The sequence below is a fragment of the Pseudomaricurvus alkylphenolicus genome (assembly GCF_011683955.1).
Taxonomy (GTDB): Bacteria; Pseudomonadota; Gammaproteobacteria; order Pseudomonadales; family Cellvibrionaceae; genus Pseudomaricurvus; species Pseudomaricurvus alkylphenolicus.
The window spans coordinates 230,685-288,355 of the sequence record NZ_JAAQPI010000010.1 but is presented as its reverse complement, the minus strand read 5'-3'; the positions used below and the strand labels follow the sequence as shown (position 1 = coordinate 288,355).

Below are 57,671 nucleotides of genomic sequence, written 5' to 3'. Positions count from 1 at the left end.
GCGTTGTTTCGCCAAGGCAGGAGCAGACTTCAGCAGTATTACCCGCCCATTGGTTTTCTCGACCGCGGCGCCACTGAGTCTCAGCTTTGCCAACATCAAACTGAAGGCCCAACAGAACGGCAAGCCCAATATCAGCTGTTCCGCATAATATTGACCAAAAGGGGTGGACCAGAGGTCCACCCCTTTTTTGTCTAAAAACCTTCCCCTTATTCCCATTTATCGCAGATCAAATCCCAGTTCACCGCATTCGTGTTGTTTGTGTAGCCAGGCTGATTAATCTATCACCTACCCCTGCCGATGGAGAATAACAATTCATGAACGCTCCAGAACACTACCAGACCCTGCCCGAGGATCGAGTCCCGTTTTCACAGCGCATCAGCTACGGCTTCGGCTCCCTTGCCAATAACCTCTTGGGCGCCGCCATCGGCATGATGTCCATCGTGCTGATCACCGGCCTCAACATGAACCCTGCAGTGGTTGGTTTGCTGATGGCGCTGCCCAGGCTTACCGACGCACTCACCGATCCCCTGATGGGCTTTATCTCCGACCACACCCGTTCTCGCTGGGGGCGCAGGCGCCCGTATATCTTTGTCGGTGCCATTGCCGCGGGTCTGCTGTTTGCCGTGCTCTGGCAATTACCACCGGGCTATAGCGAGAGCTTTTACTTTTGGTATTTCCTGATTGGTTCGATTCTTTTCTACCTGGCCTATACCGTGTTCGCCACTCCCTGGGTCGCACTGGGTTATGAACTGACACCCGACTACCACGAGCGTACCCGCTTGATGGGTACCTCCAACTTTATGGGTCAAATCGCCTGGATCGCAGTGCCCTGGTTCTATGCCATCATGGAAAACGAGACCCTGTTCGAAGACTCTGTGGCAGGCGCTCGTGGATTGGCAATAGCGATCGGGGTGTTTGTCATCGCAGTTGGCATTTTGCCGGCACTGTTCTGCCGGGAGCGCTTTGAACATATTGCGGAAGAAGGCCAGAAAGCGGCCGAGAATGCCGGCAGCTTCCTCGACGGGCTGAAGAAAAACGTAAAAGAGTTTGTCAGTGGCTTTCTGATCACCATCAAATTCAAACCGTTCTTGCAGCTGTGTGGTGCCACCTTCTTGGTGTTTAACGGCTACATGCTGATCTCTGCCTTCACCTCCTACGTGATCATCTACTACATCTTCGGTGGCGATCAGGACAAGGGCGCCGAATACATCGGCTGGAACGGCACCGCCGGCGCCATCGCCACGTTCTGCGTGATTTATCTGGTCACCTGGATGTCCACCCGCATTGGCAAGCGCAAAACCTTTTTCTTTTCCACTGGCGTGTCGATTATTGGATTCGGCTTGAAGTGGTTCTGTTACACCCCCGACCAACCACTGTTGATTCTGATTCCCGCCGTTTTGACCGCCTTCGGACTCGGCGGGCTGTTTACCCTGATGGGCTCCATGGTGGCCGATGTTTGTGATCTGGATGAACTCAATACCGGCGAGCGCCGTGAAGGCATGTTTGGTTCCGTGTATTGGTGGGTGGTCAAGTTGGGCATGGCAGTGGCGCTCGCGCTTTCGGGCGTTCTTTTGAACTTTACCGGTTTCGACGCCAGCCTCAATGGCAATCAATCCGAACAGACATTGACTCTGATGCGACTGTTCGACGCCGTGATTCCCATGATCACCTATGCCATCGCCATCTGGATTGTCGCTCACTATTCACTGACGGAAGAAAAAGCCCACCAGGTTCGAGAAGAGCTGGAGCGACGTCGCGGCAAGCCGGGCAGTCAATCCGCGTCGGTGAGTCAGCCTGAATTAGTGGCGGAATAAGTCATTGAGTTTGTGAGCTAAGCAATATCCGATTTTCGCTAAAGCGACATCCGGAAACTGGCAGGAACCGGTTTCTGGATGTGTACTAAATAGAAGGAGAGATTTGTGTCCAGCAACAACAACCCCACCCTTTCATTAACAGGCGTGCGTTCTCTGCCACGGGACCAACTCGTGTCTCGTCTGCGTCAAATTTTGGAACAAAAAATTCACGGCATTTGCTTCAGCCCCTATGTCGAAGGCCAGGAGCCGGGCGCTCCTCTCAGCGACGGTCAGATTCTGGAGCGACTCGATGTCATTCAACCCTATACTCGGTGGGTAAGAACGTTTTCCTGCTCCGAAGGTAATGAACAGATACCGGCCCTTGCCCATCAACAGGGCTTAAAAACCATGGTGGGTGTCTGGATCGATGACGACCTGGAACAAAATGAGCTGGAAATAGCGAACGCCATCGACATTGCCCAAGCCGGTCACGCCAACATACTGGCTGTGGGCAATGAAGTACTGCTTCGAGGAGAGCTGTCAGAACAGGCGCTGATCGACTACATCCAGCGGGTCAAAAGCGCGGTACCGGGCGTTGAGGTGGGTTACGTTGATGCCTACTACAAATTCGTGGATCACCCAAAAGTCACCGATGCCTGTGACGTGATTCTGGCCAACTGCTACCCCTTTTGGGAATCCTGCCACGCAGACTACTCCCTGCTCTACATGAAAGATATGTATCGGCGCGCGCAACAGGTCGCCGATGGCAAAAAAGTCATCATCAGTGAAACCGGTTGGCCCAATATCGGCACCGCCACCGGCGCCGCCGAGCCCTCGGAAGAAAACGCACTGCGCTACTTTATCAACACCTACCAATGGGCGCAGGAGGAAAACATCGAGGTATTTTACTTCTCCTCTTTCGACGAAGACTGGAAGGTGGCAGACGAAGGTGACGTAGGCGCCTATTGGGGACTGTGGGACAAACACGGACAACTCAAGTACCGATAAGAACAGGGAAGCACCATGACCGCAAGACCATTAGGCCTGCCCCCGGGCGATGCCATCTGTTACTCCGGCTATCGCCAGGGGCAGTCTCCCCAAGACGGGACCTATCCATCACATGAAGAAATACACCAGGACCTGCAACTACTGAGCCGCGGCTGGAAGTACTTGCGCCTCTACGACAGCGGTGTACATGCGCGAAGAGTGCTAGAAGTCATTTCGAAATATCGACTGGATTTTAAGGTCATGTTGGGCGCTGACATCGCCGCCGAAGTCAGCAACCCCAATTGCCCCTGGGGGGCCGATTACGCTGAGGGGCAACTCCTGTGTAACCGGGCGATGAACGACGTTGAAATCGCCCGTATGATTGAACTGGCCAACCAATACCCCTGCAACGTTTTTGCCCTGTCTATCGGCAATGAAGCTTCGGTTGACTGGACCGACCATAAAGTTCCGGTGGAACGGTTGATAGAATTCGCCCAACTAGTGCGCAAACACACTGGGCAGCCCGTCACCTTTTGCGAAAACTATGTCCCCTGGCAGGGCCAGCTCGACGCACTGGCTGCTGAACTCGACTTTATCTCCTTGCATACCTACCCGGTGTGGGAATACCGCGATATCACCCAAGCAATGGATTACACCCGCGAAAACTACAACAGCGTGGCGAACCGATTCCCCGACAAACCGGTTGTGATCACCGAGGCCGGCTGGACCACTCGATCCAATGGCCGGGGTATTGAGCCCTGGAACGCCAACCCGAAATCCCAGGCACTCTATTATCTCCAGCTTATGGACTGGTCTCGCGAAGCCAATGTTCTGACGTTCGTCTTCGAAGCCTTTGACGAACCCTGGAAAGGCTCGCCCGACCCCGACGAACCGGAAAAGCATTGGGGGCTTTTCACGGTCGATCGCGAACCCAAAGAGGCGCTTGCACACCTCTACGCCCCTGGTTGTGCGGAACTCTAGCAACTGTCTGATCCGCTTTAACAATAACTATCAAGGAACCTTTCATGACAAAATCAGCTCATCCGCTGCGATCGCTGCTGGCCTGTGGATTATTAATGGCCGGGCTCTCAACCTCTGCCCTGTCCCAGTCCAATGAGGAGGCAAACGAACATCTGATCAGTAGTATCGAGAACCGCCTCAACCAGTTGCAATGGATGCAACAACAACTGCAAGCCCAATTGCCGGGCACCAGCGGCGGGCGTCTGATGTCGTTGCAACGCCAGCTCAACAATATCAGTCGCCAACAGCAGCGCCTGGAAGAACAACTTGAGGAGCTGCAGGGTGAACCGGGCTGGACATTGGTGTGGCGCGACGAATTCGACGGCGACAGTCTCAACCTGAACAACTGGCATGTACAAACCGGCGACGGCACGGAATACGGCATTCCAGGTTGGGGCAACAACGAACTGCAATGGTACCAGGCAGAGAACCTGCTGGTTGCCGACGGCGAACTGATTATCTCGGCGCTGCCTGAAAACGTTTCTGGTTACCCCTATACCTCCGGTCGTATCAGAACCCTTAACAAAGTGGATACCACCTTTGGCCGCATTGAGGCCCGTATTCAGGTTCCGGAAGGGCGCGGTCTTTGGTCAGCATTTTGGATGTTACCCTCACAGTCCGAGTATGGCGGCTGGGCCTCCGGGGGTGAAATCGACATTATGGAAGCTGTAAACCCCGGTGCGGGCGGCGACGTTATTCACGGCACCCTACACTTTGGCATGGCGTGGCCTCTGAATGTGTCGGCGGGCGGTCATATTGACGCGACCCCAGGCGATGGCTACCACACCTACGCTGTAGAATGGGAAGGAGAAGAGATCCGCTGGTATATGGACGGCGTGCACTACGCCACGGTTGGAGCCGACGCCTGGTGGAGCTACTTCTACCAGGATCGTGAAAACGGTTACCAAAACCCTGACGGCGCGCCGTTTAACCAAGACTTTCACCTGCTGCTCAACCTGGCGGTTGGCGGTAACTGGCCGGGTAACCCCGATGCCTCAACCAGTTTTCCGGCACAAATGCGCGTCGACTATGTGCGTGTGTACGAGTGCTCAGGCGGCAATGAAGACGGCAGCGGTTGCGCCACCAGCGTAGACCCCGGAGTAACGCCGGCGGCGCCTGCTGACGTGTTCACCGCCAGCTACGACCTCTACACCGATCAGGCTGAAACGCTTACCTGGGCTGTGGGTAACGACACACTGGAAACCCCGTTGGGCGTCACCTCATTCTGGAACAATAACGGTGCGTTAAGCGTGCATGAGACCGCCATTGGTGGTGAACATGGCAACGTGATAGAGGTACTCACCAGCAACTCCGGTAACATCTCCATTTACCCCACCGATGGATCGACACTGGATCTGTTTGGCTTCGGAAACGCCACGCGGCCATGGGAACTTCATGGCGGTGAGCTGGTGTTCGATCTCTTCATTGACAGCGTCAATACCGATCTGTCGTCCAATCTGGTCATTAAGATTGACAGCGGCTGGCCAGCACTGGGATCCAAGTCCCTGGCCATTGCCGATCTGCCCCATGACCAATGGACCCGTGTTTCGGTGCCAGTCAATGATCTGCTGGGGAATCCGGGAGAACAACCCCTGGACGTAGCGTCCGTATTGAATGTCTTTGTTTTGGAGCCCACCTCCGCTGCGCACTTGATGATCGACAACGTCAAACTACAGTGCGGCCACCCCGCCAATAATGGTTGCGGCATTTCGCCACCGTCTATAGCCCTGGATGAGGACATCGTTGAGGTCTATACCGACACGGTCGGGGATATCTGGAGCAACGGCATCGGCGGCTGGGATACCACCGCGGGTACGGACTACTTTGACGGGGCTGCCGGCAACCACGTCGGCTGGTCACAGCAGGATTCAGGAGAAGAAGGCCACGGCCAGATTATCGATGTCGAGTTTCGAGCGGACGGCGCCAATGGCGTGTTCTATATTCAGTCCCCCGCCGGCGTCAATCTTGGCGAGTTTGCCCAGGGCAACCTGATTTTTGATGTCCGAGTGCTGGATTACGGCAGCAACACCAGTGGTCTGGTCATGAAGGTCGACTGCGGCTTCCCCTGTACCTCGGGTGATCAACCCATCGGGCGCCCCGTAGAAAGTGTCTGGCACACCATGACCATCCCAGTCAGCCAATTGGTCAATGGTGGCCTCGATCTCAGCAAGGTCAATACCGGTGTGGTGGTGTTCCCCACCTGGGGTGACCAGCAAGGGGTTCAGTTTCAGCTCGACAATATTCGTTGGGAGAAATAAGCGGTTTCCGTTTCGAAACACTGGCTGTTTCCGGTTTGTGGGAGCCTCTCCCACAGCCCTTGGCGGATTACGCTTCGCTAATCCGCCCTACGCAATTTCCTTTCACCTTGCCTAACACGTTGGATTAGCAAAGCATAATCCGCCCCACCCTATTTCCTTTCACCCTTGCCTAACACGTTGGATTAGCAAAGCATAATCCGCCCCACCCTATTTCCTTTCACCCTTGCCTAACACGTAGGTCGGATTAGCGAAGCGTAATCCGACAACACCACGAAGGAAGATCATCGCTTAATAATACCACTTCACCGCACCTTCGTTGTTTTCCGGCCGTCCTAAGATAGTCTATTAGGCTAAACCAAAAATTATGATTTCGGCCCCTCAGGGGCAGGCTTTTCGCGAGGTGAAGTACTCATGCCCAACCATTACGATGACACACGATCGATAACCGGGGAATTCGTCACACTGGCCGGTGATCGCTACTACCGCATCAGCAACGTGGACCAGATGACACCCTTCTTTATCAGTCTGGTGTCCGATTCTGACCACTGGTTGTTTGTCTCCTCCAATGGGGGCCTGACCGCTGGCCGGATTTCACCGGAAACGGCCCTGTTTCCCTACGTGACCGTGGACAAGATCCACGAGAGTACTCACCACACCGGCAGCAAAACACTGATCCGTGTCGATAGCCCTGACGGCAGCTCCCTGTGGGAGCCCTTTAACCAGGAACACGACCACCGCTACCAAGTCAGCCGTCATATATACAAGAACACCCTGGGCAATAAAGTCCTGTTCGAAGAGATTAACCACGACTTGCAGCTGGCCTTTCGCTATCAATGGTCAACCAGCGATGAATTTGGTTTTGTTCGAGAGGTAACGCTGCAAAACCTGGACAACAACGCCCGCACAGTTGACGTTATCGACGGCCTGCAAAACCTGCTGCCCGCAGGTACCCCGCGCTTTACCCAAACCAACTCCAGCTACCTGGTGGATGCCTACAAATGGAGTGAACTGGACGCCGATACCGGCCTCGCCACCTTCTCGCTGTTCTCCGCCATCACAGATCGTGCAGAACCCTGCGAATCCCTGCGTGCAACCACGGTGTTCAGCCTGGGTCTGGACAACCCCACGGTGCTGCTGAGTTCAGAACAATTGGCAGCGTTCAGAAAACAGACCCCGGTTGGTACCGAACGCTGCAAGCGCGGTGTACGTGGCGCCTACCTGGTGCAATCCACCATCGATCTGCCGGCAAACGGCAGCAGCGACTGGACGCTGGTGGCGAATATCGAACAAACCCAAAAACAAGCCGTCGGTTTACAACAAGACCTGCAGAGCGCAAACGAACTGCAACAGGCCGTAGAGGCATCCGTCGCCACCGGGTCCGACAATCTTGCCAGGATCATGGCTGCGGCAGACGGGTTCCAGCTCACGGCTGAGGAGAACGTCTCCGTACATCACTATGCCAACGTACAATTTAACCTGCTGCGTGGCGGTATCTTCGACAATCAATATCAAATCAGTTGCAAGGATTTTATTGAGACGGTTGAGCTGTTTAACGCCCCCGTGGCCGAGCGCCACCGCGAAGCCTTGCAGGCACTGCCGGAAAACATTGACTACAACGACCTGCTGGCAAGGGTTCAAACCTGGGACGATGCGCAGCTTGAACGCCTGAGCTACGAGTACCTGCCAATCACCTTTGGTCGTCGCCACGGCGACCCCAGCCGCCCCTGGAACCAATTCGCCATCAATCTCAAAAACGAACAGGGCGAGCCTTTGCTCTCGTACCAGGGCAACTGGCGGGACATCTTCCAGAACTGGGAAGCACTGCTGCTCAGCTACCCTGAATTCACCGAAAACGTGATCGCCAAATTCGTAAACGCCTCCACCGTCGATGGCTACAACCCCTACCGCATTACCAAGCAGGGAATCGATTGGGAAGTGGAAGACCCGGAAGACCCCTGGAGCTATATCGGCTACTGGGGCGATCACCAGATTATCTATTTACAAAAACTGCTGGAATTATCCCAACAGTTTCACCCACAGGCCCTGCAGTCGTTGCTGACCCGCCCCGTATTCAGCTATGCCAATGTGCCTTATCGCATCAAACCGTTTGCGGCTCTGCTGGAAAACGCCAAAGATACAGTGACTTTTGACGACGAACTGGCCGCTAAGATTGAGCAACGCGTGGAGCAGTTGGGCGCGGACGGCAAACTGCTTTTGTCCTCAGACGGCGACGTTGTTCAGGTCAACCTGCTGGAAAAACTGCTGGTGCCTCTGCTCAGCAAACTGGGTAATCTGGTGGTAGACGGCGGCATCTGGATGAACACCCAGCGCCCGGAATGGAACGACGCCAACAACGCCCTGGTGGGCCAGGGTCTGTCTATGGTGACTCTGTGTTACATGCGCCGCTACGTCACCTTCCTCAACGATTTGATCGGCGACGACACCGACAGCTTCAGCCTATCGAAAGAAGTGAACCAGTGGCTGTTGGAGACCTCCGCAGCCCTGCAGAATATGCGCCACCATCTGGGCAATGGGCCAGTTACCCAGCAGGTGCGCTTTGAATTGTTGCAACAATTGGGACTGGCAGCGGATCGCTATCGTCAAACGGTTTATCAGCAAGCAGGTTTCAGTGGCTGCGATGTGCAGGAAAAGACCGTGGTCAGCCAACTGCTGGACGACGCGCTGGCGGCAATTGACCATACCATTCAAACCAATTTGCGCACCGACGGGCTGTACCACGCCTACAACTTGCTCGACATCAACTCCGAAACCACGCTTGATGTTGACACCCTCTACCCGATGCTCGAAGGCCAGGTAGCGGCTCTGAGCTCCGGCGCTATTGCTCCCGGTGATGCGGCGGATATTCTGGAAACACTGTTTGGCAGTGACCTTTTCCGAACAGATCAGAAAACCTTCTTGCTCTACCCGGACAGAGAACTACCCGGCTTTTTGGACAAGAACCGGATTGCGGCAGAAACTATCGCCGACATGCCCTTACTTAAAGACATGGTTGCCCAGGGTGATGCCCGCTTACTTGAGCAAGACGCCAACGGCTGTTATCGATTTAATGCCGGCTTGACCAACGCTGATGCCCTCAACCAAACCATCGACGAGCTCTTGCCCCGCTATGGCGAATCCCTGGAGGCGTTAAGACAACCGCTGCAAGCACTTTACGAGCAAGTCTTTAACCACAAAGCCTTTACCGGCCGCTCCGGTGGCATGTTCGCCTTTGAAGGTCTCGGCAGTATCTATTGGCATATGGTGTCCAAGGTTCTGCTGGCTGCGCAGGAATGCTTTTACCAGGCGGCCACGCAGGGCTGCGACAGCGCGCAACGCCTGGGCGAGCTGTATTACAAGGTACGAGAGGGTATCGGCTTTAACAAAACACCGGAAGAATACGGTGCTTTCCCGACCGATCCCTACTCCCATACCCCCGCCCATATGGGGGCACAACAGCCGGGCATGACGGGTCAGGTTAAAGAAGAAGTCCTGACCCGCTTTGGTGAATTGGGTATTGCGGTAAAAGACGGCTGCGCACAGATTAATCCGGTGCTGCTGCGTGAGCGCGAGTTTATCAAAGAAGCGGCGGCTTTCCGTTATCTTAACGTGCGCAATCAATGGTCTGAAGTATCCGTTTCAGAAAACGGCTTAGCCTTTACCTGGTGTCAGGTGCCGCTGGTGTATCAACTGGTAGACGATGAGCCCGCGGGCATCACTGTTCACTGGCGTGACAGCAAACCGGCCACACAACTGGACAGCCTGGCACTGCCGCAGGAGATTACCGACAAAATATTCCGCCACAGCGGCGAAGTGGAATCGATTGAAGTACGGCTAACCCGAACGCAGTTGTTCAGCGCCTGACGGCGACCAACCAAGGGGAGCCCAGCTCCCCTTTTTTATGTACAGGATGTACGGTATACCGCGAGAGGCAGGACGCCGGTAGCGGATATGTACAGGATGTACGGTATACCGCGAGAGGCAGGACGCCGGTAGCGGATATGTACAGGACGTACGGTATACCGCGAGAGGCAGGACGCCGGTAGCGGATATGTACAGGACGTACGGTATACCGCGAGAGGCAGGACGCCGGTAGCGGTCATCACCATTTCTCAGCGATTCAAGAAGAAACTCTTATGGACTCACTACCCAACATTATCGACGTCGACACCTACGAAGAAGAAGGCTACGCCCCCGTCGTGGATTTTCAACACTGGCGCGTAGCCCTGCTCAATTACATCGACGAACTGGAAGCCGACAAGATCAACAACTTCCATATGCACGAAGAAACGGATGAAGTGTTTGTGCTGCTACAAGGGCGTTGCATCTTATTCGCCGGAGAAATTGGCAAGAGCGGCGGCATTGACAGGGTCAGCGCCCTGGATATGAAACCCAATCAGCTCTATACCGTCAAAAAAGGTGTATATCACACCCACACCTTAAGCGAAGATGCCAAGGTACTGATTGTAGAGAACCAGGACACCGGCGATCACAACACACCCATGGTGCGTACCGGCGACCAGGAACGTGTTCAATTGGAGCACTGGGTAAGCAAGCTTTGGGGCACTACCTGAGCTCTCGTGCAACCCCTATTGCGTAGGGTGGATTTACCCGCAAGGGGCACAAGAGCCGCATAGCGGCGTAATCCACCATTTTTTTGAGCGCAGTTTCATCAAAGCGTCTACCGCCTAGATCATCAACCGCGAACCAACATCCCTTCCAGCTCCTCAAGCGATTTACCCTTGGTTTCCGGAAGCAGACGGCTGATGGCAAACAGCCCCACAAGCGCAAAGCCCCCATAAATGGCAAAAGTGCCTGCGTTGCCGATATTCGCCAACTCCCAAGGGAACACCAACTGCACCAAAAAACTGACCGCCGAGTTCACCAACCCCACAAAAGAAATCGCCAGCGCACGAATGCGATTGGGAAACAGCTCCGAGAACAACACCCACATCACCGGCCCCAGGGAAATCGCGAAGCAGGCCACAAACCCCAGGATACCGACCAGAATCAATGTCGGATTCATGGTTACCGAAGCGGTCAGCAACTGCGCCTCGTAGGCCCCCGCCTGCTCACTGCCCAATGCCGTATTCAGAGCGGCTTTAAAGTCCAGATCGCTGGAGAAAGTCGTTCCCACCATGGCCTGCAGAGTGGGAACTTCCGCCAGTTCAGGCAGTTTAGCCAGGGTTGCGCCTTGAAGCGTGTAAGTGGCCGAACCAAAGCCATAGGCCAGCAGGAACATACAGGCTGCAATACCACCCACACCAAAACTCAGCAGCGGTTTGCGTCCCAGTTTATCAATCAAAGCCATGGCAGCCAGCGTAAACACAAGGTTGGTTAACCCTACCAACACCGCCTGCATAAACGCAGAATCGGTGCCGATACCAGACTGTTCAAAAATCATCGGTGCGTAAAAGAACACCGAATTAATACCGGTAATCTGCTGCAGCACCGCCACCACCAAACCAATGCTGATCACCCACCGCATGGGCGCACTGAACAACTCTTTCAGCGGCAGGCGTTTGCTATCAGTGTCGGAAGCTTCCAAGCTTTGCTGCACACTGGCCAGCTCCGCCTCCGGTGCATCGCTGACGCGCTCCAGCACTGCCAGAGCCTCCTTATGGCGCCCCTGCATGGCCAACCATCGGGGGCTCTCAGGCACAAAAAATAATCCGCAAAAATAAATCACCGCCGGCAGTGTCTCCAGCCCCAGCATCCAGCGCCAGGTCCATTCACTCAACCCCAGCGCCTGAACCCAACTGATGTCGGACTGAGCCAACTGCAAAACACAGTAATTACTGAAAAACGCCGCCGAAATACCCACCACAATATTCAACTGGTTGATGGACACCATGCGCCCGCGAATCGCAGCGGGGGCTACCTCGGCAATGTACATGGGCGCCACAATCAGTGCCGCACCAACCCCAAAGCCCCCCAGCATTCTCGCCACCACCAACCAGGTAAAGGTTGGCGCAAATGCGGATGCCACCGCAGAAATCGCAAAAATGACGGCTGCTGCACTCAATACGGGTTTACGGCCAAAGCGGTCGCTCAACGGACCGGCCAGCATCATCGCCAAGGTTGCCGTCAGCGTCAGCGATGCCACCGCCCAACCCAGCTCGATCTTGGTCAGGGAAAATTCCGGTTCAATAAAAGTGACAACCCCGGAGATCACCGAGGCATCAAACCCCATCAAAAAACCACCGAGCGCCACAATAATGGCAATTCTTAAGGTAAATCCTGTGTTCACACCGCTCTCCGCTTTTTCGATTTTTGGTTCTTTATTTCAGCTCAAATTCCGCCGTCAGCTCGGCGTCACTGTCACCGCCAACCCAGATTTGGAATCGCCCTGGTTCAACCAACCGCTGCTGCTTGCGATCGTAAAATGCCAGATCTTCCGGCGTGAGGGTAAATTGCAGCGTCTTAACATCCCCCGGTAACAACCGGTTTCGCTGAAACCCCTTAAGCTCTTTGACCGGGCGGGTCACGCTCCCCACCAGGTCCCGCACATAAAGCTGAGAAACTTCTTCGGCCGCCACATCGCCGCTATTCTCCAACTCCACTTCAATGGTGAGCGATTGATCCGCCGTGATTTCCGTGTGGGACAAACTCAGATGACGATAGTCAAAACGGGTATAGGACAACCCAAAACCAAAAGGAAACTGTGGTTGGTAACCCGCGTCCAAATGGAACGCGGACATCCCCAGCGACGTCTGTTTGGCTCGAACCGGAATCTCGTCGATATGCACCACCGTCTCTGGCGAGGGTGGCCGCCCGCCATGCTTGTGGTTGTAGAAAATAGGAATCTGCCCCACCACCTTGGGGAAAGTTACAGGCAGCTTGCCACTGGGGGATTGCAGCCCAAACAACAGGTCGCTAATCGCAGGCCCGGCCATAGAGCCGGGGTGCCAGGCATAGAGCACAGCATCCACCTGCTCCAACACCGGCGCCAGCGTCAGCGGTCGTCCAGCCATCACCACCAGAATCAGCGGCTTGCCGATGCGGCTCAAGCGTTCTACTAACGCGGCCTGACAACCGGGCAAATCAAGGTCCGCGCGGCAATGGGCTTCGCCCGACAAAATAGACTCTTCGCCCAAAAACAGCACCGCGGCCTGAGCCTGTTCAACGACGCTGACGGCATCATCAAATCCGGATTGATCCTGACTGCGGGATGTCTCCAGTGCCTTGGCGTAGCGAACCTCGGCAACTCCGTCCAGGTGAGCTCTGATTGATTGCAATGGCGTCTCGCTCAGGCGCTCGTCACCGTCAAAAATCCAGGTGCCCAATTGTTCGTAACCGTCATCCGCCAATTGACCGATAACCGCCAGGGACTTGAGCTGCTGCGGTCTTAAAGGCAGGCATTGGCCGTTGTTCTTAAGCAAAACACAGCTTTGAGCGGCCAATTGTCTGGCCTGCTCAAGTGCCAGCTCCTGCTTACCGCCCTCGGAAACAGACGCTGTAAACGTTTGATCAAACAGCCCCAAACGAGCCTTAGTCAGCAGGATGTTGGCCACCATGGCATCAATTTTGGCGATACTCAGGCGCCCTTCTTCCAGCAAGGATGCCAGATGATCGGCATAAGTTCGGCTGACCATCTCCATATCCACGCCCGCATTCAGAGCCTCAAACGCCGCCTCACGATCGTCCGCCGTAAAACCATGAGTGGTCAACTGAGAAATCGACTCCCAATCACTGACCACCATCCCCGGGTATTGCCATTCCTCGCGCAGCACCTGCTGCAACAAGAATTCGTTACCGGAGGCCGGCACGCCGTTCAGGTCGTTAAAACCGGTCATAAAACTGGCAACCCCGGCCTTGGCGACTGCCCGGAAAGGCTCCAGATACACATTGCGCAGCTCGTTTTCGGGGATTTCGGTGGTGAAATAATCACGACCACTCTGGGAAGCCCCATAACCGGCAAAATGCTTGGCGCAGGCACCGATACCATTGTCCTGATAACCCCGCACCATCGCAGTGCCCAGCTCAGAGGTAAGGTGGGGGTCTTCGCCAAAACTCTCCGCAATACGGCCCCAGCGCGGGTCGCGGGAGATATCGATCATCGGCGAAAAGGTCCAATTGATGCCGGCACAGGCCGCCTCAATCGCCGCAATGCCAGCCGCCTGCTCTACCAACTCCGGGTTCCAACTGGCCGCCTGCCCCAGGGGGATGGGAAAAATGGTCTTAAACCCGTGTATCACGTCCCGGCCGATCAACAGGGGAATCCCCAGGCGGCTTTCCTCTACTGCGATCTTCTGAAGGCTGGCGACGGTCTCGGCATCCACCTCGTTGATCACTGAACCCACCTGTCCGTTTCGGACTGCTTCTGCCAGATCCTCCGGCACCCAACCGCCGGCACCATTGACCTGGCACATCTGGCCGATCTTTTCCGGTAGCGTCATCTGTTCGAGCAGAGGATTGACCAATGACTGTTTAAGCGAATTAAGCGATGCGGGGTGCTCTGGCATGGAGGGATCAAGGCTGGATTGTGGGCTGATCCTCTAGCCTAATGCTTGACGGGTTGGGGTTACAGATAAGTGCGGTGAATGGGGCGATAGCCGCGACAGACTGGATAAGTCACCTGTTGGTTGCTACTCCATATTCACGGTATGCTGATCTTGGTACAGCTTAGTGAATTCCGACCAGCTGACCGGTGGCGAAAGAAGGTACCCTTGAACCAGCGTATTGCCGTTCAGTTCTTTCAAATGGTTCAGTTGCTCCTCGGTTTCCACTCCCTCGGCAACAACCTGCAATTGGTACAGATCTGCCAGTGCTAGAATAATCTCGATCATGGCATCTGACTTGGCCGACCCAGTACTGATCGCTTCTACAAAGGACCGGTCGATCTTCAGGCAATCAACCGGGTAATGAATAAGTTGATTAAACGCGGTATAACCCGTACCAAAGTCATCCAGCGCCAAGCTGATGCCCAGCTCCTTCAATCGCCCCAGTACAGACTCTCGTTCACCCCCGCCTTCGGCCAGCGCCGTTTCCGTAATCTCGAATTCCAGATCTCCGGGACTAATATCGTATCCATTGATCAACTCCTCTACCCGTAGAAGAAACTCTCTATTAGAAAGCTCCACGCCTGAGATATTTACAGCCAAATACCCTTTATAGCCATGTTCCTTCTTCAACATTGACAAGTACTGGAGCGACTTTTCGATTACCCAAAGATCAATTTCTTTGATTAACCCTGTTGACTCGGCGATGGGTATGAATTTGTCGGGGCCGATTCCCTGTTGCGTAAGCGGGGGGCACCTTAGCAAAACCTCTGCAGAAATCATCCTTAAAGAGGTATCGTAGACGGGCATAAAATTCAGCTCAAGGTTTTCAGATTCCAGAGCCTTCTTCAACTGGCGCTCAATGTGGTATTTTTGATGAATTTGGTCGGCAATATCCGACGTAAAGAACTCGTAGCAGTTTTTGCCTTGCGCTTTTGCGTGATACATTGCCGCATCTGCGTTCTGCAAAAGGGTATGTTCGTCCTCGCCATCCTCCGGGGATATCGCGATTCCTATGCTCGCATGCAGACCATGCTTAACACCTTCCACTTCATATCCTTGTACGAACAGAGACAGTATTCTTTGACATACCAGTACGGCAATCTCCGGTTTTTTGATGTCCTGCAGCATCACCACAAATTCGTCACCGGCCAAACGCGACAACCAACTGTCGCTGATGGTGCCACTCATATCCCCAGGCCGGATAATGCCCTCAAGATCGCGGCTGAACTGTTGAAGCACTTTATCGCCTACCGAGTGCCCGTAGTGGTCGTTCACGAGCTTAAAGTTATCCAAATCTATGTACAGCAGCGCAACTCTCTGGTTGTCCCGCAGGCAGCGCTCTATCGCTTTTTCCAACCGGCGATGAAAACTTCTGCGGTTTTCGAGCCCCGTCAGAGCATCTGTGGAAGCCAGCTTCTGCATATCATTAAACAGCTCAAAGTAAGCGTTATTGAGCTCCGCCACCTCGTTATCGCTCTCCAGGCGCTCCAACTGAAGGTTCTTGCTGGAATAGTCCAGGTTAATTTTCTCCACTAGATTTCTGATTGGCAACAAAATCTGTTTCTCCAGCATAAAACGGAGAACGAAATACGCAGCGGTGATCATTATGAAACACACCAAGGCAATGGTTGCTCTGAATGTCGCCAGATTTAAATCTATGTCCTTATTTGAGACCGTTATGGATGATAGGTAAGGGGCATTGATAAGCGAAAAGTTAAGGTCCTCTTCACTCTCGACTTCTACAACACGCACATCGTCTGGTGCAGTTTCTGAAGGCTTGATTTTCAGATTTACACTGTTGCCCAGCAATTTTTTTAGCCTCGGCATGGAATCTTCAAAAATTTTCAGGTTTCCGGTAAATATCAATCCGTAGCGGGTAGCCAGCGGATTATTGGAAATATCTTTTTCAAGCAGAATGGGTGAGAATGACGCTGCCATTTGGTATCGAAATTGATGCCCATCCAGACTGGGAAGTACGCGCAAGTGTATATGCATCGGCTCACTGTTGTGAAAGCCGTCTTCCTGATCATTCAGGAAGCTTCGATTCTCCACAGTAAGATCGGGTGAAATAAAAGGGTCTTTAATCGGCATGCTTGCAACGACTTTGTAGTTGGAATCCAGCAGCTGAATGTTCTGCAGTTTATGTTTCCTGAGCAAACGATCGAGCAATCTTCGCACACCGGATTCCAGTACCATGGCTCTGTACACGTCGGAGTCCTCAACCGCCAGGCTGATCAATTCTTGACTGGATACCACTTCTGTAAAAACCGACTCCAGATTGCGAATTTCCTGATCATATTGACGATGGAGGAAGAGCAGTTCCTGCTCCGCACGATCTCCGATTTCATCTCTGAGAACCCTGGAAATCAACTGATCGGCCATGATTCCCATCGCAGATATCACCAGGATCATTACAGGTAACAGGATGACGTTAACGCGACTGAGTAACTTCATTGTATGCCGTACTCCCAGCTGTACGGCATTCGTTCTCGCACGCGATAATTCTCGATATCCCGAATGTAGGGATACCTTATTATTGGGTTTCCGTTCTTTTCGGGGAAAAGTAGATTATCCGAACGATAATCTTCACTGGTGTGGGGAAGCGCCGATTCCAGCGACGTGGCGAACCAGATTTCTTCAGCGTTGGCGGCAGCAACTTTAGGCTGATAGAGATAGAGAAGGAACTCTCGGGTGGCTTGTTTGATGCTTTCTGCACGTGGTATCGCCCAGCAGTCGTACCATACCGGCGTCCCCTCTTTCGGAATCACATACTCCCAATCCTCCTGGCCGGTTACCTCCCTAACAAAATACAGGTCTGAGGAAAACCCAAACGCCAATGACATCTGGCTTTTTTGGCCATGATTGATTGCATAGGATAAAGCGTATTTGGTATCAAGACGGTACTTTTCTTGATTGAGGATAAGTGTTTGCGCTTCTTTGAGTTTGCGTAAGTTGTTCGAGTACGGAGGCTCACCAAGCGCCAACATTGCTGAGGCGGTGGTGTCATACACATCGAAATGCATTACCACCCGACCCTGGTGTTCGGGTGGAGGAACAAACAACTGTCGCCAACTGGTTATAGGGGTTTTACTGACAGAACTTCTATGGAGAATACCGTTTGTGCCCCAGCCGTAAGGAATACCGTACTTTCCGCAAGCCTTTTTTGCATCCTTAGAAAAGCTCTCAATCGTCCCCAACAAGCTGGAAAGGTCCTGAAAGAGCCCAACCGTTTTCATCTCCCGCAGGGTTATGTCATCCATCAAGATCAAATCGAAGACGCGGCTGCGACCGCTGGTGATGGTTTCATCACGGATCAACTCCTGGTCGAAATAGACCTGATGAACCTCGTACCCACTTTGCCGTTGAAACTGCTCAATGACATCCTGTGACAGATACCCTTCCCAATTGTATATATTTATCTGTTTATCATTGCTTGCGACGGCATGATTCCACACGATCAAAAGGAAAAAGAGCACATGAAAGAGAGCCGCGGTTTTGCTTTGGCCCCGAATGTGCATCGCGTGGAAATGAAAGCTATTCATTACGTCCTGGATAGAGTTTATTCTGTCGCGGTCTTGCCTCCCGGTGTTTACCTATTATAGACCCCTGATTTCGGAGTCGAGCGACTTAATTTTGAGCCCGCGCCCTCAATACACAGGGCCATTACGCGGGCAGAAGCCTTAATAGGCAAACAGCTTTTCCTAATAGATTCAATTACTTAAGCTGTATTTCTAATGCTACTAACGAAGATTCCTTAGCACCCCACTCGACCACCCCAAAGACAACGCAGAAATCCTGATTTACGGATTTTGACCCCGATTTACCTGGACAAGAACGGCCCCACGGAATCACCGTATACCCCCATCAACGCCACCCGCCAGGGGACGAACCCCGCTCTCGCTTATTCGTTGGCTTATATCCCCCGACATAGACAAACCCGGTCCAGTGCCGCGTAGCCAGGCTGTGCAGGCTATAAGCCAGCACCATCACACAGGAGATCAGCTTCGCCCTCAACGTAAATCCTTATACCGTTAACATTTCTATTTGAACTCAATCATCCCGGCCAACACCGCCAGGCGTATTGCGCCATAGTTTGTCTTTACCCCAAACGCCTTGCGTGCCGTTAACTCTCCCGGCAGGCTGCTCAAATAATGGTTGCGTTTGCCGTCCAAGGCATACACAAAAAAATAATCCGAAAAGCCCAGCCGCCGGACTTGTTGTGCAATCTCGAGGCTTAGCGCCTTGTGCGTGGCGGCGTTGGCCAAGGTCGGGAACTGGCTCAGCGGGCTGCATTCACTGCCATGACCCTCTTCCCCGTGTATCGTTGTTATTGAATGGTACTGTAAACGGTTGTCCTTTTTCATGGTTCTGTACGTCCTTTTGCCACCCTGGCACCCAGTCGGGTCATCCGATATAAAGGCACAGGCGGGCCTTCGTCGCCTTATGCAAGCGCCGTTCGGTCAGAGAGTGCGATCAAAATCGCTCGCGTTTTAAACAACAGGTCGAAATGCTGATCAAGCTTGCGAGAATTGAGGGAAATCGGTCGAAAGTTATTTATTGTCGCGAAGAGTGTTTTCGCTGAAAAATGTACTCGAACTAAAAGTCTTTTTAACGGATAACGTCGGCCGATAATCTTCGGATTTTTTTATAATTCAGCTGGACAGTATTTATAGATTTCTATAATTGTTGATGAATTCACTCAGGAAAATATGAAATTCTTAGTTGGAGTTTGTGTATATTGAGAGGCACTGCTTATATTCTCTGATGGGCGATCTGAGCAACTGATGCTTCCTGAACACTCAAATAATTGCCGCTTTTGAGAGGACTGGCACGGAAGGTGACGAGGAAACTTCTGACAAACTCGACGACATAAGCTGATGATTGTAAAAATCACTTAAAAAAGCCCGGCGTAGAAGCCGGGCTCTGAATATCTTAATTCGCTTGACCGCTTTCGAGGTATCTAACCCCATGATCTTTTCTTCTTCTAACCATCAAACCAAGGACGGCCACTGCAAACAAGCTGAAAGTTCCGGAAATCGGGATCTCGGCGGATGAAAGGAGTTGATTGGAACCCCAGAGATCAATCGAGCCCTCCTCAAAATCTGCACCGCCCCATACAGAACCGTCTCCAACGCCTGCGACATTTAAATGATTCCAGTCGACATTTCTGACGGTTGTGAATTCACCATTTTCAAACCCAGCAAAAAATGATTCGACTGGAAATGCACGCGGGCGAGGAGTTAATCCGTTGACCAGATAGAAGCTCTCTAGCAGATCGTAGTATTCACTGAGATCAAACAATGCGCTGGAAACGAACGACAAATCATCCCAGTGGTTCATATCGATAATCGAGACCACGACATCATCACCCCGACCCAACTCGTCTATGCCATTCGGCCCCAACGTATATATCGGCGCAGAGGTCGCCTCATTGTCGTAAGTGACGGTCCATACAAAAGACCTCCCATTCAGGTGACCGATGTCTGGCAGCGAAGAAGAGCCGAAACCGGTTACCGAGGTGGTGTGCAAGATTGTGGTCTCATAGGTATCTTTAACTAAAGCACCGTAAGTGCTAAAAGCGAGGGCGGACAAAGCAAGTCCGAGAAGAAGTTTTTTCATGATAGCTCCTTTATCAATATTTCCTAATTTTTGCGTCGAAAGGATACTCGCCGAAACGGCATTAGACTTTCCAACTTAAAGTGTCCGTGACACTGAAAGAGCTCCAGTCCACCTATTGATCACATTGATCCTGGTCAGGGCTTTTCGATCAGGGATTGTGGGTGTCTTTGAATAGGAACCTCTGCCTAGCGGATTAGTACTCTTCTAGTCAGGTACGGCATGAAATCGCAAAAATAGACAAGCTCAACACGAGCGCGCTGAAGGTATATCATGGTTTACTGTTCCTTGTACAATTGTCGTCCTGAAAATAGGTGGAACACTATGCGGTAATGCGATGCGTGTCAACCTTTTGACCGATTGAGTCGTTTGAGTTAGTAAATGCTATCGTTGACCTGCGCGGAGTTGCAAGCGGAGACCGACAAAGCCAAAATTAGAACTTCTGCACCCACTGAAGATAGGAGTAAGCGCGGTTAATCCAATAACTCAAATCGCCTGCCGCAACTCCTCACTCAACAACTCCTCAGGCATTCCCAATGCATACCCCTGCGCGTAGGCAATCCCAAGCTCAATCACCTTGGAAAGAATATCAGGGTTCTCAACATACTCGGCAATCACTTTGATCCCCATGGCACTGGCGATATCAATAATGGAACGGACAAACACCATATCCACTTTATCTTCCAGCATGTCCCTGATAAACATGCCGTCGATTTTAATGGTATCGACGGGAAGGTTTTTGAGGTAACCATAGGACGACATGCCGCTGCCAAAATCGTCCAGAGAAAACTGACAGCCCAGGCCTCGCAGCCGCATGATGGTATCGCGGGCCACCGAAAGGTTGCGGATGACCGAGGTTTCGGTGATTTCAAAATTCAACATGCCGGGTGGCAGATCGGAGTTGCGGACGGTGGTTTCCAGGAATTCGAGGAATTTTTCGTCGCTGATGCTACTGCCCGAGAGGTTTACCCAGTAGGAACGCTTGTCACCAAACGCCTGTCGGTAGCGGGGCATGTTGTCAAGCAGATGCAGTATTAACCACTGGTCGAGTTTGACACTTAACCCAAAGCGCTCAGCCGCCGGCAGAAAGGCACCGGGAGGGACCAATGTGCCGTCGGTGTCGCGCAAGCGCAGGAGAATTTCCACATACTCCGTGCAGTCACCCTTGTTGAGTGGAAAGATCGGTTGAGCGTAAATCACGAAGCGGTTAAATTCCATTGCCTGGTGCAATCGGTGCAGCCACTGCATCTCTCCCTGCCTGTCCAGGCAATCGCGGTCTTGTGGCGCGATGATATGCACGCGGTTGCGCCCCGCTTCTTTGGCGGCGAAACAGGCGGAGTCTACCTGTTGCAGCGCTTCATTGGTGTCTACTTCAACCATGCTGCTGGCCATGGCGCCGATGCTGGCACTGATCCTGAAGGTATTGCCCTCCCAGGGGAAATGAATATCTTCGATAGCTTTGCGTATGGCCTCTGTCAGATGAACTGCCTCTTCGCGATTGCAATGGTACAGCAGCAGTGCAAACTCATCGCCACCGAGCCTGACAACCAGATCGTCTTCCCGAACGTTGTTGCGAATCACTTGGGCCACCTGGCACAGCAGTTCATCGCCTGCCATATGACCACAGGTATCGTTGACGGTTTTAAATTGATCGAGATCGAGAATGCACAGTGTGTGTTGTTTGTCGTGATTCCGGCTGTCTTTGTTAACCGCCGCCAGTGCCTGATTAAGCACCCGGCGGTTTGCCAGACCGGTGAGTGTATCGTGAGACGCCTGATGTTTTAGTTCCTCCGACAAACGGCGGGACTCGGCAATCTGACTGGCCAGTGCGTCGTTTTTGTTTATCAGCTCGGCAGTACGTTCCTCTACCATGGCCTCCAGGCGTTTTTCCCGGTGCTCGATCAATTCCAGCATCGAATCGAAGTCCTGGCTGAGTTCTCCCACTTCATCTTTGCTGTTTACGGCACTACGCAACGAATAGTTGCTGGTTTGAGTGACTTCGCGAGCCATCTGGGACAGTTGGCGAATCGGACCCGTTACACGATTTTGCAAGCGGCTGGCCAGCAGAGTTCCCAGCGCGATGGCCAACAGGGTGGAAATCAATGCGACCCACGCGGCAGCACGCACAGCATCATGAATTTCGCAGCGGTCAAAATCCACCTCCACTCTACCGAGGTATTGGCCTGCCTCTTCTATAGCGACGACGACGGTGCCTTGGTGCTGTTCGCCAAGAAACCACAGGATCAACGATCCATCCGAAGCATCTCTGGGATGCAGTTCCACTCGACCAATCTGGTTACCTTCGCGATTGAGAACCCTGGCGGACAGAATGGCATCATCCATTCTGAGCGCCGACAGCACGTCTTGAATCGCACGGCTGTCTTCAAACATCACGGCTGCACCTATATTAGACGCCACCATTTCCGCCTGCTTTTCTATACGCTGCTGGAAGAACACCTGATGGGATTGATAGTTACTGTATACCCAGTACCCACCGGCCACCGAAAATACCAGTAACGTGGTTACGGTATAGATCAGCAACAACTTCATATGTAAGTTGAGGGCTCGAATCATTGTCTCACCTGATAGTTGGGCAGCGGCTGTTGCCGCGACAATCGACGTAATTCTGAACTGATTTCAAACTCCCTGCCGGACAATGAGCCTTCATCGATATGAAAGCGCAAGCGGTTTCCGTCGATAAACAGAAACACTTCGATTCCTTCTGCCTTGTCTTGCTCCAGATCTGCGACCTCCAGCACTCTCTCTGTTAATTCCTTGTCGCGGAATTTTATTGAACGTGCATCCCAGAACTGCAAATCGCATTGGTGGTCGGCACCGGGCAGTTCTATAACTCTCAAGTGTCGTCCTTGCCCTATTTGTACGCCATCAATTCTTAAGGCCTGCTCGAAGATACTTGCCTGTTGGTGAATGCAGAGATTGACCTGATCTGCCCCTCGCTTCCAGACGACAAATTTGGCGATATTAACCAGATAGACAGTTTTGAGCTTTTCTGACAAATCCGTCGCTCTCGCCTGAGACGAGATGAACACCAGCAGGCAGATGGCAATCCCCCCCGCTACGCCGGCGCTGATTCTCCTGTTGGACGGGTGTCGTTTAAACATCATGCGCAATACGCATCTCGGTTACTCATCAGCTAATGCCCAAATGGCCAGTCATAGCTAAAACTTACAAAAAACTCCCTGCCCGTATTCCTGCCTCCAAATCCTGTCAGGGTCTCATATGGCGTCTCGTCACCAAGGTTTTTGCCAATCAAACTGATTGTCAGCGGGCGATTGCCATTGCTGCCAAAGAAGCCCGGTTTGTAATCGAGCCGAACATTAAGGTAGGCATAGTCGTCCAGCGGCCTGGCCTCTTCTTCGTCCAGAGCGATGGGGTACCAGAATGCCGGGGCAACGTACTGGTCCCGCCAGCTGGCCTCCAGTGTCAGCGAAAGGTCCTGATTGCGCTGATAGACCAACCCGAAATTGGCCTTGTGCTTGGGAGCATAAGTGAAATCGAGGGCGTTGCCCTCGCTGTCGGTACCGCTGCCGACTTCACGATTGTGTTGATATGACCAGTTAAAAAAGCCCGAAAGCTGATCTGACCATTCCGCTCTGATATCCAGTTCAATACCGTGGATGCGGGCATCATTGGGGTGATTCTCGAACCGGAATCGGGGATAGGCGATGACGATGGAGTCTTCCACTTCGTTGCGGAATAAATCCACTCTGGCTTGCCAGCCCTGGCTGAATTGATACGAGATTCCCAGCTCATAGCTATCCAAAGTTTCGGGCTGCAGGTGCTCATTGGAGCTGAAGTGCGCCAACGGAATCACCACTCCCGGTGCTTCGACAGCCAGGAAACGGGAATCCTGGTATAACTCTGTAAAAGAGGGGTAACGTGCGGACTGGCTCCAATTAAAACGCAGAGTGGCGTTTTTGCTCAGTGACCCTACCAGCGCCACTCTGGGAAATACTTCGGAATCGAACAGGTCATTGGAAGTCTGCTGGTCGTAACGCAACCCATAGATCAATTGCCACTGTTTACCGGGTAGCGTCCAGGTGTCCTGTATAAAGAGTGCGCTTTTGTGGTACTGCGTGTCGGGCTCATGCTCATGCTCGCCGGATTCCGGCACCACCTGATGTGCTCCGTGGAATTCGTGATCATGATCTCCCGCCGCTATGCGCCGGTATTCCGCCCCCATCATAACATCGTGATTAACAAATGCGTGTACCCCCAATTGCGCGTTGGCGAAGATCTGGTATCCGTGATCCTCTTGTTTTTCAAAATCAGGGTGTTCGGCGGGGCTGTGGCAGGCGGCACAGTGGCTGCCGTCGCGGTTTGAATAGGATGCATTGCCCTGCAGTGACCAGGCGTCATTGCTGGCCTGGTGATTAAACTGCGCCGCGACGATATTGACGGTTTGTTTAATTTCTCTGGCACTGCGCAATACACTTCCCGGCGGGAATACCGGGTTCTGCACCGGATCGCTGAAACCATCAAAGTCGTCCTGTCGGCGGTAATAAGACAATTGCAGCCCTTTGTATTTTCCTTTGACAAATACATCAACAGCACGAGCTTTGGAGTCCTCCTCCTGCCACAACTCCGTGGGCAGTTGACCTTCACTGACCCGAGCCGTGGCAAAGAAGGAGCCTGAATCCCCCAGACGGAGTCCGCTGGTCACACTGAAGCTATTGGTATCGTTGTTTCCGGAATAGAGTCGCGCGCGTGTGGTGTTAAATTCTTCACCGGAAAAGGTCACAATGTTGATAACCCCGTTGAGGGCATTTTCGCCATACAGGGTCGATCCGGCTCCCCTGACGACTTCAATGTGCTTAACATTATTGATGTTAAAGAAATCAAATCCCGGATGCTGCGGAAAGCCCCCCTTGTTCCAGGAGTTATAGGGAACCCCATCAATCATTAGCAGAATCTTACTGGTGAAGGGATTAGAGCCGAAACTGCGGATATCAATAGTCTGTACCATGGGGTTCCAGCGGACATTGACCCCCGGCACCAGCCGTAACAGCTCGGGTATGGTACTGGCGGACGAGTGTTGGATATCCTGATAGGTGATCACCGATACCGCGCCGGGTATTTTAGACAGGGGCATGCCCGAACGGGTCGGTGTGACTACTTCGTAGTTGATCACCTCATCAAAGCTCAGTTCGAGCAGTTGCTCCAGAGTATCTTCAGACAGGTTTCGATTGTTCAGGGAGGGATCTGCCACTGTCGTCGTCGACGATACAAGCACAAATGACACAGTGATCAGGAACTGAAATACGAATTGCATGAGCGTGCCTACAGGTCGGGCATCGAATTCCCGGCACAGCTCAAACAAACGACTTTTTATACTTCTAGTATTCGCCGTTTTTTGATACAAAATTTGACTCCACAAACCGATGGCTAACCGGTACCGGAACTGCTTATCCGGTGGACGCTTCGATCTGTGCCCAGACAACAGGATCACACCTTCCTGTTGTCGATACCTCTACGGGAGCCCCATTCCTTCAGCCAACCCATTCCAGAGTCAGTAATTTCCGTGAGTTGGCCTCATTGAGATAAAATGAATTCGGCGCCAAAAAGCTTTCACAGATTGCTGCGTTCTACTTAAGTTATTGTTCTGTCGAGTCTATCGGTGCACTATGGCGCTGTCAAAATCATTTTGGCGCGGGATGAACATTTCTTATAAGTAAAGGTTAGCGGGACAGACCATCCGGCTATAAGGAAATCAGTGGCGTGCTAGTGGTTTGGTATATCAAGCCGAAAGACCAAGTATTTTAGGCCAAATATCGCACCAGATCATCGCAACGGGTGGATTAGGCGAAGCCCTCACCGAGGGCGCCTATTGTTGGAGTCCACCAAGAACACAGCAATTGCAGGAATATTGGTGGATAGTTGAATAATGATTCAGTAATAAGTCAAAGGGATTTATTTCGCCCAGATTTCCTCATCAGACGGTACATATTTGTCCGGTTGAGTAAAGCCTATACGCTGGGTGTTGATCATATGCTTGTAGCTGAAGTTTTCTGAAATCGAATTGTTGCCCCAGGAACCACACCCCAGCGTTCCGGTGGGAACAAAACCATTTTTCAGTGATCCACCCACCGACAGAGAACCGGGTTCGTTAACCGCAACCCGACTTACCGGCAACGCCAATCCAATTTTTTCTACGTGTGCCTGATTGTTGGAATGAATAGCGCAGGTGTGGCCCTTGCCTCTGACCTCTAGATTGGCTCGGGCAATTTCGATGGCCTCGTCGAGGTTATCGTATTCAAACAGTGCCAACACCGGGCACATTTTTTCGCTGCGCAGCGGATCATCCGCGTCGCCATTGGACTTCAGTAAAATGACTCGTGCCTCTTTCGGTACCTCGACTCCCGCTGCTTCCGCCAGGGGTTGAACCGACTGGCCAACTACCGCCGGCGCGGTATAGCCATTCTCGAACAGCACAGCCCGGAATTTGTCGACGCTTGCCTGGTCGTCAACGTAAAACGCACCTCGCTCAGTAAACGCTTCGATGACCTTGGTGATGTCTTTGCGCGGCGCAATTACGCTCTGGTCACCGGAACAAATGATGCCATTGTCAAAGGCACGACCGGTGATGATTTTTGCGGCCGCGTCCATATAATCCACACCGGTATCGATAAAGGTTTGTACATTGCCTGCGCCGACACCAAAGGAAGGCCGACCGCTGCTGTAGGCGGCACTGACCATCGCCGGTCCACCTGTTGCTACCAACACATCCACCGATGCCATCAACTGATTGGTCAGCGGAATGGAAGGTTCGCGAATGCACTGCAGCAGATTTTCCGGCGCGCCCAACTTGGCCAGCTCTGCATTGATCAGGTCCACGGTTTTTGCGGTGGTATGTTTGGCCCTCGGGTGTGGCGCGACAATCAATGCGTTTGCGCCCTTAAAGGCAAACATCGCATTGCACATGATAGTCATCACCGGGCTGGTGGTGGGTGTAACCGCACCGACGACACCAACAGGTTTGGCAATAGTGACCATCCCCTCTTCATCCATGGGTTCGATGATACCCACAGAAGGTTTTCCTTTTAGATAGTTCCAAACATTACGTGCTTTACCTTGGTTTTTCAGGGTTTTGTCGGGCACATTGCCCATGCCGGTCTCTTCCCAGGTATCGATCGCCAGCTCTTCGGCGCGATCAAAAACCAATTTGCCCACGGCTCGTGTCAGCTCGTCGACCTGCTCCTGACTGTAGTGTTCGATGGCTTGTTGCGCCTGGCGCGCCTTGGCGATCATTGTTTCGATGCAATCTGTCATGGTTCTGCTTCCTCTTTTAAGCGGCTAACACAGGCTTAGATCTGTGGAATGATGTCGCGAAGTACGCTGACGATGGTGTCGATTTCAGGTTTCTCAATAATCAACGGTGGCGACATACAGATGGCATCACCGATCCCGCGAATCATCACCCCCTTCTCCCAGGCCAGCGGCAAAGCCTTGGCACCCAGAGTTCCCGCCTGCCCTTCTGCCGCAGTCAATTCAACCGCCCCCATAAGGCCATAGTTACGCACATCTCGAACCTGAGACAGATCTGCCAGACTGTGAAGCGCATCTTGCCAATAGCCACCGATCTCGCCCTCTGTCTTTGCGCGATTCAGCAAGCCTTCACGTTCATAGACATCCAGGGTGGCCATCCCCGCGGCGCAAGCCACCGGGTGGCAGGAGTAGGTGTAACCGTGATAGAACTCCACCGGGCCCTGGGCCTGATCCATACAAGTGTTGTAGATATCATCGCTGACAAACACCGCTGACAGGGGCACTGTCGCGTTGGTGATACCTTTGGCTGAAGTGATCAGGTCCGGGGTAACACCAAACTCCTGGGCGGCAAAGGCCTCGCCTACACGCCCCCATCCGGTAATCACCTCATCAAAAATCATCAGGATGTCATGCTGGTCGCAGATCTCGCGCAAGCGTTGCAGGTACCCTTTCGGAGGCATAATGACGCCGCCGGCACCGGCGATAGGCTCTACAATGACGGCTGCGATGGTGTCCGCACCGTGAAACTGAATCAGCTCGTCCAATTCTTCAGCCCATTCCACGCCCTGCTCGGGCAGGCCTTTGCTGAAGGCGTTGCGATTGATATCCAAGGTGTGACGAAGGTGATCAACCATCAGCCACTGACCGAAGTTTTTGAAGTTGGGGGTCAGGCCACCCACGGAAATACCGCCAAAGTTGACACCGTGATAGCCCTTTTGACGGCCAATAAAGCGCTTTTTCTCTCCCTGGCCTTTTACCTGCCAATATTGCATGGCCAGTTTCAGGGCCGTTTCCACCGCTTCAGAGCCGGAATTGCCAAAGAACACGTGGTCTATACCATCAGGGGCAAAACTGACCAGACGTTGGGCGTACTCAAAACCCAGTTCATGACCAAAGTTGAAAATTGAGGAGAAATCCAGGGTACGCAGTTGCTTATTGACCGCATCGGCGATCTCCGAACGGCAATGGCCGGCATTGGTGCACCATAAACCGGCTGTGGCGTCCACCACCTGGCGACCATCGGTGCTGGTTAACATCACTCCTTCGGCGCTGGCCACCATACGGGGATTGGCCTTAAACGCCCGGTTGGCGGTAAAAGGCATCCAGAAGGCATCGGTATTTAAGGAAGAATGGCTGGCGTCGCTCATGGCTGGCTCCTTGGCAAAACGGATAATCTTTTGCCATTGTGCCGTTTAGTGGAGGGATCAAATATTATCTTTTTTCAAATATTTAGTTGGAAATATCAAACATATAGAATTTATCTATAACAAACTGTTTTATATAGATTTATTTTTATTTCACGGCACTGGTTTATTTATAATTTCAGCATTATATTCCGTTTTATCAATATAACGGATACTCTTATAGCAGGCGTGAAACAGTGATCTCAGATGAGCAGTAAACAATCCGGCCTGAGAGGCCAGTTAACCGATATCGACTTCCGGCTGCTGAGGATATTTAAGTCCGTGGTGGAATGCGGCGGCTACAGTGCGGCTGAGGTCGTACTCAATATCAATCGATCCACCATTAGCGTACATATGTCAGACTTGGAGACCCGCCTGGGGATGGTTCTCTGTAATCGCGGTCGGGGCCGCTCCAGCTTTTCTCTTACCGAACAGGGTGAAGAGGTCTACCGGGTCATCTGCGACCTGTTTGTTTATCTGGATCAGTTCCGCAATCGCATAAATGCAATTCAGTCCGAACTTACAGGGCACCTGCGCCTGACGCTGCCGGATGATCTGTTGGAAATTCCGGACCTGCGTTTGCCAGAGGTTATTGCCAGCTTTCGGCAGGCAGCACCCAATGTGACTCTCGAAGTCTTGGCCCATGCCCCTGGTGAGGTGGATCTGGATATTCTTAACGGTAACGCCGATCTGGGGATCAACGTTTTATCACTGAAACGCCCGGGGCTGGAGTATTTGCCGCTTTATCGCCACCGAACCAGTCTCTATTGTGGCGACACTCATGCTCTGTTTTCGGCACCGGATGCTGAGCTGTCGTTGGACCTGGTCACTACAAACGATCTGGTCGGTGACAGTTACAGTTTCAGCCCGGAGATTGCCGAGCGCTATAACCTGTTTCAATCCCGCACCCTTGCCAATCATATGGCGGGTCGGGCGTTGATGATCCTCTCCGGCAGCTGCGTGGGCTTTTTGCCCGATTACTACGCTAAACGCTGGCTCGAACAGGGCCGACTGAGAAAGCTGGATTTGCCCGATCTCAGCTATCAACTGGACAACGCGGTGCTTTACCGCCGAAGCGACAGCCGGCGGGTTCTGATTCAGATGTTTGTGGAAGAATTAAAACAGGCCCTGGCCCCCGGATTGAATCGTGACAGCGATGCCTGGCAGTCACTACTGCCCTAAAAGATCTAAGGCAAGTCATCCTCCAAATGACAGCCTGAGCAAGCTCTTACAGGGCCATATTTTTCCGCCCCTTGCAGCTGTTCCTGCTGATGGCAACCCATACATAATGAGTGGAAGTGCTGTTCAACGCGCGCCGTTAGTTCCGGCGTTATCAGATGACAATTCAGACATAGATCGTGCCCGGTATTATCGATGTAGTTGTGATGACAAGTGGCGCACTGTTGAGAACCGTGATCGCGGTGGGCGAATGTCATTGGCAAGCGCGGCATGTCCCTGAAATCAGCGGATTCTCTTTGCGCCAGATAGGTCTGAACCGGCTCGGAAGACCAGAGCGCGAGTGCAAGAATCCCGGCCATAAGACAGATTACCAGCATCAGGAACATTGGCCTCACAGAGAGAATTCTCGAACAAGGCCAAACAAGAAGGTCAACAAGAGCAACAATGACATCGGTTGCCACCAGGGATGGACAACAAGCCGATACAGGCCAAAGGGTTTTAAACAATAAACGGCCAGTAGTGGCAACAGTGCCCCATAAATCCATTGACTGAAATAAAGCCCACTGCCTGATAAGTGGTAGAGTGTGGTTGCCACACATAACCAGGATAAACCCTTGTGCCAAAACCGATAGCCTTCTCGGCTGTGAAACACGTGCATTCGCAAGGACGGCAATGAACTCAATATCAGTATCAACATTAACACCAATGCCATGACACCTGCCCACATGTAGACCGGGGCCAATGGCTTGATATATTCCAGTGTCAGAGGTTCAGACCACCACAACAACAGAATATGTAGCACCACAAATAATGCCAGCATGTAACTTAACAGTTGATGGGCTCTGACAGGATAGCGGTTGGGGCTCGCAAGGCACAGCGACAGCAAGCACAGGGTGGCTGCGTACCCGAGACCATTGGCCAAATCCCAGGCCCATCCCGTTTTTAACGGATTCCCCAGCAGGATCAATAGCAGCAAAAAGACACTGCTGAGCAGAATAGCCCAGTGCTTTTGAATCAACGCCTGGGCGCTCATTGTCATGGTGAAAGGAAGGCTCCGTTGTCCTTCAGTTTGACGGTACCCCGTTGCGGTAAACGGCGATAGCGTAGGTAGGATTGATACACTGACGCCACATCAACTTCCTGTATAGCGCGATCCAGTCTTTGTTTGAGCAAGGCGCCATCGTCGCTTTTACGCACTGCCAAGCCTATGGCAATCCGCTTGTCCAATTGACGATAGTGAATACCGTCTGCGTCGAGCGTTCTGATCGTCGACATGGTGGATGCGCGTTCGAAGATAATGCCGTCCAGACGATTTCTGACCAACATCTTTACCAATTGTGGCAAATCAGCTTCAAAAAAACGGTCGGGTTCCAGATGATACCTGGCGGCCAGGAAATTGCCGTTGCCCCGCTGAGTACCAATACGATTGAGCTTGGAAAAATTTTCGTCTTGGCTTTCCGGGTGGGTCCAGTAGAGATCAACCTGGGTTGGCAAATGCCAGTCCAATTCCAGTGCATAGTTATAAAACTGGCGTTCTTCAACGCGATAAGGCGTATGGCCCATAAGATCGATATTACCATTCGCCAGCTGAGCTTTCGCTCGATTGTAGGGCATGACGGCTATTTCAAAGCTCAGACCCGTCACTTCTTCGATTCTCCTTAACAGAGTGACGGTGTGCCCTTCAGACCCGCTGATAATCAGAGGCGGCATCAATTCCAGACCGACCTTGATTTTTTCCGCCGCTACCGAAGGACTTTGGGAAAGTTGCATTGATACCGTCAGTGCCTTGAGAGCACAAACGGCAACTTTTAGCAGGTCCAACATGGATTTGACCTCTTTGCTGGCCTTTCCCTGGACTTCGGTTTTATTTTAGTCGCGACGGAATTGGCTATAGTATTCCGCTACATCCTTGATTTGCTGATCGGTGAATCCTTTGACGATAACGCTCATCACCGGGCTTTCCCGGGTACCATCGCGAAAGTCCTTAAGCTGCTTTTCCAGATACCCCTTTTTCTGACCACTGATAACAGGCCACTGGGAATTTACCGGTTTGCCCCACATGCCATGGCAGGAAATACAGGCACCGCTCACGCTTTTACCCGCCATATTTTCTTTGCCCCGCACTGGCGGTTGCTTGTCACTGAGACCGCTGAAATACGCGGCCAGCTGCTCGATATCAGCATCCGACAGTGTTTTTGCGGTAGCGGACATCAGTGGATCTTTACGCGATCCGTCCCGAAAGGCCTTCATTTGATCAATCAAATAGATCTCATGTTGGCCGGCAAGGTTAGGCCAGAGATCGTTATTGGATATGCCCTTGGGGCCATGACAGGCGACACAGGTGGCCGCCAATTGTTTCACATCAGCCACAGCAGGCGCTGCCACAGCCAGTGCCATTGCCCACAGAACCAGCAAGGGTCCCATCACCTTAAGCGGATTGTTCATTGTGCTTCTCTCATCCCAATATTTATATTTTGCCCATCGCCATCAGCTCTTTCACCAGTAGCTTGCGATAGTCGAGAACTTCCATCAAAGGATCCTGGCGATACTCACCCACCTCTTTGGCTTCGTAGGGTTTCCAGTCGCTGGGAATGCTGTTTTCCCCAAATGTCAGGATCATCCAGTTCAGTACCTCCGCCAACTGCGCATCATCCAGTACCGAATTGGCGGAACCGGGTACCCTTACAAGGTATTCACGCCCTTTTTGATACTTGGGAAAATGTCCGATAAAGCCTTTTATCTTGGGTACCGAGCGACCGCCGACACCGTCAATGGTGTGGCAGCCCTGGCAAAACATTTGATAGTTGTATTTGGCCCGCTGTTCGTTTTCAACAGCCGCCGCCGATACCTGTAGCGCAGCAGCACCCAGCACCAGAGGCAACAGCTTGCGAACCAGGCCCTTCATTGATCAAACGCCAGGCCAACCACAATGGCCGTGGAACAGTTGTAGACATAACTCTTGGAGCCGAGGCACCAGTTGATGTCGTTGGACTTGTCCGAGCGATACAGTGGTCGGTCACGTTCGTCCCGCTGACACAGGCAGGTACCGCACTGCCCGACACCACAACAGTCGTTGTAGGAGATCACATAGTTGCGACCATCAACAGGGTTTCTACAGGTGCCCACCCAGGTAATGGTGGACATCTCGGTACCGGGTGGGCAGGAGTTATAGGTGCCGCCACAGCACTGGCAGAGAAAACCGTCGACCGCGCAATAACGCCAGTAATCACAGCTGGCCGGATCGCCCTCCTCCACCGGATGCTCGGGTGCCGCCGGCGCGGCGGCGCGGGCCACCGGCAGTAGAGGCACGCTGGCTCCACCCACCAATACCGCTCCCAATCCCTTCAACAGACCGCGGCGCGAAGAGCGCTGGGCCACGTTACGGGCAGATTTTTCAAACAACCGGTCTAAAAATTTCATGGTCACTAACCTCTTGGTATTCTTTTTTATTGGGCGTTTCTACTGCGCGCGCTTTTGCATAAAGTCCTGGATAGAGGCCACCTTACGCTCTTTGGCTTCGAACAGGCTCTCCAGATGTTCGCGGGAATTGATGATGCCCATGGAAGCCACCTTGCCCTGTTCATCAATCACCACTGCATAAGGGAGCTTGGCCACACCATAGGTTTTACCCAATAGTTCGGACACTACATACGGATGTTCCTGCAGACCGTATTGCTCGATATAACCCTTATGATCCAGCTCCATGCCATCACTGGCCAGGCGCAGACTGATCCAGTCGGATTCCGCTTTGGCAGCAGACTTGAGGGCCGGCAACAGGGTTTTACACACGGGGCAATCGGGCGATACCCAGAACAGCAACTGGGACTTGTCATCTTCCGCTTTGCCGCCCACTTTAACGAGCTGATTATCGATCGTTTGCAGCGATAACTCCGGTGCCTCCTGCCCAACCTTGAGATTCTGGTTAACCGCCAGTGCACCAGCTGGAGCCACCCGCTCAAACAGCACACCGATCTGACGGGTGAGGGCAAAGATTACGACCGCCATGGTCACCACGAGTATCCAAAGGATAATGTTGGAAATGATCAGCAGTTCCAAAATAGTTTCCTCTTGCTAAATTTTTGTTGTCCTGAATCTTATTGCTATGCTGGGTTCAATGCGCGCTGCGCATTTGCCCGATCCGTTGCGCGGTGGCAATCAGCTGCTCGCTGCTCAGATAAACCAGCACCAGCACAGCCGCCATCAATGTGGAGAGTACCCAAGGCATCACGCCACTGCCGCTGCCGGCCATCACGCTGAACAGTGCCAGTGCCACCAGCACCAGATTGCGCACCAGCAAGTGCGGGCTGATTTTGACCTCCCCTTCCGGCCCGGCGCAACCGCAATCCATATCCGCCTTGCCATTGACAAGCTGCCAGGCAATCAACACCAGATACGCCGACAATAGCGCTGCAGCAGCAGAGCCACCCAGTACTCTGAGCGACGGCACCGCGATCGCCATACCCACAACGATTTCGAACAGGCCCAACACTTTTGGCAGATGCCGCGCCAGCAACGGATGGTGAATGCCGTACCCCTGGAATACCACTTCGTAGTAAAAGCCATGGGCGGGTTGCAATTTCTGCGAGCCTGAAGACACCAGCAACCACAGTAAGAATAACGCGGTGGCATTGCCGGCTACCCAAGTCAGGTCCATAAGCGCTTCTCCGCCGTTATCAGTAGGATTTGTGTATCAACAACGGCGTGATATTACCGAAGTCACTGACTGTCTGAATAAATTCACCACTGGTTGCATCAAAAATGTCCAGGTTCATTTCACCATTGGTGACAATCAGTTTGGGCGTCTTACCCCGGGTAACACCAATGGAGACAGCCCAGCGCGGTGCCGCGATGGTGCGGATGCGCTTCTTTTTCTTGAGGTCGTAGACCCAGACCTCCGGGCCGCCATGGGTTTGGGTACCCTCGGCACCGTCCGGATGCATAATCACGTAGTAGTGGCCTTTGTCGTCGCGACCCGCGAGCCCCAGGCCACCCGGGCGCCAGTTACCGGCTTTTTGCTCATCGCTGAGCATATCCCAGCTGCCGCGATACTTAGCGACGCTGCCACTGAGATCCACCACATGCATTAGGCCCTTAAAGCTGGGAAAGTAGGCTTTTCCGTCAACAATCACCGGGCGTTCAAAAATGGGCGTATTATCCGTATCAAAGAATGGTTTGATGCGTTTGCGGGATTTCAGTTTTCCGTTCTTGTCCAGTACCGTTGTCAGCAATCCACCATTGCTGCAAATACTGGTCACACTGCGTTTACCCGTGGGATAGGTCAGCACACACCCCGGCGTACCAATGGTGTCGACGATTTCTCTGGTCTCCAGATCCACAACGCTGAACGAGGCTGCCGGATTAAAGTTCGCCACGTAGAGAAAACGCTCGTCTTTGGAGACGGCCATGGAGAATTTCTCGGGCAAGGACTGCAGGCGGTCGGTGGGCCACATGATTTCCTTTTGCACTTCGAGTGTCTGCTTGTTGTAGATCACCAGCACATCGAACTTTTTACCGCGGGAGCCGCGCTCGTGGAACGACTCAATGATGTAATACTCGCCGCGCTTGGGCGACTGGGTAAAGCTGCCCAACATCGCCTTGGACATGGTGCCCTTCATACGCTTGGGGTGTTCCTTCTCCCCGATGTCCATAATGATGACTTTGCCACCATACATACTGAAGAAGGCGGCTTCGTCGACCAGGACCCAGTCTTCGGGGTAGCTGGCCGGCAAGCTTTCGATCCGGCCAATTTCTTCGATCGGCAGGGGGTCGGGTTTGCCGGCGGCCAGGGCCAGCTGCCCCACACCGGCGAATGCGGCCAACGCCAGACCTAGCCCCAATTGTTTAAATTTTGAACGCATTGTATCCATCTCTTATTGTTAATCCGCAGGAAAACGACTACCACCACCCGATACGACTTTCCTAGAAAGCATAGCAGCTTTATTTCAGGTCTTTCCCAATATCCCGTTTGGCCGGTTTTAGCCTTTCGGTATAAAGACGGCCTGAATGGAGGTGTATTCCTCCAGCCCTTCTTCGGCGAATTCCACCCCAAAGCCGGATTGCTTAACGCCGCCAAACGGCACATTGGGCTGAATGGCCGCGTGATTGTTGATCCACACGGTGCCACACTCCATGCGATTGGCCAGCTCCGCCGCCTTGGCCACGTCGCTGGACCAGATGGAACCACCCAGACCCGCAGGGTTGTCGTTGGCCAGTGCGAACACCTCTTCAATATCTGAATAACGGATGATCGGCAGGATGGGACCAAACGGTTCTTCATCCACAAGGCGTGAACCGTCTTTGATGTCCGCCACCAAGGTAATGGGGTAGAAGTAACCGGCGCCTTCGGGCTGCTCACCACCACACAGGAAGCGGGCACCATTGGCTTTGGCATCCTCGGCAAGTTCCACTACCTTCTTAAGCTGTGGTTGATTTTGTACTGGACCAAAATCGATACCCTCTTCCAGGCCATTGCCCACAGTCACACTGTTGGCGATACCCAAGAGAGCGTCACAGACCTGATCGTAGAGACTGTCGTGCACATAGAGACGTTTAAGGGCAGCACAAGTCTGGCCGGCGTTAATAAATGAAGAACCAAAGATAGCGGGAGCAATCTCTTCCACATTGGCATCCGCTAGAACGATTCCGGCATCATTGCCGCCCAGCTCCAGTGTCAGGCGCTTGAGGTTACCTGAGGCAGACTGCATGATTTTCTTGCCGGTCGCGGTGGAACCGGTAAACACGATTTTGTTGACGTCCGGGTGCCCCGTCAATACGGGACCGATTTCATCGGTGCCCGTCACGATATTTAATACACCGGGAGGCAATACCTGGTTAGCCAGCTCGACAAAGCGCAGCGTGGATAAGGGGGTATAGGGCGATGGTTTGATCACAACAGTATTTCCGCTGCGAATGGCGGGCATTACATGCCAGATGGCAATCATCAGCGGCCAGTTCCAGGGGGTGATAGAGCCGACCACGCCCAGAGGCTTGCGATGCAATTCGACGCGCATCTGATCGTCGTCCTGAGCTACCTTAACCGGCAATTGGAGTTCTGCAGTGGTTCGGCACCAGGCAATGGCACCACCGAGCTCAAACTGCGACCCCATTCCGGCGAATCCACCCAGTGGTTTGCCCTGCTCCTCGGTGACGATACCGGCCAGTTCAGCAGCATTCTGTTCCAACAGATCAGCAACCTTGTGGCAGGCCGCTTTGCGCTCATCATCACTGACCTGACTCCAATGTTCGAACGCGGCTTTTGCGGCAGCTACCGCCTGATTGACGTGATCCTCATCGGCGGCCGGGCATTTGGCGACCAGCTCTTCCGTGGCCGGGTTAATCACATCAAAGCTGTTGGCCGTAACCACACGCTCGCCGTTAATAATCAATCCAAAGTCGCTCATGATTGCTCTCCAAGCTATTGTTGATTGACCTTGCTTTGGAGCAAGCAGGTCATTGATGGGTACAAAGGGTTTGATTTGGCTATCAGTAAAAAAACAGCCCGGCCCAAGGCCGGGCTGAAAACAACAGAGCAGTTAAGCACTGTCCCCTTTGTGAAACTCTTTAGAAATTGTAAGTGGCATTAACACCGACCCAACGGGGTGGTGCCCACACCTCCTCACTGATGCCCAGCAGTCCCAGATCCAAGTTGTAGAGGCGATATTCTTCATCACCACCGTTCTTGACCCAGGCGGATAGCTTCCAGTCTTCATCCGGGGAGGTGTAAGACAGTCGAGCATTCCACACCAGGTAAGCGTCTTCTGCCGAAATCTGGGAGTTGGTGGCTTCGATAAACTGATCGTCGTTCCAGACACCGTCCACTTGAGCCGCCATGGTGCCGCCCAAGGCATCCCACTCGTAGCGGGCCAGCAGGTTCAGGCTCAACTTGGGTGCATTCGGGAACTCGGTTTTAACGGTACCGCCAAAGACATCAGGTACTTCGTCCACTTCGGAATCGATGTAAGCCAGCCCCATCAGAATATCCAGGCCATCAGCCGGGGTCAGGGTCAGTTCGATTTCACCGCCCTGGGAGCTGGCGTCGGAGTTGGTGACCTGAGGCGTCAGGTTCAGCAGAGAAAACGCCTGATAATCGGAGTAATCGTAGTAGTACACGGAGGCGTTCAAACGGGCCCAGTCAGACAAATCGGTCTTGATACCCAGCTCGTAGGCCAACAGCACTTCTTCGTCGTGTTTGAGGTTGGCCGGCGCACCCAGCGCGACACCGCCGAGGGGATCAACTGACCAGTTGCCACCTTTAATACCACGGTTGATGGAGCCGTAAATCAGTGTGCCCTCTTCTGTGGTGTAATTGAGCTGCAGGCGAGCAGCGTAGTCGCTGTAGTCAATATCATCGATATCGTTGAGATCCACAGTACTGATATCAAAGACCTGGCTGCGAGCGATACCCGCGCCGGATTCCTCATAGAATTGGGTAAAGTCGATGGACTTGTCGTCTTCTGAGTAACGCGCGCCGGCAATCAGGGTCAACTGCTCGGAGATATCAAATTCCACCTGAGCAAATACGGACCAGTTGGTAGAGTCGACCTCGGCAAAGGTATCCTGAATCGCGGTATCGGTTGAGGCACCGGCGCCTTCCAAAATCGCGGCACCTTGAACACGCTGGTAATTATCAGTAGTCATATCCAGGTAGTAAGCACCAGTCTGCCAGCGTACGCCTTCACCCTCACCGGACAGTCGAATTTCCTGCGAGAAGCTTTCGAACTCGGTGTTCACCTCGTAAGGGAAGAAAAACAGACCGCCACCGGCGTCTTCCAGGTACTCTTTATCCATATCCAGGAAGTTGGTGATGGACACCAGCTCAGTACCGTTATCCAGATCCCAGGTCAGGGTCAGGGTGGTATTGGTGGACTCGCGGCTGAACGCACCTTCCAGGGAGGACGCGTGCTCCAGGCCATCGGTCAAACGACCGGGGGCTTGCGTACCCAATCCTGTATTGGGATCAAAGCCCGCAAAGTTAATGGAATAGGTACCGGAGGGAACGTCTTCATCTTCAGCGCGGGCAATCCGAAGGTCAGCCGTCAGATTCTCGCTCAGGTCAATCTGCAGTGATCCACGGACGGTGTAACCGTCGGCACCATGGGCATCACGCACACCAGGAGTCTGGGATTCCACATAACCGTCGTTTTCCAACCAGCGACCGGCGATACGGGCTCGTACAGAATCGCTTAAAGAGCCACCAACCGCACCTTCCAGTGAGCGCATGTTAAAGTCGCCGACGGAAGCATCGATGTAGCCGTTCAACTCTTCATCGGTGGCACCACGGGTAATATAGTGAACCAGGCCGCCTGTGGTATTACGGCCAAACAGCGTACCTTGCGGCCCACGCAGCACCTCCACCCGCTCAACGTCAAACAGCTGGCCGTTAATAGCGTTCATGCTGGGTACATAGGCACCGTCCACATAAACCGCAACGGGCGCTTCGAGGTTATCCTGAAAGCTGTTTTGGGAAATACCACGCAGGTTGATGATGGTAAAAGCGGGTGTAAAGGTCTGCAGCTGCATACCGGGAATCTGTTGTGTGATATCAGTGCTGTTGGTTGCACCCAGATCCTTCAGTTGGTCGCCGCTGAATGCGGAAACCGAGATGCCTACATCTTGCAGGCTCTGCTCACGTTTCTGTGCGGTCACTACAATTTCTTCCAGCACGTTGGCGTGAATGGGCAAACTGATGGCCGCCGCTAATAACCCGGCGGAACTTAACAGAAAGCCGTTATTCTTGTTGTTCGTATTCTTGACAATAGACATGAGTTTCTCCTCGTCGTATGGCATCCCCCAAGGTTTTCTGGTGTAACCGTGGTCGGTGGCCGGAGATATTTCGTTTGTTATGGTTTTGCTCGAGCTTATTCAGTAGACCAAAACCGAGCCTGACGTTCTTGCACGAGAGGGAAAAGTAAAATGGACTGAGAGCGAACCGGGGTAATTTCACGGAGAGTCGATTTGAGGCTACGGATTATCCTTTAGGGCTCTCACAACTACTGCCCGCACTGGCTTGCGCATCTGGGTTTCCACATTGGGACATAACTGAACCCAGGCTGCGGAATAAGATACCCCATTGCAGCTTAATCGTTAAACTCAGCAGAAAATACCACCTCTAGTCGGCATTGGGCTATTCCGATGGAGGTACACTTCTGGCCTTTGTGATACATAATATTGTTTACATCAGATTTTTATGTGTTATATTTTCTTGCATAACATCAGGGCATCTGCATTCCACAAGCGCACATAACAACCCTGCAGAACCACTGCCCGACAACGAATATCAGCCGAAGCATCTATATGAGAGATCATCTTATGAGCCACGACAGCACTATTCGCGACTATAACGAACTCGAATCCATCGAGAAGGCGAGCATCGACGAACTCCGGGCACTCCAGCTAAAACGCATGCGCAACACCCTGGAGCATGCCTACAACAACTCGCCCTACTATAAGGCGAAGTTCGACGAAGCCGGGGTGCACCCTTCCGATCTGGAGCAATTGAGCGACCTGGCCAAGTTCCCATTCACCACCAAGAAGGATTTGCGTGACAACTATCCATTTGGGATGTTCGCCACGCCTATGGAGCAAATTGTCAGAATCCATGCTTCGAGTGGAACAACGGGTAAACCAACTGTCGTGGGATACACTCAAAACGACATCAACACTTGGGCTGATGTGGTGGCGCGCTCCATTCGTGCAGCGGGTGGCAGCAGCAGGGATTTAGTGCACGTTGCCTACGGCTATGGCCTGTTCACGGGTGGCTTGGGGGCTCACTATGGCGCCGAACGCCTGGGCTGTACCGTTATTCCCATGTCGGGCGGCCAGACGGAAAAGCAGGTTCAGCTGATTCAGGACTTCAATCCGGACATCATCATGGTGACGCCTTCTTATATGTTGAACATTGCCGATGAACTGGAGCGCAAAGGCATCGACCCTCATTCATTAAAGTTGCGCTGCGGCATTTTTGGTGCTGAGCCCTGGACCGGCTCTATGCGCAAGGAGCTGGAAGAGCGTTTAGGCATTGATGCCATTGATATCTATGGTCTGTCTGAGGTAATGGGGCCCGGCGTAGCGATGGAATGCCTGGAGACCAAAGATGGTCCCACCATTTGGGAAGATCACTTTTATCCTGAAATTATCGACCCCGAAACAGGCGAAGTCTTGCCCGACGGTGAGGAAGGCGAACTGGTGTTTACCAGCCTGACCAAAGAAGCCCTGCCTATTATTCGATACCGCACTCGCGATCTGACTCGTTTATTGCCTGGTACCGCTCGAACCATGCGTCGCATGGACAAGATCACCGGGCGCAGCGATGACATGATGATCATCCGCGGTGTAAATGTGTTCCCCACCCAGATCGAGGAACAGATTCTCACCATTGAGGCGCTCTCCCCTCATTACCAGATTGAAATCAGTCGTGACGGCAATCTCGACAAAATGCAGGTGGATGTCGAATCACACACGCTTCTGAACGAACGTGAGGTGGCTGCGGTCTCAAAAGAGCTACAACACAAAATCAAGACCATGATCGGGGTATCGACCGGCATTAAGATCTTTCCACCCGAAACCATGCCTCGCTCAGAGGGCAAAGCAAAGCGCGTCATCGATAACCGCCTGACTCCCGTGTTCAATAAGAGCTTTGAGCGCTGTCTGGCCAAAGGTGACTTTATTGACGCGTTTTATCAGCGCTTTATCAATCACAGCGAAGAAGCTCGCACACTGTTTGCCAACACCGACATGAAAGCTCAGAAAAAGATGCTGGAGACGTCACTCTATATGTTGATGTCAGCCCCGAGCGGCGTTGAAAAGGCCAGTGCTCACATTGAACACATAGCCAAGACTCACAGTCGCAAAGGTTATGGAGTAAAACCCGAGCTCTATGACACCTGGTTAAGTTGCCTGCTGGAAACGGTTAAGGAGTTTGACGAGCAATATGAGCCGGCAGTTGAAAACGCCTGGAAACAAACCCTGGCGTTCGGAATTAATCTGATGAAGTCCGCTTACTGACGTCGCATCCGGAAAGCCCTAAAACTTCAAACCCATTAAGGCCGCCTGACAAGCGGCCTTAATTATTTTTCAAATTGAAAAATAAAAACCTGTGCACACCGAAACCTTCTAAAGAAGTGCAATGACAAGGTCGTGACAGCAACGCACTTTGTCCTTTTTTGACCACATTAATTCCCTGTCATCTAATTTTCATTCTGGTGCGTTTCAATAGCAACTGCACCGTTTTACGTCATCTTTCACTCAAAAAAAACGGTAAACGCGCCTGCTAATTCGCAAATTTTTTGATTAAACACAAATATGCGAAAAAAATTCAAAGCTGGCACCAAAGTTGTATTCCAATTCGTGACCGCTTGGTCTATTATGCGCGCCCTCTACACGAGGACCCATAAAAAACAATGAGCCCAGGGACATGGGCAAGCGACCATTAGTAGTGAAGACGAAGTTGTACAAAAAGCTGTAACCACAAAAGCAGCACTCAATTTTTTTTGCAGCAATATTTTTTTAGTCACAGAAACACACTAGAGGATTAGACACATGGGAAGAGTAGCATTAGTAACTGGCGGAACTCGTGGTATTGGCGAAGCCATTTGCGTAAAGCTCAAGCTGAAAGGCTATACTGTTGTTGCCAACTATGGAGGTAACGATCAAGCCGCCGAGGCGTTTACCGAGCGCACCGGCATTCCCGCCCTTAAATTTGACGTTTCCGATTTTGACGCCGTCAAGACTGCTGTTGAACAGATCGAGCAGGATTTTGGCGCCGTGGAAATTCTGGTCAACAACGCCGGCATCACCCGTGATGGCACCCTGCACCGGATGAATTTTGAAAATTGGGATGCGGTTATTCAGACCAACCTGGCATCCTGCTTTAACACCAGCCGCGCCGTTATCGAAGGTATGCGCGAGCGCAGCTTCGGCCGCATTGTTAACGTTGGCTCCGTAAACGGCCAGGCCGGCCAGTACGGTCAGGTGAACTACGCCGCTGCCAAATCCGGTATTCACGGCTTTACCAAGGCACTGGCCCAGGAAGGCGCGGCCAAAGGCATTACCGTTAACGCCGTGGCCCCGGGTTATGTGGATACCGATATGGTACGTGCGGTTCCCGCCGACGTTCTGGAAAAGATTATTGGCACCATTCCTGTCGGCCGTCTCGGTCGCCCGGAAGATATCGCTCGCACCGTTGAGTTCCTGGTGAGCGATAACGCTGACTTTATTACCGGCTCCACCATTTCCGTTAACGGTGGCCAACACATGTACTGATTGCTCTGCAGTCAGATTCGGCCAAGAGAAAACCCTTTCTCTTGGCCGTTCATCCCCTCTCCAAACCTCCCTTTTCTCTACATCCCCATCGACTTGAGTACCAGTTGGTCAAGCTCATGCTTGAGGTCAGCCAGCACTGCCTGCGAAGGTTTATCTGCGATCAGGTTGTGTTGCTCATAGGGATCCGCAGACAAGTCGTATAGTTCCGCCTCACCGTCGTATCTGAGCCACTTGATGTATTTGTAGTTACCTTTGAGAACGGCTCGGTAATCGAGCTTTGCTGTCCAGGGCATGGGGTTTTCGTGCCCATGGTATTCGACCAGCACACGGTCTCGGACAGAATTGCCTCCGGGTTTCAGCTGTGGTTTTAAAGAGACTCCCTGGACGGAGCGGGGAATTTCCACACCGGCTATATCGAGCACCGTCGGCGCCAGATCCACAGAGCTGGCAAATCCGTCGATCGTCACGCCTGATGGAATCAGTTTCGGGTAACGCATCAATAAAGGCGCGCGAATGGCTTCTTCGTAAGGCAGTCTCCGCTCAACCGTCAAACCGTGCTCGCCGTAGAAGTAGCCGTTGTCCGTGGTCAGAACAACCAGCGTGTTTTCCAGAATATTGCGCTGTTCCAGAGTTTCGAATATCCGTCCCAGCCCCTCGTCAACTGATCGGATCATTTCAGCTCGGCGACGGATGCTTGACTCAGAGACGTCGTCTCCAATCAACTTTCCAAAACGCCGCTGGATTTCGGCAGAGTTCTTAAACTCCAGGGCCCTGCTCAGAACCGGCTTGCCTTTACTATCCTCCCTGGAAAAGCCGTGATTGGGGCGCCGCTCAACGAACTTTTTGTCATAGCTGCCCTTGTGCCTGTCGGCAGGAATAAAACGGCTGCCGTAGTTAATATCGACATTGCCGTCATCAAGCTGACGAGAATCGGGATGCACCGCCTTATGGCCAATGTATAAGAAGAAGGGCGACTGGGACTCACGCCTGATAAAAGACACTGCCCGATCTGTAAAAATGTCTGTGATATAGCCTTTTACCTCCCCCAACTTGCCGTTTTCATAAAGGATGGGATTCTTGCTTCTGCCCTGCCCCTGAAAACTCACCCAGTAGTCATAACCCGGTCTCGGTGAGGCATCGTTGCCCATATGCCACTTGCCAACGTGGGCGGTTTTATAGCCCGATTTCTGTAACTGCTGAGGAAAGAGTTCCAGCTTGTGGCTGGCATAGCTTCGAGAGGTGTTGTCCAAAATACCGTGCCGGGATGAATACTGGCCCGTCAGGATACTGGCCCGATTCGGTGAACAGAGCGGTGTTGCGTGATAGGCCCGCGAAAAGGTAGCCCCTTCGCGGGCAATTCTATCGATATTGGGCGTCGACAGGTATGGGTGCCCTCCGGCACCGTATTCATCAATCCGCATATCATCCACCACGATCATAATAATATTGGGCGCGGACGCAGACCATGCCGAACCGGTAAACACAATCGCTGCAATAAAAACGTACAGGCGACAGACCATGTAGTTCACTGTATGTTCCTCGTATGAATTGATAAAGTGGCTGACCTGCTCAAGCGCAATGAGGGCGCCCGCGTCTGATCATCTCACTGCCACACTGGCAGGTTACCAGATCGTTGATGGACTCCAGTTGTACGTGTGCTGTAGAGCCGCAATCCTGGCACGCAAACAGAAACTTACGACCGGATGCCCAGGGTGCAAACTCTTCTTCGACCCATTTACCGCTGCTGATGGTTTTTGCCCTCAGCCGTTCAAAGCTGGCCTCGTTCTTATTCTGATAAAGATACATCTCCACTTCACCATAAGGGGAGTCGAGTGCTACCCGCCGATAAACGTTTGGATGCCCCTCCAGGTCGTCGAGCGTCCGCAATATTCTCGTGGAGACCCGGTATATTTCGGTGTCTATGGCACAGCTTCCCCCTTGGATAACACCGGGAAAACCGCCCAAATCAATCATGGTGTAATCCGGTTCAGTCAGCCAGTTACCGATAAATTCCGCCTCCTGCAAAATGTCGTGATTAAAGTAGTGTTTTTTGAGCGAACCATAAACGGCTACCAACATAGTCTTTCCATCTTGTATTGGTTTGTATCAGAATGCATAAAAAAGCCCTTCAATTCATACACCAGCGTTGAATTGAAGGGCGAAGTACCGTCCACTGCCGAGGAGAGGAGAAGCAGTGGCCGTCAGAGACTCTTGCTAAAGAATTCTTCGATGGCGATCAGAAACTGTAATCCAGCGTGACACCAAAGGTTCTTGGCATGCCGTTGATCCGCACGTAGGTGGCGTTACCGCCACCAATGGCCGCCGGATAGTAGTACTCGTCCGTCAGGTTACGTACCCAAAGTGTTGTTTTCCAATCGCCTTCCACAGAGCCGAGGCTGGCGCGAGCACCCCACAGCCAATAGTCTTCTACCCGAGTAACATCCGCGCGAATTCCTGATACGCCAGTGACCTCAGAGGTATAACTGAAGTCCGTCGCTACGCCCATCACCAGATTATCGCCAACGCTCCACTCATAGTTGATGCTGCCGTTATATTGCCATTCGGGCGATTGAGCCAGCTCCAGACCGGAAGCGTCAAAAGTGACCGGTTCCGCTGGTGGCGGCGCGCTGTTTTCGGCATCTATTGCAGCCCACTTCTCGACCTTGGTATCCAGGTAGGCCACACCAAGATTGACGTTCAGGCCTTCAGCAATCAGCCACTTCAGCTCCAACTCCGCACCGTTGATTCTGGATTCCGGTACATTGCTCTGTCCGCCCAAGGCCCCGAGTTGAGTGGGTTTGCGTTCACGTTCCTGTTTATCCGTATAGTCGTACCAGAAGGCAGCGGCATTTAACTGCATGCGCCCATCCAGCAAGGTGGCCTTGATACCCAACTCGGTATTGACCAGCTCTTCTTCGGTGTAGGGGGCCAACTGTGCGTGGGTCAGTGCGGCAGCGCCGTTAAAACCACCGGACTTGAATCCGTTGGAGAGCGTACCGTAGACCAAAATGTCTTCGTTGAGCTCATAGTCCAGCGTTATTTTGCCCATCCACTTTGCCACTTCGAGGGTGTCTTTAAAGACTTCACCTCGGTTTTCAGCATCCAGGAAGAAACAGGTATCAAAAATAATGGTGCACCCCTGCCAGGTGCGCTCTTCCTCGGTGTATCGTGCACCGACGGTCAGCCGCCATTGATCGGCCAGTTGCCACTCGGCATGGCCGAAGACCGCAGAGGACTCTGTCTCTTGCTCGTACACCGTGTCGGCTCGCCCAAACACAGCAAAACGCGATTCCTGCATGTTATAGCGGTAATCTTCATTGACTTCGTCGTTGGATACATAGATTCCTGCAACCCAGGTAAAATCGAGATTGCCGTTTGAAGCCAGACGCAATTCCAACGATTGCGTATCCACTTCGGTAATATTATTGATGTTGGAGTCCAGGTAGGCCATTCCGTCCCAGTCACTCCACTCATTGCGATCGAAGCTGTCTATGCCGGCGATGGCCGTGAAGCTCAGGTCGTCATTAATATCCCAGTTAAAATTGAGACCAATACCCTTGAGCGTGTTGTCCCGGCGCGGCTTCCACAGCCCGGGGTTCCAGTCGGCCGCACGGCTGTCGTTGTCACTGTAGATCGGGGTAATAGGATTACCATCCAGGTCATTACCTGTTCTGCCAAATCCCGGACTCCCATGTAATTCCGTACCGTCGTACACCATCGGTGCCTGATTGTCGGATTCGTCATTGACCCAGTGAGCTCTTAACAACAGGGATTTGCTGTCATCCAGATCGACGTTGAGCATGGCCCGCAACGCCATTAAATCCTTTTCGCCGAGTTCATCGTCACGGCTGACACTCTCTTGCCAGCCCTCACCGGACTGGGTCGTCTTAAAAGCCAGGCGTCCCTGTACGGCATCGGTCAGACTGCCGCTGACATAGCCCTCTACGTCAACAACATCGAAGCGACCATAGCTTGCTGTAAAACCGGCTTCAAACTCCTCGGTGGGACGATTGCTGACAAAATTGATCTGACCCGCTGTCGTGTTGCGGCCGTAAAGATCACCCTGGGGCCCTTTCAGTACCTCTACCCGAGCGACATCAAACAAGGCGCCCCGACTCATCACGGTATAAGGAATACTGATCTCATCCAGATACAACCCCACCGTTGAAGAAGCACTGGTGGAGTAATCTTGAAAGCCCACACCTCGAATGGTGTAGACCGGCACTCCGGTTGTGGAATTGGTGGTGGCCGACAAACCCGGAGTGTGAACCGCCAGATCTTCGGCAGTGTAGACACCTTGATCCCGCAGCTGCTCGCCAGTAAAGGCATTCATGGTAATGCCCACATCGTTAATACTCTGAGTACGTTTTTGGGCCGTAACGACCACCTCCTCAAGCGCGAAGGCGACATTGTCATCTACTTCAGCCTGTAAGACTCCAGAGTAGATTCCCGTAGCTGCTGCAATGGCCATAGCCAGTGGTGTGTTCTTGTCTTGCATCGAATTATCGCTCTCATGGTTTGTTATTGCTGTGACGTGAACCCACTATAAAACATAACAATTGTCACATTCAACACCAAAGATGACTTTTGTTATATTTTTGAAAAATTAAAAATTACCGCTATATAGCCAAAGGGAATTCCAAAAATGACAGATGTCACTTCTATTTTTGAGTCGAGAACGGTATAAAGGAGCCTTCAAACCAAGGAGTTCATGAGTGGCAGATAAACCCCTCCCGCAGGTCAAACGCCCGGTACAGGCGCGCAGCATTGCTCGATTTGAAAAAATTCTCGATGCAGCCGAGTACTTAATTCTGGAAAGTGGTATTGATGCCACCTCTCACCACAAGATTGCGGAAAAAGCCGAACTGCCCGCTGCGTCGGTCTATCAATACTTTCCGTCACCGGAACTGATCTTTCAGGCATTGGCAGAGCGCCATTTTAAAAATGTTCTGGAGCTGTTTCAGAACCGGGCTGAAGAGGCGACCATCGAAAGCTGGGAAGATCTGGCAAATTTAATGGTGAACGCCGGCTATGAGTACTACACCACCGACCCCATAGCTGAGCAGCTGTTTCTTGGTGTCCATGCTGCCACCAATGTACGCCGCGGTGCCGCCAGTCGTCTTTCTGAATTTGCGCAATGGTTCTTGACGCTGTTTGATCAACTTGAACCCTATCCACAGGTGGAGGACCTGCAGGAAAAACTGGCCATCTGCGTCAACCTGATGGACGCCGCCTTTGTTCGCAGCCTGTCTCTGCATGACGAAATTACGCCGGATTATCTCGAAGAAGCACGTCGTGCAGTTCGAGGTTATTTAGGCACTTACCTCCTTTAATCGCTCGTCACCGTCAACCACCTCCTTAAAACTTTGTCTCTATCGGGTAAAAATCGGCAGATTTTTGCCCGAGCTCTCTCCTTACCACCCCCCTCTGTTTATCTTCATTGCCTCTGAAAGTACTTAAAGATTCAGGCTTTGGCAATTAACCATTGCCAAACATAACATTTGTCATATATGGTATATATAACTTTTGTCACGTTTGAGATGTACACTATGACCTGCCAAATACTGGTGCTGCAAAACAGCGACAAGGCCCCTCCCGGCACCCTCGGCGAAGAACTTCAGGCACTTGGAGCACGACTTCGCATCAAGAATCTGCTGGCTGGCGACTCACTCAATTCTATCGATGTTAACAGCGACGGCTTGGTGGTGCTGGGTGGTCCCATGAGCGCCTATGAGACTCGGTTTGAACCCTCGCTTAAGATCATCACCCAGTTAATGCTGGAGTTTCACACGTTGGGGCGGCCGGTTTTGGGAATTTGCCTGGGTTCACAACTGCTGGCTCGCGCCGTTGGCATGCCTTATCGATCAAACAATGGCTGGGAGACCGGTTTTACCCAACTGACACTGACGCCCGCGGCTCAGCAGGATCCATTGTTTGGTGATCTTACCGAGCTGCCTCCCTTGTTCGAGTTTCATCAAGACAGCTTTTTTCTACCCCCGGAGGCCGAGTTATTGATCAGCGGCGAGGCCTGTATGAACCAGGGTTACCGACTGGGGCGACACAGTTACGGATTTCAATTCCATCCCGAAGTCACCACCGAAATTACCCGCGGCTGGGCCCAAGTTCTGGCTGAAGAGGGTGTGTTGCAAAACAGCATACCGATGGAATGTCTGTTGAATTCAAATGAGCAGGCCTATGAACAACAGCGGCGGTTTACGCGCCAAATGACGCGACGCTGGCATGAACTAGTACGAGCAGTACAGGAGCAGAATCACCGTTGTGATGTCGCCAGCTCACATTGAGAATTCGGCCAACAGCGTCAACAATAATGATTAAGTGAGGAAGATTTATGAACTCGGCCAGCAGTTGCATTCAAACCGGGAGTTACACATCTTCAATGGTGGACATTAACAGCCCACGCGCTATTTTTGCCTTTATATACACTGGCGTTGTTTCCGCCTCCGTGATCTTTATTGCCCCGCTGTTGGTCGGCGGGTTGATTGGCTCCAGAGGTCTGACACAGCAACAAGCGGGCTTGATGGTATCGCTCGAAACCGCCTTCATATCACTGGCCGCTCTGCTGGGGGCCGTTTGGATCAATCGTATTCACTGGCAACAGGTCACCAAAGCCGCCGCTCTGCTCCTGCTGCTGGGTAATCTTGGCAGCATCGCCTCTGAGAGCGTGGCCATGATCGCCCTTAACCGCTGTATTGCCGGTTTCGGTGCAGGCAGTTTTATCGCCCTGACGTATGGAGCACTGGCCAAGAGCGCAGGGCCCGACCGCAACTTCGGCCTGTTTTCAATGGGGCAACTGGGTTATGCCGCACTGTCCCTCTGGACGCTGCCACGGGTCCTGGCGGAATTCGGGGTCAACGGCATTTTTGTAACCCTGTCGCTATTGTCGCTGGGTGCCCTGTTGCTGTTTCCCTGGGTACCCGGCCATTCGCAATCAGACAACCTGGAGAAAAAGGCCACTGATCAAACCGCTTGGGTTCCTGCAGGACTGATGTTGGCAGCAATCTTTGTTTTTCTGGCGGCACAGAGCAGTATCTGGACCTATGCAGAGCGTATGGGGGTGTTTGCCGGTTTTACCTTGCCAGACGTTGGTTTTGCACTGGCTGCGGGTGCCGCCGCAGGATTCGCCGGCGCCGGTTGCGCAACCTGGATTACCAATCGCTATGGGCGACTGGCTCCCATCACCCTCATGGTGATCATAAAGTTTATCGCTCTGTACGGCCTGCAATACCAAAACCCGTTGGTCTTGTTTATCGGCTTGATCTGCGCGCTTAAATTCACCTGGAATTTTCTGATCCCGTTCCAGCTCGGTCTGCTTGCGGAAATAGATCACAGCGGCCGGGCGGCGGTAATCAGCTCTTTTGTCACCGGCATGGGATTGTCCGCCGGTGCCGCCCTCGCAGCCCTGACCGTAGAGGGGGACAACTACCGCGCCGTATTGATGCTGTCCGCCGCTTGCTGCCTGCTGAGTTATCTGTTGATGCTGGCGGTCATGAAGCTTCAATCCAAATGATCCAATAACGATAACTGATACCCGAGTATTGTTTATGATAAATGCCCTCTACCCGAAGTTCGCTCTCAAGTCTTGCAAGATATTGCAGGTACTGGGTGCCTTGATGCTCACTCCAGGGCTCGCTGTGAGCGCGGACAACGATCAAATCATCCGCAACGTCGACGCGCGCAGCACCCAAAATGCCGCCATTGCCAAAGAGCTTTGGGATCTGGCGGAAACCAGCTTCGAAGAAGAGCGCAGCAGTCTTCGATTGCAGAGGGAACTTGAAGCTGAAGGTTTTAAGATCCAACAGGGAGTTGCGGGAATGCCCACGGCATTTATCGCCAGTTACGGTCGCGGTGGTCCCGTTATCGGCATACTGGCTGAGTTCGATGCGCTGCCGGGCATCAGCCAGGCCGCCACCCCGACCCGCAGCGAAATCGCCGGTAAACACGCGGGACACGCCTGCGGCCACAACCTCTTCGCGGCCGGTTCTATTGGCGCCGCATTGGCGGTAAAACAGTGGCTAAAAGATTCGGGTACCCGCGGCACGATCCGTGTCTACGGCACCCCCGCGGAAGAAGGTGGCGGTGGCAAAACGTTTTTCGTCAACAGCGGATTGTTGAACGATGTCGATGCCGCATTGCACTGGCACCCGGCGGCCACCAATGATGCCTCCAACCCCTCCAGCTATGCCATTATCTCCGCCAAGTTTGCCTTTAGCGGTTATTCGGCGCACGCGGCGGCCACCCCACATCATGGCCGCTCCGCCCTTGATGGCGTCGAGTCGCTCAACTATATGGTCAACCTGATGCGCGAACATGTCCCCGCAGATACGCGCATGCACTACGTCATTACTCAGGGAGGAGAAGCCCCCAACGTGGTTCCGGACAAGGCCGAGGTGCATTACTTCTTACGCAACCCCGATTCGAGGGCATTGCTGGAGATCTGGGAGCGCGTGCAACACGCCGCAAAGGGCGCTGCCATGGGCACCGGCACAGAGGTCGATATCAAGGTGGACGGTGGTGTTTACAATGTTTTGCGCAATGATGTTCTCGCCAATGTGGTCGACAGACATCTGCGTGAGGTCGGTGGCGTTCATTACAATCGTGAAGAAACCAAATTTGCGAAGACCATCAGCAAAACCTTTCAGGATCAATCCCACACCCTCACCAGCGCCACCGACATTCAACCGCTGAATCTGCAAATCGAGCCCAGACCCGGTTCAACCGATGTGGGCGACGTCAGCTGGGTGGTTCCCACCGTTGGACTTTATGTTGCCACCTGGGTACCAGGCACGACTCCGCACAGTTGGCAGTCAACGGCGGCCAGTGGTCACTCCATCGGATTCAAAGGAGCCCAGGTGGCCGCCAAAGTGATGGCATTAACCGCCGTAGAATTGTTTGAAAAGCCTGAGCTGCGTAAAAAAGCGCTCAATGAGCTGAGGCGTCGGCAAGGTAAAAACTTCCGCTACCAACCCTGGCGGGCGATGGCATCGCCCCTACCGCTAAAGCCCTCTGAAGTTTACAGGCAACAAGAGTTAAATTGACAACAAGTTGTCATATTGATACAGAAACCTCTGTGTCTTTATGACAACCACCGCTGCCACATCATACGAAACACTGGTGGAATCGGGGTTTCAGCCCTTTGCACAATCTGGCCCAAGGCTTGCAGATCGCATGACGAATACCAACAAAACGAAGGTATAGTCCAATGCAAGTCAATATGGCCACTGACATAAACTATTCGCGCTGTTTAGCCCTGGGCAACGGTTTAATGATGGCATCACTGACCATTATTTTGATGACCGCGATTATCGCCTATGGCATGGAACATCTATTCACCATACCTGTGTTGGTCACTGCGCACATTGCCATGATTATTGCCGCCGGCAGCCTGAAAATAGGGTATGTTATGCGCTGCATTGCACTGAAAGCGTTTGGTCGAATGGACTTTTGATATGAAGCAAACCGCGTTACTGGAACTGGCGTTTCGCCCTTTTTTCCTGGGCGCCAGTGCGCTGTCCATTGTCGCATTGACTCTGTGGCTCGCACAGATGAATAGCATTGTGCAATCTCATGCTTTTTATCCGGTGGTCTGGCACGCGGAGCAGATGATTTTCGGTTTTGCCGCCACGGTCGCCGTCGGTTTTTTACTCACCGCTGTGCAAACCTGGACAGGATTACCCAGCATTTCCGGAGCACAGCTTGGCGCGCTGGTATTGATATGGCTGATGGCGAGGCTCGGTCTTTTGTTCGCTCCACAATCCTTCACGCTGCCCGCCATTGCCTTACTCAGTATTTGGTGGCTTTGGGTAACCGCAGCTTTTGCGCGCCTGTTGCTGCTTTCGCAGAGTAAACGTAACTATGCCCTGCCCCCATTGCTGGCCGTGCTCGGACTGCTCAACATCTCTGTGTTGGTACTGGCGGTCACCGGAAAGCCCGCTTTGGCCCTGCACCTGACCAAAACCGCGGTGCTGCTGTTTACCTTGTTGATGAGTATTATTGGCGGGCGGATTGTGCCGTTATTTACCCGTTCCGGATTAAAGCGCGAAGGCATTGATTTAGAGATGTCCGACCCTCTACCCTGGCTGGAAAAAATGCTGCCCGTCATTAACTTGCTGGCGGTTGTCTGCTTTGTTCTGGAGGTTTATTTACCCTTCTCACCGGCGCTGGCCCTTATCGTCACCGGAAGCCTGCACCTGCTTCGCTGGAGTCGCTGGCGTGGTCTGCAAACGCTAAAGGTACCGCTGCTTTGGTCTTTGCATCTATCCTATTTGTACATGTCATTGGGACTATTGGCGGTAGGCTTGAGCTACTGGTATCAACCCATTGGATTCTCACAGGCTTTACATCTCGTCGCTGTAGGGGGTATCGGTTTGATGATTCTCGCCATGATCAGCCGGGTTTCGCTGGGTCATACCGGACGACCACTGGTGGTCAGTGCCTGGGTAAACCTTGCCTTTGTTTTTCTGGCTATAGCCGCCCTGGCAAGATCCATTCTGCCAATGTCAGGGTGGGTGGTTACCGGCTGGAATCTCAGTGGCCTGCTATGGGCTTTGGCCTTTGGGGTGTTCTTGATTTACTACATTCCGATACTATCACAGCAGAGAGCGGACAAAGCTGAGTAAGCGGCTGAACGGCCCGCCCACAGAGTCCCGTGAGCAGGTCGGCAGTCTGTTACCCCATCAAGCGCTCCTTCGGCGGGCGCTCCGGCACAAACTGATCAAAAAATCCCTCGGTGTGGATCTGATCTTTATCGGCACCCAACGCCATCGCTTTGGCCGAACAGTCCTCCACAAATCCCGGCCCCCCGGCGATGTACACACCATGCTCGGAGAGATCTTGAGAAATATCTTTCAGAATCGTCGGTATTCGACCGCGCAATTCAGCGCTGTCGTCCTGGGTATAGGTACAATACCATTTAAAGTTACGGTACTTGCTGGCCCAAAACTCTAACAATCCCCGGTACATCATGTCTTCCTGATGTTGCGCCGAAAATATCAACGTGACTGGCGCTTTGTAACCCCGGGCCAATGCCGCGCCGGTGAGTGACAGAATAGGCGCCAGACCGGATCCCGCCGCCATGCACATAACCGGCTTATCCACGCTCGGATCACCAATAAAGGTACCGTAAGGCCCATTGATCATAACTCGTGTACCCGGTTGCAAATTCTCGTGAATCCAACCGCTGGTCATGCCCTCATCCACCTTGGTAATCATCAGACAGATCTCTCCATCGGCGTTGGGTATGTTGGCAATAGAATAAGAGCGCATCGGAATGCCGTTGCGTTCATCACCCACCATCACAAACTGGCCTGGCCAGAAACGCATGGGGGCGCCCAGGGGGCGCAGGCGTAATTCGATAATACGCGGCGTGCGTTGAACCCGATCCACCACCTGAAAGTAAATATTCTCTTTGGGCGGAAACAACTTGGGCTGTGCATCGTCCGTGCCCCATTCAATCTCCAGCTCCTCGCCGGTGGGTTTGGCCATGCACATCAAACCATAGCCTTCGGCTCTCTCCTCCTGAGACAGGGCCATGTCCATAATAAAACCCTGGTCGTACTCACCCTTGAGCACTTTGATCTTGCACTCGCCGCAGGCACCCGCACGGCAGTTATTGGGAATGGCATAACCGGCTTTCTCCAGTGCACTCAGCACTGTATCACCGGATTCACAGGTCACCTCCTGACCCGACGGATAAAGACGAATATTACTCATAACACCACCCTGAAACCTTGCAGACAAAAACAAAGACGGCACCACGCCAGCGCAGTGCCGCCCGAAACACTCATTCAACCTACAATGATCTAGAAAACCGGGATGATGTCTTCCATATCGATATCGTTGATTTCCTTACCGGTAATTCCAACTTCGGGAATAGCGGGGAACTCGGTGTCGTACTTGTCCAACACGCCCTTCAGATTGAGCATGGCGTTCTTCCAGTTCTCTTTTTTACCCTCATAGGTAGGCACACCAAAACCGGCTTCGCGACAAATCTCTTCAGCCTGACGCTGGGTCGGAATAAAGTCATCCGGCAGGTCCCAGAAGTCCTCGGGTGGCTCAAACAGCACCGCAGACAGGAACAAATAACCCGCGCGAATCTGCTTGGTAATAATGGGCTTCTCTTCCTCCGACAAGTTCGGATAATCCCGCTCCATCAGCGTCAGGCAGATTGCCATATGGCGACCTTCATCACGACCGATATTCTTAAACGCCTCCTGGAATACAGGCTCCTTACAGCCCGCAGCCATTTGATGGAAAATGGTCGCTGCAGCAATTTCACCCATGAGGAAAGAGCTGAACAATACGGCCAGGCTGTACTTCGGTACCGCCTGCTTGTAACCCGTCCAATAACGACCACCATTGTGATACAACCAGGCTACATTCTTCTTGAGGCACTGCCCCAATTCCGTTTTCGGTTCGTAGTTCAAGTAGCTGCTGGCACCCAGCAATTTGGTAATTGCCAGACCACACATCTGCTCGTGGTTCTGCTCATCCTGGGTTACAGAAAAGAAGCAGCGGCGGATGGCGTCTTCTTCGTGCATCTCGTAAGTTTTGATAAAGGCTTCGGCGAATACCGGCGGTGCGGACGCATCGAACACTGACAGCAAAGACCACCAATAGGCAATCGCTTCCCGCTGTTCCCAGGTATAGCTCTCCACATCCAGGGTATCCCAGGGCAGAGCGGCAGGATCCCAGACTTCGCGACGGGAAGCCTGCCAGACCTCCTCGGCCTTTTCAGTCACTGTCTCCCAGGACAGAGGGTAAACGTTAGGCTGCGGAGTCTCCGGCGGCCATTCCATGGTTTTGGCAAGTTTTTCTTTGTTCATCTCTAATCTCGGTTGCTGTACTTAAGTGGCATTACTGCCGGTGAATTATTGGTATGTTTGGTACTTAGAAGTGAACATCCAACCCCCTAAGCAACGTGATACAGTATACACACTATTTTTGTTATTTTTGTGTCACTTAAGAGGTAGTTGATCTGGATCAAATTTTGAGATTTGACCAAATAACCTGTCACGACACTAGAGATGCATCGTCAAAGTCGACAGTTGTAATCTGTCGACTTTGTATGAACTGACGAGAGACGGGGGGAATTTCTAGTTGACAATCAGTACGACGGAAAAGGCGGTTAATAACCCCAAGCTTCGATTAAACCAGCGATGCGCCCGCTCAGAGGTCAACCACCGACTGACCTGCTCCCCCAATAGCGCCCAAAAAGAGCACACCGGAAACACAACCACGGCAAAAGCGGCAGTGATCAATATCAGGGAGAGCGTCATCTCCTGCCCTTCAACGGCAAATGCAGAGATTCCCGTTATGCCCATCGTCCAGGCTTTGGGATTTACCCACTGGAACATAAATGCCTGAGTAAAACTCAGCGGTTTGGCATCGAATCGATCCTTACCTCCCACCGGCGCGGTGGTGATCTTCCATGCCAACCACAACAAATAAGCGGCTCCGCATACTTTCAATGCCATCTGCAGACTGGGCAGGTTGATAAACACCGTCCCCAAACCGGCCGCCACAGAAATAATCAACAACGTAAAGCCAGTAGTAATACCGACGATATGAGGCAAGGTACGCAAATAACCGAAATTGCTTCCAGACGCCGTAACCATCAGGTTGTTGGGGCCGGGTGTGACGGAGACGGAAAACACAAATAACATGAGTGAGGCAAAATAATGGGTATCCATAACATCTTTCCCGTGAATGAGTTGACGGCTCACAAATTGTATCGATACAATCTAGCCAACTTCTTATCAATGCTCGTTATTTCAGAACAAGCATAGGACAATTGTCATCATATTGGGTCAAAAAATAAGGTCAATCATATTTTTGTCACCATGACAATTCCGAAAACCAGGAATCCAGATATGTGGTCTCCCGATCTCTCCGCCTTTCAGGGCCCCGCCTATAAATCCATCGCCGCAGCCATTGGCGAAGGGATTTCATCCGGTGTACTTAAGCCCGGCGATAAACTGCCCACCCACCGGGCACTGGCGGATCAATTGGGTGTCACAACGGGCACGATTACCCGGGGTTATGCTGAGGCCGAACGACAAAATCTGGTGCAGGCCAGAGTTGGCAGCGGAACTTACATTCGGGAGCCGGAGGCAAACTGCCCCATGTTCGGTATTACCCCCTTGCCTAATGAACTTGAGGGTCAAATTGATCTGAGCTATAGCTTTGCGCTGACCCTGGGCCAGGAACAACACCTGGCGGAAGAACTCGCAAACATCGCCGCGGACCCTGCGCTCATGCACCGCCTGCTGCAGTACCAACCGGAGTGCGGCATGCGCCATCATCGCCAGGCAGGCAAACATTGGCTCGAATACACAGGTGCAAAACATA

The 57,671-nt window shown here is 52.6% G+C and carries 45 protein-coding genes (2 of these 45 cut by a window edge); 17 read left to right on the top strand and 28 right to left on the bottom strand.

Annotated elements, in window-relative coordinates; genetic code table 11:
- The 7 genes from HBA55_RS23715 to HBA55_RS23685 all read left to right on the top strand — a co-directional run.
- Positions 1-148, top strand: partial view of a glycoside hydrolase family 3 protein gene (locus HBA55_RS23715; RefSeq protein ID WP_240946238.1) — the end only. The gene continues 2,435 nt to the left of window position 1, outside the view; the window shows 148 of its 2,583 coding nt (coding positions 2,436-2,583); its start codon lies off the left edge, out of view; its stop codon occupies positions 146-148.
- 166 nt (positions 149-314) lie between these two features.
- Positions 315-1,814: an MFS transporter gene (locus HBA55_RS23710; protein ID WP_166996462.1), complete on the top strand. Its 1,500-nt coding sequence runs from the start codon at positions 315-317 to the stop codon at positions 1,812-1,814.
- Positions 1,815-1,919: 105 nt separating this feature from the next.
- Positions 1,920-2,801, top strand: a complete 882-nt coding sequence (locus HBA55_RS23705; RefSeq protein ID WP_166996460.1) for a glycosyl hydrolase family 17 protein — start codon at positions 1,920-1,922, stop codon at positions 2,799-2,801.
- Positions 2,802-2,816: 15 nt separating this feature from the next.
- A complete protein-coding gene (locus HBA55_RS23700) occupies positions 2,817-3,761 on the top strand; it encodes a glycosyl hydrolase family 17 protein (RefSeq protein ID WP_206019944.1) in 945 nt (314 codons plus the stop codon).
- Positions 3,762-3,805: 44 nt separating this feature from the next.
- Complete coding sequence (locus HBA55_RS23695) at positions 3,806-6,058, top strand: glycoside hydrolase family 16 protein (RefSeq protein ID WP_166996458.1); 2,253 nt, start codon at positions 3,806-3,808, stop codon at positions 6,056-6,058.
- 411 nt (positions 6,059-6,469) lie between these two features.
- A complete protein-coding gene (locus HBA55_RS23690) occupies positions 6,470-9,919 on the top strand; it encodes a hypothetical protein (protein ID WP_166996456.1) in 3,450 nt (1,149 codons plus the stop codon).
- Between the two features lie 272 nt (positions 9,920-10,191).
- Complete coding sequence (locus HBA55_RS23685) at positions 10,192-10,629, top strand: cupin domain-containing protein (protein WP_166996454.1); 438 nt, start codon at positions 10,192-10,194, stop codon at positions 10,627-10,629.
- A gap of 122 nt (positions 10,630-10,751) precedes the next feature.
- Here HBA55_RS23685 and HBA55_RS37545 read toward each other — a convergent pair whose 3' ends face one another.
- The 11 genes from HBA55_RS37545 to aptA form a co-directional block, all read right to left on the bottom strand.
- Positions 10,752-12,326: a sugar porter family MFS transporter gene (locus tag HBA55_RS37545; RefSeq protein WP_338109445.1), complete on the bottom strand. Its 1,575-nt coding sequence runs from the start codon at positions 12,324-12,326 to the stop codon at positions 10,752-10,754.
- A 10-nt stretch (positions 12,327-12,336) separates the two neighbouring features.
- Positions 12,337-14,520, bottom strand: a complete 2,184-nt coding sequence (locus HBA55_RS23675) for a glycoside hydrolase family 3 N-terminal domain-containing protein (protein WP_206019943.1) — start codon at positions 14,518-14,520, stop codon at positions 12,337-12,339.
- A gap of 123 nt (positions 14,521-14,643) precedes the next feature.
- Positions 14,644-17,013, bottom strand: coding sequence for a putative bifunctional diguanylate cyclase/phosphodiesterase (locus tag HBA55_RS23670; RefSeq protein ID WP_166996452.1), 2,370 nt, complete (start codon positions 17,011-17,013; stop codon positions 14,644-14,646).
- Entirely contained in the window at positions 17,010-18,101 is a 1,092-nt protein-coding gene (locus HBA55_RS23665) for a polyamine ABC transporter substrate-binding protein (RefSeq protein WP_166996450.1), read from the bottom strand. Before HBA55_RS23665 ends, HBA55_RS23670 begins: the two co-directional genes overlap by 4 nt.
- Positions 18,102-18,599: 498 nt before the next feature.
- Positions 18,600-18,923 (bottom strand): hypothetical protein, encoded by a 324-nt coding sequence (locus HBA55_RS23660; protein WP_166996448.1) that lies wholly within the window; start codon positions 18,921-18,923, stop codon positions 18,600-18,602.
- 568 nt (positions 18,924-19,491) lie between these two features.
- Positions 19,492-20,178: a hypothetical protein gene (locus tag HBA55_RS23655; RefSeq protein ID WP_166996446.1), complete on the bottom strand. Its 687-nt coding sequence runs from the start codon at positions 20,176-20,178 to the stop codon at positions 19,492-19,494.
- A 483-nt stretch (positions 20,179-20,661) separates the two neighbouring features.
- Positions 20,662-22,749: a putative bifunctional diguanylate cyclase/phosphodiesterase gene (locus tag HBA55_RS23650; protein ID WP_166996443.1), complete on the bottom strand. Its 2,088-nt coding sequence runs from the start codon at positions 22,747-22,749 to the stop codon at positions 20,662-20,664.
- Positions 22,746-23,300: a YfiR family protein gene (locus tag HBA55_RS23645; protein ID WP_166996441.1), complete on the bottom strand. Its 555-nt coding sequence runs from the start codon at positions 23,298-23,300 to the stop codon at positions 22,746-22,748. The genes HBA55_RS23650 and HBA55_RS23645 overlap by 4 nt, the downstream gene beginning before the upstream one ends.
- A gap of 29 nt (positions 23,301-23,329) precedes the next feature.
- Positions 23,330-25,468, bottom strand: a complete 2,139-nt coding sequence (locus tag HBA55_RS23640) for a TonB-dependent receptor plug domain-containing protein (RefSeq protein WP_166996439.1) — start codon at positions 25,466-25,468, stop codon at positions 23,330-23,332.
- Positions 25,469-26,106: 638 nt separating this feature from the next.
- Entirely contained in the window at positions 26,107-27,465 is a 1,359-nt protein-coding gene (locus HBA55_RS23635) for an aldehyde dehydrogenase family protein (RefSeq protein WP_166996437.1), read from the bottom strand.
- A gap of 35 nt (positions 27,466-27,500) precedes the next feature.
- Positions 27,501-28,829 (bottom strand): omega-aminotransferase AptA, encoded by a 1,329-nt coding sequence (gene aptA / locus HBA55_RS23630; protein WP_166996435.1) that lies wholly within the window; start codon positions 28,827-28,829, stop codon positions 27,501-27,503.
- 243 nt (positions 28,830-29,072) lie between these two features.
- Here aptA and HBA55_RS23625 point away from each other — a divergent pair, with 243 nt between their 5' ends.
- Complete coding sequence (locus HBA55_RS23625; RefSeq protein ID WP_166996433.1) at positions 29,073-30,047, top strand: LysR family transcriptional regulator; 975 nt, start codon at positions 29,073-29,075, stop codon at positions 30,045-30,047.
- Positions 30,048-30,052: 5 nt separating this feature from the next.
- On the opposite strand, the gene HBA55_RS38220 is transcribed toward HBA55_RS23625, so the two are convergent.
- The 11 genes from HBA55_RS38220 to HBA55_RS23570 all read right to left on the bottom strand — a co-directional run bounded on the left by HBA55_RS38220 (position 30,053) and on the right by HBA55_RS23570 (position 39,806).
- Positions 30,053-30,301: a cytochrome c3 family protein gene (locus tag HBA55_RS38220; protein ID WP_420821510.1), complete on the bottom strand. Its 249-nt coding sequence runs from the start codon at positions 30,299-30,301 to the stop codon at positions 30,053-30,055.
- A gap of 134 nt (positions 30,302-30,435) precedes the next feature.
- Positions 30,436-31,083: a hypothetical protein gene (locus HBA55_RS23615; protein ID WP_166996429.1), complete on the bottom strand. Its 648-nt coding sequence runs from the start codon at positions 31,081-31,083 to the stop codon at positions 30,436-30,438.
- Positions 31,080-31,868, bottom strand: coding sequence for a substrate-binding periplasmic protein (locus HBA55_RS23610; protein ID WP_166996427.1), 789 nt, complete (start codon positions 31,866-31,868; stop codon positions 31,080-31,082). The genes HBA55_RS23615 and HBA55_RS23610 overlap by 4 nt, the downstream gene beginning before the upstream one ends.
- 45 nt (positions 31,869-31,913) lie before the next feature.
- The gene (locus HBA55_RS23605) at positions 31,914-32,489 is read right to left on the bottom strand and encodes a c-type cytochrome (protein ID WP_166996425.1); all 576 of its coding nucleotides are present in this window, start codon (positions 32,487-32,489) and stop codon (positions 31,914-31,916) included.
- Between the two features lie 22 nt (positions 32,490-32,511).
- The gene (locus tag HBA55_RS23600; RefSeq protein ID WP_206019942.1) at positions 32,512-32,949 is read right to left on the bottom strand and encodes a c-type cytochrome; all 438 of its coding nucleotides are present in this window, start codon (positions 32,947-32,949) and stop codon (positions 32,512-32,514) included.
- Positions 32,946-33,464, bottom strand: coding sequence for a methylamine dehydrogenase light chain (locus HBA55_RS23595; RefSeq protein WP_166996423.1), 519 nt, complete (start codon positions 33,462-33,464; stop codon positions 32,946-32,948). The genes HBA55_RS23600 and HBA55_RS23595 overlap by 4 nt, the downstream gene beginning before the upstream one ends.
- 39 nt (positions 33,465-33,503) lie before the next feature.
- Positions 33,504-34,100 (bottom strand): redoxin domain-containing protein, encoded by a 597-nt coding sequence (locus HBA55_RS23590; RefSeq protein ID WP_206019941.1) that lies wholly within the window; start codon positions 34,098-34,100, stop codon positions 33,504-33,506.
- A 55-nt stretch (positions 34,101-34,155) separates the two neighbouring features.
- A complete protein-coding gene (locus tag HBA55_RS23585) occupies positions 34,156-34,698 on the bottom strand; it encodes a MauE/DoxX family redox-associated membrane protein (RefSeq protein WP_166996421.1) in 543 nt (180 codons plus the stop codon).
- Positions 34,699-34,717: 19 nt separating this feature from the next.
- Positions 34,718-35,902: an amine dehydrogenase large subunit gene (locus HBA55_RS23580; protein WP_240946237.1), complete on the bottom strand. Its 1,185-nt coding sequence runs from the start codon at positions 35,900-35,902 to the stop codon at positions 34,718-34,720.
- Positions 35,903-36,019: 117 nt separating this feature from the next.
- Positions 36,020-37,444, bottom strand: coding sequence for an aldehyde dehydrogenase family protein (locus HBA55_RS23575; RefSeq protein ID WP_166996417.1), 1,425 nt, complete (start codon positions 37,442-37,444; stop codon positions 36,020-36,022).
- A 160-nt stretch (positions 37,445-37,604) separates the two neighbouring features.
- Positions 37,605-39,806, bottom strand: coding sequence for a TonB-dependent receptor (locus tag HBA55_RS23570; protein ID WP_166996415.1), 2,202 nt, complete (start codon positions 39,804-39,806; stop codon positions 37,605-37,607).
- A gap of 546 nt (positions 39,807-40,352) precedes the next feature.
- On the opposite strand from HBA55_RS23570, the gene paaK reads away from it, so the two are divergent.
- Both paaK and phbB read left to right on the top strand, forming a co-directional pair.
- Complete coding sequence (paaK, locus tag HBA55_RS23565; RefSeq protein WP_240946236.1) at positions 40,353-42,047, top strand: phenylacetate--CoA ligase PaaK; 1,695 nt, start codon at positions 40,353-40,355, stop codon at positions 42,045-42,047.
- A gap of 534 nt (positions 42,048-42,581) precedes the next feature.
- Complete coding sequence (gene phbB, locus HBA55_RS23560) at positions 42,582-43,304, top strand: acetoacetyl-CoA reductase (protein WP_166996413.1); 723 nt, start codon at positions 42,582-42,584, stop codon at positions 43,302-43,304.
- A 77-nt stretch (positions 43,305-43,381) separates the two neighbouring features.
- Here phbB and HBA55_RS23555 read toward each other — a convergent pair whose 3' ends face one another.
- From HBA55_RS23555 to HBA55_RS23545, 3 genes are all read right to left on the bottom strand, one after another.
- Positions 43,382-44,824, bottom strand: coding sequence for a sulfatase-like hydrolase/transferase (locus tag HBA55_RS23555; protein WP_240946259.1), 1,443 nt, complete (start codon positions 44,822-44,824; stop codon positions 43,382-43,384).
- 49 nt (positions 44,825-44,873) lie between these two features.
- A complete protein-coding gene (locus HBA55_RS23550) occupies positions 44,874-45,383 on the bottom strand; it encodes a gamma-glutamylcyclotransferase family protein (RefSeq protein WP_166996409.1) in 510 nt (169 codons plus the stop codon).
- A 157-nt stretch (positions 45,384-45,540) separates the two neighbouring features.
- On the bottom strand, positions 45,541-47,802 hold the full coding sequence (locus tag HBA55_RS23545) for a TonB-dependent receptor (protein ID WP_166996407.1): 2,262 nt from the start codon (positions 47,800-47,802) through the stop codon (positions 45,541-45,543).
- Positions 47,803-48,019: 217 nt separating this feature from the next.
- Here HBA55_RS23545 and HBA55_RS23540 point away from each other — a divergent pair, with 217 nt between their 5' ends.
- The 6 genes from HBA55_RS23540 to HBA55_RS23515 all read left to right on the top strand — a co-directional run bounded on the left by HBA55_RS23540 (position 48,020) and on the right by HBA55_RS23515 (position 53,941).
- The gene (locus HBA55_RS23540; RefSeq protein ID WP_166996405.1) at positions 48,020-48,637 is read left to right on the top strand and encodes a TetR family transcriptional regulator; all 618 of its coding nucleotides are present in this window, start codon (positions 48,020-48,022) and stop codon (positions 48,635-48,637) included.
- Between the two features lie 216 nt (positions 48,638-48,853).
- A complete protein-coding gene (locus tag HBA55_RS23535; RefSeq protein ID WP_166996403.1) occupies positions 48,854-49,606 on the top strand; it encodes a type 1 glutamine amidotransferase in 753 nt (250 codons plus the stop codon).
- A 47-nt stretch (positions 49,607-49,653) separates the two neighbouring features.
- Entirely contained in the window at positions 49,654-50,832 is a 1,179-nt protein-coding gene (locus HBA55_RS23530; RefSeq protein ID WP_166996400.1) for an MFS transporter, read from the top strand.
- A 34-nt stretch (positions 50,833-50,866) separates the two neighbouring features.
- Positions 50,867-52,360, top strand: coding sequence for an amidohydrolase (locus HBA55_RS23525; RefSeq protein ID WP_166996396.1), 1,494 nt, complete (start codon positions 50,867-50,869; stop codon positions 52,358-52,360).
- Positions 52,361-52,524: 164 nt separating this feature from the next.
- Positions 52,525-52,770, top strand: coding sequence for a hypothetical protein (locus HBA55_RS23520; RefSeq protein ID WP_166996393.1), 246 nt, complete (start codon positions 52,525-52,527; stop codon positions 52,768-52,770).
- 1 nt (position 52,771) lies between these two features.
- Positions 52,772-53,941 carry an NnrS family protein gene (locus HBA55_RS23515; protein WP_166996391.1) on the top strand — a complete coding sequence of 390 codons (1,170 nt, stop codon included), beginning with the start codon at positions 52,772-52,774 and terminating at the stop codon, positions 53,939-53,941.
- A 49-nt stretch (positions 53,942-53,990) separates the two neighbouring features.
- Here HBA55_RS23515 and HBA55_RS23510 read toward each other — a convergent pair whose 3' ends face one another.
- The 3 genes from HBA55_RS23510 to HBA55_RS23500 form a co-directional block, all read right to left on the bottom strand.
- Positions 53,991-55,034, bottom strand: coding sequence for a 2Fe-2S iron-sulfur cluster-binding protein (locus HBA55_RS23510; protein ID WP_166996389.1), 1,044 nt, complete (start codon positions 55,032-55,034; stop codon positions 53,991-53,993).
- 89 nt (positions 55,035-55,123) lie between these two features.
- Positions 55,124-56,146 carry a hypothetical protein gene (locus tag HBA55_RS23505; protein ID WP_166996387.1) on the bottom strand — a complete coding sequence of 341 codons (1,023 nt, stop codon included), beginning with the start codon at positions 56,144-56,146 and terminating at the stop codon, positions 55,124-55,126.
- Between the two features lie 270 nt (positions 56,147-56,416).
- Positions 56,417-57,013 (bottom strand): LysE family translocator, encoded by a 597-nt coding sequence (locus HBA55_RS23500; RefSeq protein WP_166996385.1) that lies wholly within the window; start codon positions 57,011-57,013, stop codon positions 56,417-56,419.
- Positions 57,014-57,193: 180 nt separating this feature from the next.
- Here HBA55_RS23500 and HBA55_RS23495 point away from each other — a divergent pair, with 180 nt between their 5' ends.
- Positions 57,194-57,671: the beginning of an aminotransferase-like domain-containing protein gene (locus HBA55_RS23495; RefSeq protein WP_166996383.1), read on the top strand. Its footprint extends 917 nt past the window's final position; only the first 478 of its 1,395 coding nucleotides appear in the window; it begins with the start codon at positions 57,194-57,196; its stop codon lies beyond the right edge, outside the window.

Bases quoted from the DNA above. Each gene is read 5' to 3' on its own strand.
- HBA55_RS23610 (WP_166996427.1), bottom strand. From the start codon at position 31,868: ATGTTGGACCTGCTAAAAGTTGCCGTTTGTGCTCTCAAGGCACTGACG.
- HBA55_RS23545 (WP_166996407.1), bottom strand. From the start codon at position 47,802: ATGCAAGACAAGAACACACCACTGGCTATGGCCATTGCAGCAGCTACG.
- HBA55_RS23615 (WP_166996429.1), bottom strand. From the start codon at position 31,083: ATGACAATGAGCGCCCAGGCGTTGATTCAAAAGCACTGGGCTATTCTG.
- HBA55_RS23505 (WP_166996387.1), bottom strand. From the start codon at position 56,146: ATGAACAAAGAAAAACTTGCCAAAACCATGGAATGGCCGCCGGAGACT.
- HBA55_RS23595 (WP_166996423.1), bottom strand. From the start codon at position 33,464: ATGAAATTTTTAGACCGGTTGTTTGAAAAATCTGCCCGTAACGTGGCC.
- HBA55_RS23520 (WP_166996393.1), top strand. From the start codon at position 52,525: ATGCAAGTCAATATGGCCACTGACATAAACTATTCGCGCTGTTTAGCC.
- HBA55_RS23635 (WP_166996437.1), bottom strand. From the start codon at position 27,465: ATGACAGATTGCATCGAAACAATGATCGCCAAGGCGCGCCAGGCGCAA.
- HBA55_RS23580 (WP_240946237.1), bottom strand. From the start codon at position 35,902: ATGCGTTCAAAATTTAAACAATTGGGGCTAGGTCTGGCGTTGGCCGCA.
- HBA55_RS23530 (WP_166996400.1), top strand. From the start codon at position 49,654: ATGAACTCGGCCAGCAGTTGCATTCAAACCGGGAGTTACACATCTTCA.
- HBA55_RS23550 (WP_166996409.1), bottom strand. From the start codon at position 45,383: ATGTTGGTAGCCGTTTATGGTTCGCTCAAAAAACACTACTTTAATCAC.
- HBA55_RS23500 (WP_166996385.1), bottom strand. From the start codon at position 57,013: ATGGATACCCATTATTTTGCCTCACTCATGTTATTTGTGTTTTCCGTC.
- HBA55_RS23665 (WP_166996450.1), bottom strand. From the start codon at position 18,101: ATGAATAGCTTTCATTTCCACGCGATGCACATTCGGGGCCAAAGCAAA.
- HBA55_RS23575 (WP_166996417.1), bottom strand. From the start codon at position 37,444: ATGAGCGACTTTGGATTGATTATTAACGGCGAGCGTGTGGTTACGGCC.
- HBA55_RS23555 (WP_240946259.1), bottom strand. From the start codon at position 44,824: ATGGTCTGTCGCCTGTACGTTTTTATTGCAGCGATTGTGTTTACCGGT.
- phbB (WP_166996413.1), top strand. From the start codon at position 42,582: ATGGGAAGAGTAGCATTAGTAACTGGCGGAACTCGTGGTATTGGCGAA.
- HBA55_RS23585 (WP_166996421.1), bottom strand. From the start codon at position 34,698: ATGGACCTGACTTGGGTAGCCGGCAATGCCACCGCGTTATTCTTACTG.
- HBA55_RS23710 (WP_166996462.1), top strand. From the start codon at position 315: ATGAACGCTCCAGAACACTACCAGACCCTGCCCGAGGATCGAGTCCCG.
- HBA55_RS23685 (WP_166996454.1), top strand. From the start codon at position 10,192: ATGGACTCACTACCCAACATTATCGACGTCGACACCTACGAAGAAGAA.
- HBA55_RS23660 (WP_166996448.1), bottom strand. From the start codon at position 18,923: ATGAAAAAGGACAACCGTTTACAGTACCATTCAATAACAACGATACAC.
- HBA55_RS23645 (WP_166996441.1), bottom strand. From the start codon at position 23,300: ATGATGTTTAAACGACACCCGTCCAACAGGAGAATCAGCGCCGGCGTA.
- paaK (WP_240946236.1), top strand. From the start codon at position 40,353: ATGAGCCACGACAGCACTATTCGCGACTATAACGAACTCGAATCCATC.
- HBA55_RS23695 (WP_166996458.1), top strand. From the start codon at position 3,806: ATGACAAAATCAGCTCATCCGCTGCGATCGCTGCTGGCCTGTGGATTA.
- HBA55_RS23650 (WP_166996443.1), bottom strand. From the start codon at position 22,749: ATGATTCGAGCCCTCAACTTACATATGAAGTTGTTGCTGATCTATACC.
- HBA55_RS23510 (WP_166996389.1), bottom strand. From the start codon at position 55,034: ATGAGTAATATTCGTCTTTATCCGTCGGGTCAGGAGGTGACCTGTGAA.
- HBA55_RS23535 (WP_166996403.1), top strand. From the start codon at position 48,854: ATGACCTGCCAAATACTGGTGCTGCAAAACAGCGACAAGGCCCCTCCC.
- HBA55_RS23690 (WP_166996456.1), top strand. From the start codon at position 6,470: ATGCCCAACCATTACGATGACACACGATCGATAACCGGGGAATTCGTC.
- HBA55_RS23605 (WP_166996425.1), bottom strand. From the start codon at position 32,489: ATGAACAATCCGCTTAAGGTGATGGGACCCTTGCTGGTTCTGTGGGCA.
- HBA55_RS23675 (WP_206019943.1), bottom strand. From the start codon at position 14,520: ATGCCAGAGCACCCCGCATCGCTTAATTCGCTTAAACAGTCATTGGTC.
- HBA55_RS23600 (WP_206019942.1), bottom strand. From the start codon at position 32,949: ATGAAGGGCCTGGTTCGCAAGCTGTTGCCTCTGGTGCTGGGTGCTGCT.
- HBA55_RS23640 (WP_166996439.1), bottom strand. From the start codon at position 25,468: ATGCAATTCGTATTTCAGTTCCTGATCACTGTGTCATTTGTGCTTGTA.
- HBA55_RS23515 (WP_166996391.1), top strand. From the start codon at position 52,772: ATGAAGCAAACCGCGTTACTGGAACTGGCGTTTCGCCCTTTTTTCCTG.
- HBA55_RS38220 (WP_420821510.1), bottom strand. From the start codon at position 30,301: ATGACATTCGCCCACCGCGATCACGGTTCTCAACAGTGCGCCACTTGT.
- HBA55_RS23525 (WP_166996396.1), top strand. From the start codon at position 50,867: ATGATAAATGCCCTCTACCCGAAGTTCGCTCTCAAGTCTTGCAAGATA.
- aptA (WP_166996435.1), bottom strand. From the start codon at position 28,829: ATGAGCGACGCCAGCCATTCTTCCTTAAATACCGATGCCTTCTGGATG.
- HBA55_RS23570 (WP_166996415.1), bottom strand. From the start codon at position 39,806: ATGTCTATTGTCAAGAATACGAACAACAAGAATAACGGCTTTCTGTTA.
- HBA55_RS23670 (WP_166996452.1), bottom strand. From the start codon at position 17,013: ATGAAGTTACTCAGTCGCGTTAACGTCATCCTGTTACCTGTAATGATC.
- HBA55_RS23625 (WP_166996433.1), top strand. From the start codon at position 29,073: ATGAGCAGTAAACAATCCGGCCTGAGAGGCCAGTTAACCGATATCGAC.
- HBA55_RS23700 (WP_206019944.1), top strand. From the start codon at position 2,817: ATGACCGCAAGACCATTAGGCCTGCCCCCGGGCGATGCCATCTGTTAC.
- HBA55_RS23655 (WP_166996446.1), bottom strand. From the start codon at position 20,178: ATGAAAAAACTTCTTCTCGGACTTGCTTTGTCCGCCCTCGCTTTTAGC.